The sequence below is a fragment of the Pannonibacter phragmitetus DSM 14782 genome (assembly GCF_000382365.1).
In the GTDB taxonomy this organism is placed as follows: Bacteria; Pseudomonadota; Alphaproteobacteria; order Rhizobiales; family Stappiaceae; genus Pannonibacter; species Pannonibacter phragmitetus.
The window spans coordinates 56,798-113,817 of sequence record NZ_KB908221.1 but is presented as its reverse complement, the minus strand read 5'-3'; the positions used below and the strand labels follow the sequence as shown (position 1 = coordinate 113,817).

The 57,020-nt window shown below is 63.3% G+C and carries 50 protein-coding genes (2 of these 50 running past the window's edge); 26 read left to right on the top strand and 24 right to left on the bottom strand.

Annotation, left to right across the window (positions count from 1 at the left end; all coding sequences use genetic code 11):
• Both otsB and H163_RS0112455 read left to right on the top strand, forming a co-directional pair.
• On the top strand, positions 1-604 hold the 3' portion of the coding sequence (gene otsB / locus H163_RS0112460; RefSeq protein WP_026355784.1) for a trehalose-phosphatase. Its footprint begins 134 nt before the window's first position; only the last 604 of its 738 coding nucleotides appear in the window; its start codon lies off the left edge, out of view; it ends in the stop codon at positions 602-604.
• A gap of 264 nt (positions 605-868) precedes the next feature.
• Positions 869-2,224: an alpha,alpha-trehalose-phosphate synthase (UDP-forming) gene (locus tag H163_RS0112455; RefSeq protein ID WP_019964919.1), complete on the top strand. Its 1,356-nt coding sequence runs from the start codon at positions 869-871 to the stop codon at positions 2,222-2,224.
• Positions 2,225-2,275: 51 nt separating this feature from the next.
• Here H163_RS0112455 and hppD read toward each other — a convergent pair whose 3' ends face one another.
• A complete protein-coding gene (hppD, locus tag H163_RS0112450; RefSeq protein WP_019964918.1) occupies positions 2,276-3,388 on the bottom strand; it encodes a 4-hydroxyphenylpyruvate dioxygenase in 1,113 nt (370 codons plus the stop codon).
• A 124-nt stretch (positions 3,389-3,512) separates the two neighbouring features.
• On the opposite strand from hppD, the gene H163_RS0112445 reads away from it, so the two are divergent.
• The 4 genes from H163_RS0112445 to H163_RS0112430 all read left to right on the top strand — a co-directional run bounded on the left by H163_RS0112445 (position 3,513) and on the right by H163_RS0112430 (position 7,835).
• On the top strand, positions 3,513-3,992 hold the full coding sequence (locus H163_RS0112445) for an Lrp/AsnC family transcriptional regulator (RefSeq protein ID WP_019964917.1): 480 nt from the start codon (positions 3,513-3,515) through the stop codon (positions 3,990-3,992).
• Positions 3,993-4,057: 65 nt separating this feature from the next.
• Positions 4,058-4,795, top strand: a complete 738-nt coding sequence (locus tag H163_RS0112440) for a tellurite resistance TerB family protein (RefSeq protein ID WP_019964916.1) — start codon at positions 4,058-4,060, stop codon at positions 4,793-4,795.
• 79 nt (positions 4,796-4,874) lie between these two features.
• Positions 4,875-6,503 carry a GMC family oxidoreductase gene (locus tag H163_RS0112435; protein ID WP_019964915.1) on the top strand — a complete coding sequence of 543 codons (1,629 nt, stop codon included), beginning with the start codon at positions 4,875-4,877 and terminating at the stop codon, positions 6,501-6,503.
• Positions 6,504-6,830: 327 nt separating this feature from the next.
• Positions 6,831-7,835, top strand: a complete 1,005-nt coding sequence (locus H163_RS0112430; protein WP_019964914.1) for a DctP family TRAP transporter solute-binding subunit — start codon at positions 6,831-6,833, stop codon at positions 7,833-7,835.
• A gap of 64 nt (positions 7,836-7,899) precedes the next feature.
• Here the strand turns inward: H163_RS0112430 and H163_RS0112425 are convergent, their stop codons facing one another.
• A complete protein-coding gene (locus H163_RS0112425; protein ID WP_019964913.1) occupies positions 7,900-9,006 on the bottom strand; it encodes a citrate synthase in 1,107 nt (368 codons plus the stop codon).
• 82 nt (positions 9,007-9,088) lie between these two features.
• Between H163_RS0112425 and H163_RS0112420 the strand changes: the two genes are divergently transcribed.
• Positions 9,089-10,297, top strand: a complete 1,209-nt coding sequence (locus H163_RS0112420) for a citrate/2-methylcitrate synthase (protein ID WP_019964912.1) — start codon at positions 9,089-9,091, stop codon at positions 10,295-10,297.
• Between the two features lie 52 nt (positions 10,298-10,349).
• Here the strand turns inward: H163_RS0112420 and H163_RS0112415 are convergent, their stop codons facing one another.
• The 6 genes from H163_RS0112415 to H163_RS0112390 all read right to left on the bottom strand — a co-directional run bounded on the left by H163_RS0112415 (position 10,350) and on the right by H163_RS0112390 (position 18,922).
• The gene (locus H163_RS0112415) at positions 10,350-10,631 is read right to left on the bottom strand and encodes an SCP2 sterol-binding domain-containing protein (RefSeq protein WP_019964911.1); all 282 of its coding nucleotides are present in this window, start codon (positions 10,629-10,631) and stop codon (positions 10,350-10,352) included.
• 159 nt (positions 10,632-10,790) lie between these two features.
• On the bottom strand, positions 10,791-13,004 hold the full coding sequence (locus tag H163_RS0112410) for a heavy metal translocating P-type ATPase (protein WP_019964910.1): 2,214 nt from the start codon (positions 13,002-13,004) through the stop codon (positions 10,791-10,793).
• A 5-nt stretch (positions 13,005-13,009) separates the two neighbouring features.
• The gene (locus H163_RS24910) at positions 13,010-13,249 is read right to left on the bottom strand and encodes a heavy-metal-associated domain-containing protein (RefSeq protein ID WP_026355779.1); all 240 of its coding nucleotides are present in this window, start codon (positions 13,247-13,249) and stop codon (positions 13,010-13,012) included.
• Between the two features lie 353 nt (positions 13,250-13,602).
• A complete protein-coding gene (locus H163_RS0112400) occupies positions 13,603-15,186 on the bottom strand; it encodes an ABC transporter substrate-binding protein (protein ID WP_040678776.1) in 1,584 nt (527 codons plus the stop codon).
• 211 nt (positions 15,187-15,397) lie between these two features.
• The gene (locus tag H163_RS0112395) at positions 15,398-17,116 is read right to left on the bottom strand and encodes an adenylate/guanylate cyclase domain-containing protein (RefSeq protein WP_040678774.1); all 1,719 of its coding nucleotides are present in this window, start codon (positions 17,114-17,116) and stop codon (positions 15,398-15,400) included.
• A 108-nt stretch (positions 17,117-17,224) separates the two neighbouring features.
• Positions 17,225-18,922, bottom strand: coding sequence for an adenylate/guanylate cyclase domain-containing protein (locus tag H163_RS0112390; protein ID WP_026355777.1), 1,698 nt, complete (start codon positions 18,920-18,922; stop codon positions 17,225-17,227).
• A gap of 198 nt (positions 18,923-19,120) precedes the next feature.
• Between H163_RS0112390 and H163_RS0112385 the strand changes: the two genes are divergently transcribed.
• Positions 19,121-19,480, top strand: coding sequence for an ArsC family reductase (locus H163_RS0112385; RefSeq protein ID WP_019964905.1), 360 nt, complete (start codon positions 19,121-19,123; stop codon positions 19,478-19,480).
• 49 nt (positions 19,481-19,529) lie between these two features.
• On the opposite strand, the gene H163_RS0112380 is transcribed toward H163_RS0112385, so the two are convergent.
• From H163_RS0112380 to H163_RS0112360, 5 genes are all read right to left on the bottom strand, one after another.
• Positions 19,530-19,946, bottom strand: coding sequence for a YcbK family protein (locus H163_RS0112380; RefSeq protein ID WP_019964904.1), 417 nt, complete (start codon positions 19,944-19,946; stop codon positions 19,530-19,532).
• A gap of 186 nt (positions 19,947-20,132) precedes the next feature.
• On the bottom strand, positions 20,133-20,882 hold the full coding sequence (locus H163_RS24975) for an FKBP-type peptidyl-prolyl cis-trans isomerase (protein WP_019964903.1): 750 nt from the start codon (positions 20,880-20,882) through the stop codon (positions 20,133-20,135).
• A 97-nt stretch (positions 20,883-20,979) separates the two neighbouring features.
• Complete coding sequence (locus tag H163_RS0112370) at positions 20,980-21,324, bottom strand: PilZ domain-containing protein (protein WP_019964902.1); 345 nt, start codon at positions 21,322-21,324, stop codon at positions 20,980-20,982.
• A gap of 73 nt (positions 21,325-21,397) precedes the next feature.
• On the bottom strand, positions 21,398-22,363 hold the full coding sequence (locus tag H163_RS0112365) for a 2-hydroxyacid dehydrogenase (RefSeq protein ID WP_019964901.1): 966 nt from the start codon (positions 22,361-22,363) through the stop codon (positions 21,398-21,400).
• A 61-nt stretch (positions 22,364-22,424) separates the two neighbouring features.
• Entirely contained in the window at positions 22,425-23,234 is an 810-nt protein-coding gene (locus H163_RS0112360) for a creatininase family protein (RefSeq protein ID WP_019964900.1), read from the bottom strand.
• Between the two features lie 185 nt (positions 23,235-23,419).
• On the opposite strand from H163_RS0112360, the gene H163_RS23700 reads away from it, so the two are divergent.
• Entirely contained in the window at positions 23,420-24,472 is a 1,053-nt protein-coding gene (locus H163_RS23700) for a putative metalloprotease CJM1_0395 family protein (RefSeq protein WP_208975388.1), read from the top strand.
• A 104-nt stretch (positions 24,473-24,576) separates the two neighbouring features.
• Positions 24,577-25,725 carry an MFS transporter gene (locus H163_RS0112350; protein ID WP_019964898.1) on the top strand — a complete coding sequence of 383 codons (1,149 nt, stop codon included), beginning with the start codon at positions 24,577-24,579 and terminating at the stop codon, positions 25,723-25,725.
• 83 nt (positions 25,726-25,808) lie between these two features.
• On the opposite strand, the gene H163_RS0112345 is transcribed toward H163_RS0112350, so the two are convergent.
• From H163_RS0112345 to H163_RS0112335, 3 genes are all read right to left on the bottom strand, one after another.
• Positions 25,809-27,152 (bottom strand): 8-oxoguanine deaminase, encoded by a 1,344-nt coding sequence (locus H163_RS0112345; protein ID WP_019964897.1) that lies wholly within the window; start codon positions 27,150-27,152, stop codon positions 25,809-25,811.
• A gap of 114 nt (positions 27,153-27,266) precedes the next feature.
• Entirely contained in the window at positions 27,267-28,289 is a 1,023-nt protein-coding gene (locus H163_RS0112340; protein ID WP_019964896.1) for a nucleotidyltransferase family protein, read from the bottom strand.
• Between the two features lie 97 nt (positions 28,290-28,386).
• A complete protein-coding gene (locus H163_RS0112335; protein WP_019964895.1) occupies positions 28,387-28,776 on the bottom strand; it encodes a RidA family protein in 390 nt (129 codons plus the stop codon).
• Positions 28,777-29,113: 337 nt separating this feature from the next.
• On the opposite strand from H163_RS0112335, the gene H163_RS0112325 reads away from it, so the two are divergent.
• The 11 genes from H163_RS0112325 to H163_RS0112275 all read left to right on the top strand — a co-directional run bounded on the left by H163_RS0112325 (position 29,114) and on the right by H163_RS0112275 (position 39,837).
• Complete coding sequence (locus H163_RS0112325) at positions 29,114-30,118, top strand: ABC transporter substrate-binding protein (protein WP_019964894.1); 1,005 nt, start codon at positions 29,114-29,116, stop codon at positions 30,116-30,118.
• A 123-nt stretch (positions 30,119-30,241) separates the two neighbouring features.
• The gene (locus tag H163_RS0112320) at positions 30,242-31,078 is read left to right on the top strand and encodes an ABC transporter ATP-binding protein (RefSeq protein WP_051105378.1); all 837 of its coding nucleotides are present in this window, start codon (positions 30,242-30,244) and stop codon (positions 31,076-31,078) included.
• Positions 31,075-31,929, top strand: coding sequence for an ABC transporter permease (locus H163_RS0112315; protein ID WP_019964892.1), 855 nt, complete (start codon positions 31,075-31,077; stop codon positions 31,927-31,929). The genes H163_RS0112320 and H163_RS0112315 overlap by 4 nt, the downstream gene beginning before the upstream one ends.
• A 1-nt stretch (position 31,930) precedes the next feature.
• Positions 31,931-33,283, top strand: a complete 1,353-nt coding sequence (locus tag H163_RS0112310; RefSeq protein WP_019964891.1) for a cytosine deaminase — start codon at positions 31,931-31,933, stop codon at positions 33,281-33,283.
• Positions 33,280-34,686 carry an FAD-binding oxidoreductase gene (locus tag H163_RS0112305; RefSeq protein WP_019964890.1) on the top strand — a complete coding sequence of 469 codons (1,407 nt, stop codon included), beginning with the start codon at positions 33,280-33,282 and terminating at the stop codon, positions 34,684-34,686. The genes H163_RS0112310 and H163_RS0112305 overlap by 4 nt, the downstream gene beginning before the upstream one ends.
• Positions 34,687-34,770: 84 nt before the next feature.
• The gene (locus tag H163_RS0112300; RefSeq protein WP_019964889.1) at positions 34,771-35,358 is read left to right on the top strand and encodes an NAD(P)H-dependent oxidoreductase; all 588 of its coding nucleotides are present in this window, start codon (positions 34,771-34,773) and stop codon (positions 35,356-35,358) included.
• Positions 35,359-35,470: 112 nt separating this feature from the next.
• Positions 35,471-35,995 carry a MarR family winged helix-turn-helix transcriptional regulator gene (locus H163_RS0112295; RefSeq protein WP_019964888.1) on the top strand — a complete coding sequence of 175 codons (525 nt, stop codon included), beginning with the start codon at positions 35,471-35,473 and terminating at the stop codon, positions 35,993-35,995.
• Between the two features lie 181 nt (positions 35,996-36,176).
• Complete coding sequence (locus H163_RS0112290; RefSeq protein WP_019964887.1) at positions 36,177-37,085, top strand: DMT family transporter; 909 nt, start codon at positions 36,177-36,179, stop codon at positions 37,083-37,085.
• Positions 37,086-37,186: 101 nt separating this feature from the next.
• Positions 37,187-37,705 (top strand): OmpA family protein, encoded by a 519-nt coding sequence (locus H163_RS0112285; RefSeq protein WP_019964886.1) that lies wholly within the window; start codon positions 37,187-37,189, stop codon positions 37,703-37,705.
• Positions 37,706-37,853: 148 nt separating this feature from the next.
• The gene (locus tag H163_RS0112280) at positions 37,854-38,942 is read left to right on the top strand and encodes a LacI family DNA-binding transcriptional regulator (RefSeq protein WP_019964885.1); all 1,089 of its coding nucleotides are present in this window, start codon (positions 37,854-37,856) and stop codon (positions 38,940-38,942) included.
• Between the two features lie 136 nt (positions 38,943-39,078).
• On the top strand, positions 39,079-39,837 hold the full coding sequence (locus H163_RS0112275) for a gamma-glutamyl-gamma-aminobutyrate hydrolase family protein (RefSeq protein ID WP_019964884.1): 759 nt from the start codon (positions 39,079-39,081) through the stop codon (positions 39,835-39,837).
• Positions 39,838-39,854: 17 nt separating this feature from the next.
• On the opposite strand, the gene H163_RS0112270 is transcribed toward H163_RS0112275, so the two are convergent.
• Positions 39,855-41,708 carry a HoxN/HupN/NixA family nickel/cobalt transporter gene (locus H163_RS0112270; protein ID WP_019964883.1) on the bottom strand — a complete coding sequence of 618 codons (1,854 nt, stop codon included), beginning with the start codon at positions 41,706-41,708 and terminating at the stop codon, positions 39,855-39,857.
• A gap of 285 nt (positions 41,709-41,993) precedes the next feature.
• On the opposite strand from H163_RS0112270, the gene H163_RS0112265 reads away from it, so the two are divergent.
• Complete coding sequence (locus H163_RS0112265) at positions 41,994-43,076, top strand: Glu/Leu/Phe/Val dehydrogenase dimerization domain-containing protein (protein WP_026355775.1); 1,083 nt, start codon at positions 41,994-41,996, stop codon at positions 43,074-43,076.
• 278 nt (positions 43,077-43,354) lie between these two features.
• On the opposite strand, the gene H163_RS0112260 is transcribed toward H163_RS0112265, so the two are convergent.
• The 5 genes from H163_RS0112260 to H163_RS0112240 are packed head-to-tail and all read right to left on the bottom strand — an operon-like array spanning position 43,355 to position 48,644.
• Positions 43,355-44,263 carry a LysR family transcriptional regulator gene (locus H163_RS0112260; RefSeq protein WP_019964881.1) on the bottom strand — a complete coding sequence of 303 codons (909 nt, stop codon included), beginning with the start codon at positions 44,261-44,263 and terminating at the stop codon, positions 43,355-43,357.
• A gap of 27 nt (positions 44,264-44,290) precedes the next feature.
• Positions 44,291-45,880, bottom strand: coding sequence for a gamma-glutamyltransferase family protein (locus tag H163_RS0112255; protein WP_026355774.1), 1,590 nt, complete (start codon positions 45,878-45,880; stop codon positions 44,291-44,293).
• 20 nt (positions 45,881-45,900) lie between these two features.
• Positions 45,901-46,419, bottom strand: coding sequence for a DUF2937 family protein (locus H163_RS22740; protein WP_019964879.1), 519 nt, complete (start codon positions 46,417-46,419; stop codon positions 45,901-45,903).
• A gap of 14 nt (positions 46,420-46,433) precedes the next feature.
• Complete coding sequence (locus H163_RS0112245) at positions 46,434-47,420, bottom strand: WD40 repeat domain-containing protein (RefSeq protein WP_019964878.1); 987 nt, start codon at positions 47,418-47,420, stop codon at positions 46,434-46,436.
• A gap of 33 nt (positions 47,421-47,453) precedes the next feature.
• Positions 47,454-48,644, bottom strand: coding sequence for a CobW family GTP-binding protein (locus H163_RS0112240; RefSeq protein WP_019964877.1), 1,191 nt, complete (start codon positions 48,642-48,644; stop codon positions 47,454-47,456).
• Positions 48,645-48,886: 242 nt separating this feature from the next.
• On the opposite strand from H163_RS0112240, the gene H163_RS0112235 reads away from it, so the two are divergent.
• The gene (locus H163_RS0112235; RefSeq protein WP_019964876.1) at positions 48,887-50,068 is read left to right on the top strand and encodes a pyridoxal phosphate-dependent aminotransferase; all 1,182 of its coding nucleotides are present in this window, start codon (positions 48,887-48,889) and stop codon (positions 50,066-50,068) included.
• Between the two features lie 24 nt (positions 50,069-50,092).
• Here the strand turns inward: H163_RS0112235 and H163_RS0112230 are convergent, their stop codons facing one another.
• Positions 50,093-50,758: a response regulator gene (locus tag H163_RS0112230; protein WP_019964875.1), complete on the bottom strand. Its 666-nt coding sequence runs from the start codon at positions 50,756-50,758 to the stop codon at positions 50,093-50,095.
• A 31-nt stretch (positions 50,759-50,789) separates the two neighbouring features.
• Positions 50,790-52,157 (bottom strand): cache domain-containing protein, encoded by a 1,368-nt coding sequence (locus tag H163_RS0112225; protein WP_019964874.1) that lies wholly within the window; start codon positions 52,155-52,157, stop codon positions 50,790-50,792.
• A gap of 199 nt (positions 52,158-52,356) precedes the next feature.
• Between H163_RS0112225 and H163_RS0112220 the strand changes: the two genes are divergently transcribed.
• From H163_RS0112220 to H163_RS0112210, 3 genes are all read left to right on the top strand, one after another.
• Complete coding sequence (locus tag H163_RS0112220; protein WP_019964873.1) at positions 52,357-53,457, top strand: TRAP transporter substrate-binding protein; 1,101 nt, start codon at positions 52,357-52,359, stop codon at positions 53,455-53,457.
• Positions 53,458-53,542: 85 nt separating this feature from the next.
• Positions 53,543-54,550, top strand: coding sequence for a TRAP transporter small permease subunit (locus H163_RS0112215; RefSeq protein WP_019964872.1), 1,008 nt, complete (start codon positions 53,543-53,545; stop codon positions 54,548-54,550).
• Between the two features lie 19 nt (positions 54,551-54,569).
• Positions 54,570-57,020: the 5' portion of a TRAP transporter large permease gene (locus H163_RS0112210; protein WP_019964871.1), read on the top strand. The gene runs 216 nt beyond the window's last position; the window shows 2,451 of its 2,667 coding nt (coding positions 1-2,451); its start codon is at positions 54,570-54,572; its stop codon lies off the right edge, out of view.

The following is a 57,020-nucleotide window of genomic DNA, read 5'->3' as shown; positions in this document are numbered from 1 at the left end:
TGATTGTCTGGATGGTGCTGTCGCCATCATCACCGGCAGACCTATCTCCGAGATCGACGGCTTTCTTCATCCCCTCACACTCCCCGCCGCAGGGCTCCACGGCCTTGAATGGCGCAAGACCGCAGCTTGCGCCTCTGTCCGCGCCGAAGCCTCACCGGACCTGCAGCATCTGCGGCAATCTGTGGAAGCGAGCGGGCTTCTGGCTGGCGGCATCATGCTGGAAGACAAGGGGGCGGCCATCGCGCTGCACTACAGGTCCGTTCCCCATCTGGAAGGCGCGCTGGAAGCGCATCTTGCGCGTGTTCTGACCGGGCTGCCGGATCTGCATATCCTGCGCGGCAAGATGGTGATGGAGGTGAAGCCTGCGACCCATGATAAGGGCCTGGCGCTGCGCCGCTTCATGGAGCTGCCGCCTTTCAGCGGGCGGGTTCCGGTTTTTGCCGGCGATGATGTGACGGATGAAGACGCCATGGCGGCCGCGCTCGCTCTTGGCGGCAGCGCGCTCAAGGTAGGCGAGGGGCCAACCTGCGCAACCGCACGCCTGCCGGATGTTGCTGCCGTTACGGACTGGCTCGCGCAGCAGGCGCACCATCTGACGGCATAAACCGGCAGGCGGGGCTTCCTGGAAGCTTCGAACACCTATTGCGGGAACTCTTTGCGGTGCTGGCTGTTCAGTCAATGGCGCTTGGCGCTGCATGAACATTTTCAAGGCGTGATGCGCCAGCATCCCGGAGCCTTGGTTTCACTGTGTCTTGAGAGGGCATTTCATCTGCTGCCTGCCTGCTGTCAGGCTTCCGGCACATCAATCAGAGCAAAGGAGGCATAGGCCATGGGACGGCTTGTTGTGGTATCAAATCGGGTGGGCCCGATGAAGGACACAGGCAAGGCTGGAGGGCTCGCCGTGGCTCTGGTCGATGCACTGACAAGCTCCGGCGGACTTTGGTTCGGCTGGAGCGGCAAGGTCTCTGAAGAGGGCACTTTCGGCCCCTTCCAGCAGCAGAAGACGAAGTCGGTCCAGCTGGTGCAGATCGACATGACCCAGGCTGATCATGACAGCTTCTATGCCGGCTATGCCAACCGGACGCTCTGGCCAATCCTGCATTACCGGCTTGATCTGGCCGTCTTCGACCGGCAGTTCGAAAGCGGCTACCGTCATGTGAACGAGCGCTTTGCCACCCGGTTGCAGCCTTTGCTGCAGCCCGATGATCACATCTGGGTGCATGATTATCACTTCATGCCGTTGGCCGCGACACTGCGTGAAATGGGCGTCACGGCACCCATCGGCTTCTTCCTCCACATCCCCTTTCCGTCCCCCGAGATTCTGGCGGCTTTGCCCAATGCCGGAGCGCTGGTCCGGTCCATGCTGGCCTATGACGTGATCGGCTTCCAGACCTCGCGGGACGCCGCCAATTTCCGCCGCTTCGTGGTGGATGAACTGGGCGGCTCGGAAGGGGAAGGCGGCCTGGTGCGCCTTCAGGGCCGGCAGGTTCTGGCCCGTGCCTATCCCATCGGCATTGACGCAGAAGCTTTCTCGAAGTTCCCGATGACACCGGAAGCGGTGCGCAATTCGGCTCGCATTGCCAAGCGGCTCGCCGGACGCCAGCAGGTCGTGGGGGTGGACCGGATCGACTATACCAAGGGTCTGCCGGAACGCTTCCGGGCCTTTGCGCGGTTGCTGGAGGATTATCCGGAGAACCGGGGGCAGGTGTCGCTGATGCAAATCGCCCCGCCGTCACGGGCGGAACTCGACGCCTATATCGACATCCGGCGGGAGCTGGAGGGGCTGACGGGGCATGTGAACAGCCGGTTCTCCGAGCTGGACTGGACGCCCATCCATTTCATCGCCAAGGCTTTCCCGCGCAAGGTTCTGGCGGGCATCTACCGCTCCAGCCGCGCCTGTCTGGTGACGCCGCTGCGCGATGGCATGAACCTTGTCGCCAAGGAATACATTGCTGCGCAGCGGGCCGAAGACCCGGGCGTTCTCGTGCTGTCGCGCTTTGCCGGGGCGGCAGAGGGCATGCCGGAGGCGGTGATCGTCAATCCGCATTCGGATGAGGAAGTCGCCCGTGGCCTGCAGCGCGCTCTCACCATGCCGCTTGAAGAGCGGCGTGACCGCTGGCAGGTGATGTTCGACCGCCTGTGCCGGGAAGACGCGCACAGCTGGTCGTCGTCTTTTGTTGCCGATCTTGAGGGGACGCGCCGTGAGGCCAGCAAGGCCGCCTGACCAAATGGCCCCGCTGCAGTCCTGCCGCAGGGCCAGTTTTCTTTGTGCCGGCTATTCGGCGGCATCCACCTTGATGACACCCCGGCGGATCTGGTCTTCCTCAATGGATTCGAACAGGGCGCGGAAGTTGCCCTCGCCGAAACCTTCATCACCCTTGCGCTGGATGAATTCGAAGAAAATCGGCCCGATGACGGTCTTGGAGAAGATCTGCAGCAGGATCTTGGTCATGCCGCCGTTCACCACCCCTTCGCCGTCGATGAGGATGCCGTGCTTCTTCATCCGTTCCAGCGGCTCGTCATGGCCGTTCACGCGGGCTTTGGACATTTCGTAATAGGTGTCCGGCGGGCCGGGCATGAATTTCAGGCCGTTGTCCGCCAGAAGATCGGTGGCGCTGTAGATGTCATCCGTGCCCACCGCGATGTGCTGGATGCCTTCACCCTTGTATTTGCGCAGATATTCCTCGATCTGGCTGGTGTCGTCCTTGGACTCGTTCAGCGGAATGCGGATCTTGCCGCAGGGCGAGGTAATGGCGCGGCTGACAAGACCGGTTATGCGGCCGTCGATGTCGAAATAGTGGATCTGCCGGAAGCCGAAGAGGTTGCGGTAGAAGTCCCACCACTTGTCCATGTTGCCCCGGTAGACGTTATGGGTCAGGTGGTCGAGGTAATAGAAGCCGACGCCTTCCGGCTTCGGATCCACCGGCCCCAGCCATTCGAACTCCGCCGAATAAGCCGAGCCCTTGGCGCCATACTGATCGATGAAATAGAGCAACGAGCCGCCGATGCCGATGATGGCCGGCATGTCCAGCGTCTTGCCGTCCCCTTCATAGGGCGTTGCGCCCATCTTCACGGCATGGTCAAACGCCTTTTGCGCATCCACCACACGCCAGGCCATGGCCGGGGCGCAGGGGCCGTGTGCCTCGACAAAGCGCATGCCATAGGAGCCGGGCTCGGCGTTGAGGATGTAGTTCACGTCGCCCTGACGGTAGACGGTGATGTTTTTCGTCCTGTGCTTCGCAACGGGGCTGTAGCCCATGCGGCGGAACAGGGCGTCCAGCTTCTCAGGCTCCGGATGGGCAAATTCCACGAACTCGAAGCCGTCGGTGCCTGCCGGGTTGTCAGCCGTGATGGTGGCGGGCGGTGCGCCGTGCGGAAAAGGTCCCATGCTGTCCTCCTCTTGATGGTGAGACAAGCTTGCGCTCTGGCGCGCGCAATGTGTGTGCAAAGGACGTAAAATCCCGTAAGGTGGTGCAAGTTTTGTGCGTTCTTTCCCTGGTAGGTGCATCATCGTGCAGGTTGACAGCTTTGATCTGCGGCTTCTGTCCGCGCTTCAGGAAAATGCCGCCCTCACCAACCAGCAGCTGGGGGAGCGGATCGGGCTCTCTGCCAGCCAGATTTCCCGCCGCCGGCAGGCGCTGGAAGCAGAGGGCATCATCCGCCGCTACCGGGCAGATCTGGCAACCGAGCGGCTGGGCTTTTCGGTGACGGCTTTTGTCGGCGTCACCCTTGGTGCCCACAGCCGGGAGAATGCCCGCCGGTTCCGCGCCATGGTGCAGGCCATGCCCGAGGTGCAGGAGGCGCATACCCTGACGGGCGACGTGGATTACATGCTGAAGATCGTGGTGCCGGACCTGAAGGCGCTGAGCCGGGTGATCAATGACGACCTGCTGCCGCATGAGGCGGTGCAGAACGTGCGCTCCTCCATCGCCATGGAAACCCTGAAGGACGACAATCTGCTGCCGCTTGAAAATGCTCCTGCTGTCAGGTGACTTGCAGCCACGCCGGGGAGCCACCATCTGAGGCTGACGCAAGGTTTGCCAAGGAGCTTCCAGACATGTTCGATGCGAAATCCCTTCTCGATCAGGTGATGGGTGCGGCTTCCCGCTCCGGGCTTGCACAAGGCGCCAAGACGGGCGGCTCGGGTGACCTGATGTCCCGTGGCAAGGATTTCCTGTCGTCCAACGCTGGCGGGCTTGCCGCTGGCGGGCTCGCCGGACTGCTGCTCGGCAGCAAGTCCGCGCGCAAGATCGGCGGAAAGGCGGTCACCTATGGCGGCCTCGCGCTGGTCGCAGGCCTCGCCTATAAGGCTTACCGCGATTATCAGACCGGCCAGCAGAATGGCGGCCAGTCCCCCGGCCCGCAGCAGCGCGCCCCGCTGGAACTGGAAGCCCCGCGCGGCACTGCCTTTGACCCGGAGCGCGCGCCCGGCGGCAGCCAGATCGTGGCCCGGACCCTGCTCAGCGCCATGATCGCCGCTGCCAAGGCGGACGGCCATATCGACGCGGAAGAACAGCGCCGCATCTTCGGCAAGATGGATGAGGCCGGGCTTGATTCCGAATCCAAGGCCTTCCTGATGGACGAGCTGCGCGCGCCGCTCGATCTCGACAGGATCGTCAGGAGCGCCACGTCGCCGGAAACCGCCGCCGAGATCTACGCCGCCTCGCGGCTTGCCATCGATCCCGATCACGCTGCGGAAAAAGCCTATCTCCAGATGCTCGCCGCCCGGCTGAACCTCGATCCGGCGCTGGTGGACGAGATCGAGATGGCCGTGCGCGAACAGGAAATGGCGTAATCCCATGCCCGCCCTTTGACGGTCTTGACCGGACCGCGCCTGCGTGTCTCCACTTGTACCAAAGAACACGGGTGGAAACATGCAGGATCTGGGCGAGTGGGACTATGTGATCGTCGGCGCAGGCTCGGCGGGCTGCGTGCTGGCGAACCGGCTGTCGCAGGATCCGGACATCCGGGTGCTGCTGCTGGAAGCGGGCGGGCGGGACAGCTATCACTGGATCCATATTCCCGTCGGCTATCTCTATTGCATGGGCAATCCGCGCACGGACTGGTGTTTCCGCACGGCGGCGGAACCGGGGCTGAACGGGCGCGCACTCAATTATCCGCGCGGCAGGGTGCTGGGCGGCTGCTCGTCGATCAACGGCATGATCTACATGCGCGGTCAGGCCCGCGATTATGACGGCTGGCGCCAGCTTGGCCTCACCGGCTGGGGCTGGGAGGATGTGCTGCCGCATTTCCGTGCCTCAGAGGACCACTACCAGTGGAACGATGTGCTGCACGGGCAGGGCGGCGGGCTCAGGGTGGAGCAGCAGCGCCTGTCCTGGGACGTGCTGGACAGTTTCCGTGAAGCCTGCGCCGAAACGGGCATCCCCAAGGTGGATGACTTCAACCGGGGCGACAATTTCGGCTCCTCCTATTTTCAGGTGAACCAGAAGCACGGAATTCGCTGGAACACGGCCAAGGGCTTCCTGCGCCCGGCGCTGAAGCGGCCCAATCTGCGGGTGGTGACGCAGGCAGAGGTGACCAGCGTTCTTCTGGATGGCCGCCGCGCCTCCGGCGTAGCCCTGACGGTTAAAGGCCAGCCGGCCACGGCAACGGCCAAAGGCGAGGTGATCCTCGCCGCAGGGGCCGTGAAATCGCCGCACATCCTTGAGCTTTCTGGGATCGGCAATCCGCAGGTGCTGGACCGCATCGGTGTCACTGTCCGGCATTCCCTGCCCGAGGTGGGCGAGAACCTTCAGGATCATTTGCAGCTGCGCACCATTTTCAAGGTGCATGGGGCAAAGACGCTGAACCAGATGGCGGGCAACATCTTCGGCAAGGCGCGCATCGCGCTGGAATATGCGTTGAACCGATCCGGCCCCATGTCCATGGCGCCCAGCCAGCTGGGCGTCTTTGCCAAGTCTGATCCCTCCTTCGAGACGGCCAACATCGAATATCACGTGCAGCCGCTGTCGCTCGACAAGTTCGGCGAGCCGCTGCATCCCTTCCCGGCGATTACGGCCAGCGTCTGCAATCTGCGGCCCGGGAGCCGTGGTCATGTGCATGCGCTGACGGGCCATGCGAAGGACCAGCCGGAGATCCGTCCCAACTATCTTTCTGCTGCGGCTGACCGGCAGGTGGCGGCGGACAGCATCCGTCTGACCCGGCGGATCATGGAGGCCCCGGCCATGGCCCGCTACCGGCCGGAGGAATATCTGCCGGGCCCCTCGCTGCAGAGCGATGAGGAACTGGCGCGGGCAGCGGGCGATATCGGCACCACCATCTTCCATCCCACCAGCACCTGCCGCATGGGTGCGGATGAGGCCAGCGTCGTGGACGGGCGGCTGCGGTTGCGGGGCATTGAAGGCCTGCGTGTCGTGGATGCTTCCGTCATGCCGCTGATCACCTCCGGCAACACCAACGCTCCCACCGTGATGATTGCAGACAAGGGGGCGGCGATGATCCGCGAAGACCGGCGGCAGGGCGCAGCGATTAAGGCTGCTTGATACCGGATCTTTCGGCGCAGAGGTGTAAATAATTCAAAATAATGAAATAAAACAATGTTTTAATGGGTTTTGAGTGGGTTGTGTCTATCTGGTGGCGGGGTCGAAATCTTGGTCGCGCTTTGATTTTGGTGTTAATTTACAATTCTGCATAATTTTTTAAATATATATTTTCCAAGTTAAATTACGCAGCGTAATTTAAAGAGATTTTGTATTCTTGTTAAGCCTCGTCAGGTTTCCTGATCTCGGATGAATGGGAGTTTATCTGGTTCGTTCCCGTGCGCAATTCTTGCGAAGAGGGATGACTTTAAAATTGGGAGTAAACTTCCGATGAAGACGTCACTTCTTGCTTTTGTTTCAGCGCTTTCCATCGCAGCTGCCGGCTCAGCTGTTGCTCAGGACTGTCAGGATGGCGAGATCGTCATCCGTTTCAGCCACGTTGTGGCAGCGAGCGGGCATCCCAAGGGCGATGCCGCCGCGATGCTGGCGAAACGGGTCAATGAGGAGATGAACGGCAAGGCTTGCATGCAGGTTTTTGCGGACTCGCAGCTTTACGATGACGATCAGGTCATGGAGGCCATGCTTCTGGGGGATGTTCATCTGGCTGCGCCGTCTCTGGCGAAGTTCGAATCCTACACCTTGAAATACCGCATCTTCGATCTGCCATTTCTCTTCTCGGATCTGGATGCAGTCGACCGGTTTGCTGCCAGCGATCAGGGCAAGGGCTTGCTGAATGCCATGACCGATGTTGGCTTTGCCGGGCTTGGATATTGGAGCTCGGGCCTCAAGCAGTTCTCGGCTGACAAGCCGCTGGTAAACCCTGCGGACGCTGCTGGATTGAAATTCCGGATTCAGAGTTCCGATGTGGCTGATGCCATGATTCAGGCGATGGGTGGCAGCGCCCAGAAACTGGCTTTCAAGGACGTGTATGGTGCCCTCAAGGCTGGCGTGGTGGATGGTCAAGAGAATACTTGGTCCAACATCTACACCCAGAAATTCCATGAGGTGCAGGACGGTATTACCGAGACCAACCATCAGTTGCTCGCCTATTTGCTGGTCACCTCACAGGAATGGTTGAACGGCCTGGAGCCGGATGTCCGCGAGCAATTTCTGACAATCACGGCCGAAGTGACGGCCGCTTCCAACAGTCTTGTTGCCGGTGAAGAGGCGAAAAACCGCCAGCGGATTCTTGATTCCGGCGCGGTGATCCGTGAACTCACCCCCGAACAGCGTCAGGCTTGGGTGGAAGCCATGAAGCCTGTGTGGGGACAGTTTGAAGCAGATATCGGGCTGGACCTGATCAGCGCCGCATTGGCAGCCAACGCGACAAACTGAACATCCTGCAGAAGGGGCCTGCGCGCTGCGGCAATGCCGTGCGCAGGCTCTTGTCATCATTCGCTTACGCTGCAACAGGTCCCACATAGCGTGAGGCGGGGCGGATGAGGCGGCCGCTGGCGCGCTGCTCTGCCACATGGCCGCACCAGCCGATGGCCCGGCCTACGGCGAACAGGGACGTGAACAGGCTTCGGTCCAGACCCGCAGCCTCCAGCATCACGGCTGTGTAATACTCAACATTTGTCTGCAAGGGCCTGTCCGGCTTGTGGCGGGCGAGTGCGGCAAGCGCTGCCCGCTCCACCCCTTGCGCCAGGATCAGCCGTCCGGCGTTGGAGGGCAGCTCTGCAAGCCCTGCCTTCAGCACATCGGCGCGCGGGTCGCGGGTGCGGTAGATCCGGTGGCCGAAGCCCATCAGCCGCTTGCCGTCCTTCAGTGCCCGTTCGATCCAGCGTTCCGCCCGGTCCGAGGTGCCGATGGCATCAAGCATGTCCAGCACCGGTCCCGGCGCGCCGCCATGCAGCGGGCCCTTGAGGGCTCCCATGGCGCCGATGACGGCAGAGGCCATGTCCGCGCCCGTCGAGGCAATGACTCGGGCGGTGAATGTGGAGGCGTTGAAACCGTGATCGAGAATGGTCACGAGATAGCGGTCGACCGCTGCCGCCGCCCGTGCATCCGGCGCCTTGCGCGTCAGCATGCGCAGCATGTCTTCCGAGCTGCGCAGGCCGAGATCGGGCATCACCGGGGCAAGGCCCTGGCTGATCCGCCAGCCTGCGGCCAGAAACACCGGCAGGCTGCCGCACAACACCACGGGATCTTCGTCCGCCCCTTCACTGGCCAGCGCCGAAAGCCCCAGCCGCATCAGCTCATAGGTGCCCAGCTTCGGTGAAGCGGCCTGCAGCACGGGCAGGGCGCGGGCCGCCGTGGCACGGGCCTCGGCAAAGCGGGCAGTCAGCTCCGCGCCGCGCGGCACGCGCAGGATATCGGCCCAGAAGAAGCTGGCCGCTTCTTCATAGGTGAGCTTTCCGGCGAGGTCTTCGATGGGGCTGCCGCGCAGCACCAGCCGTCCGCCTTCGCCATCCACCTCGCTGAGGATGGTGGCGGCAGCGGTGACGCCATCAAGGCCCTCGGCCTGTGCGCCGGTGAAAACCGGGTTGGGGTAAGCGAGCGTCATGGAAAAACTCCCTCTCATACTGTCAGGTTTCATGAAAGGAGGAATGCTTGATGCGGTCAATATTGATAGATACAATCAATATATGAACCAGCCGCTTTATCTCTCCGCCCGCGAGGCCGTCGCCGAACTCGGCATCCAGCCTGCCACCCTCTATGCCTATGTCAGCCGGGGGCTGATCCGTTCCGTGCCGGGGCCCGGCAAGCAGAAACGCTATGATGCGAGCGACATCCGCAAGCTGCTGGTGCAGCGGGACAGGCCCGAGCCGCAGGGCGGGGCACGGCCGCTGTCCGGGGATCCGGTGCTGGAAACACGGCTCACCCACATTGGCGAGGACGGGCCCTGGTACCGGGGGCACAGGGCGACCGATCTTGCCAAGAGCCTGACGCTGGAAGCCACTGCCGCTCTGCTCTGGGACTGCGAGGAGGACCCTTTCGCCGGGACGGTCAGCATGCAGCTGCCGCTCTTTCCAGACGGCATGGGTGCAGTGGAACGGCTGATGACAGCGCTGGCCGCCTGGCCCGTGTCCGATCCTTCCGCCTATACCCGCTCGCCGCAATTGCTGCTGCGCAAGGGGGCGGCTTTCGTGCGGGTGGCGGCGGCGGCGCTGCTGGGCCGGGCGGAGGTGTCGAGCCTGCCGGTGCATGAGCAACTGGCGGAGTGCTGGCTGGTGCCCGGCCGTTCCGGTGCCGGGGGAATTTCAGCCGCAGACGGAGCGGACCTGATCCGGGCCGCGCTTGTGCTCTCCGCCGATCATGAACTCAACACCAGCGCCTTCACCGTGCGCTGCGCTGCCTCCACCCGTGCGCCCCTGCATGCGGCGCTGATTGCAGGGGCTGGCGCCTTCACTGGTCCCCGGCATGGGGCGGCGTCCGACCGGGTGGGGCTGTGGTTCGATCAGATCCATTCAGCAGCGGATGCAGAAGCAGTGCTGCACGAGCGGCTGATGCTGGGAGAGCCGCTGCATGGGTTCGGCCATTCGGTCTACCGCAGCAAGGATCCGCGCGGAGACATGCTGCTGGACATGCTGAAAGCGAAAAAGGGCGGCTGCCCCGCAGCAGAACTTGCTGCAACGGTCTCAACGCTGGCGCGGGATCTGTTTGGCCTTGAGCCGAACATCGACTTTGCCTTCGCCGTTCTGCGGCGCGCCCTCGGTCTGCCGCCGCAGGCAGGCAAGACCATCTTCTGCGCCGGGCGCATGGTGGGCTGGGTTGCCCATGCGCTCGAGCAATATGCCACTCCCGAGCAGATCCGCCCCCGCGCCATCTACACCGGCGAACGCCCGCGCAAGTGAGGGCGGCCCCGTCCATGGACGGAGCCGCATCATCCCGTTTCAGGGGCCGGCGTCAGACGATGCTGCCGAGCTTCATGGCCACGGCCATGTTGCCCTCGACTTTGATCTTGCCGGTCATGAAGGCCATCGTCGGGTTCAGCTCACCAGCCAGAAGGTCGGCGAGGTTATCCGACGAGATCTTGATGGTGCAGTCGGCGTCCTTGTCCTCGTTGGTGACGGTTGAGCCGTCGAGGAAGATGACGCCATCGCTGCCGCAATCAAACTTCACGGTGTCGTCGATGCCGCCGCCAGCCACTTTTGCACGTACGGCTTCGGTCAGTTCCTGCAGGCTCATTCGTTCCATCTCCCCTGGCGCAGGGCGAATCTTCGCCCTGCCGTTAAAGTGATGAGGCTTCAATTTCCTCTGCGCTGACCCAAGCATACCGTTTACGTAATCGTCAAGTGGGCAATCGGCCAGCTGAAACGACTATGCCACGGCAATGTTGCAAAAGGCTCAAGGCTTCCAGCGCTTCAGCAGGCCCGCGTTGGTGACAACGGAAACCGAACTGAGCGCCATCGCAGCCCCGGCAAAGGCGGGGGATAGCATGCCAAAGGCCGCCAGCGGAATGCCAATGACATTGTAAGCGAAGGCCCAGAACAGGTTCTGCCGGATCTTCGTAAGCGTTGCCTTGGAAACACGCACGGCGGCCGCCACCATCAGCGGGTCCGAGCGCATCAGCGTGATGCCGGCAGCCTCCATGGCCACATCCACGCCGGAGCCCATGGCAATGCCGATGTCGGCGGCTGCAAGAGCTGGCGCATCATTAAGACCGTCGCCCACCATGCCGACGGCGCCGCCAGCTTCCGCACGCAGGGCCTCGATGGCCTTGGCCTTGCCATCCGGGCGCACGCCGGCACGCACCTCATCAAGGCCGGCTTCAGCGGCCACCTTGCGGGCAACGGTCTCGCTGTCGCCGGTGATCATCACGGTGCGGATGCCCATCTCCCGCAGTTCCTGGATCGCTTGTGCCGACGTGTCACGCAGCGTGTCGGAAAAGGCGATGACGCCGACGGCGCGGCCATCCAGCGCAGCAAGGACGGCTGTCTTGCCTTCGCCTTCCAGAGACTTGCGGATGGAGTCTGCGGTGATGCTTTCCACCTTCAACCGGTCCATCAGGGCCCGGTTGCCGATCACCAGCGAATGCCCGCCCAGCATGGCGGCAATGCCTTCGCCCGGCACGGCCTCAAACTCGTCCGGCGTGGACAGCGGCAGGCCCTTGGCTCTGGCTGCTTCCACCATGGCCCGGGCCAGCGGATGCTCGCTGGCCAGCTGGGCGGAGGCTGCGGCGGCCAGAAGGCCGTCATTGTCCCGGTCAAAGGCGATGACATCGGTGACCGCAGGGGCGCCGCGTGTCAGCGTGCCGGTCTTGTCGAAGGCCACGAGCTTCAGCCGGTGCGCCACTTCCAGCGCTTCGATGTCGCGGATGAGAATGCCCGCCCGCGCCGCAGCGCCAGTTCCAGCCACAAGGGCCGTGGGTGTGGCAAGGCCCAGGGCGCAGGGACAGGCGATGACGAGCACGGCCACACTTGCGCCAATGGCCGCATCAAGGCTGCTGCCCCAGATCATCCATCCGGCAAAGGTGAGAAGGGCGAAGACGATGATCACCGGCACGAAAATCGCCGATACCTTGTCGACGAGCTTCTGCACCGGCGCCTTGCGCCCTTGCGCTGTCTCGACCAGCTTGATGATGCGGGCAAGGACGGTTTCTTCCCCCAGCGCCAGCACTTCAACGGTCAGAGCACCGGAGCCGTTGATGGTGCCTGCGGTGATGTGATCGCCGGCAGAACGGGTCACCGGCAGGCTCTCGCCGGTGATCAGCGTTTCGTCCAGCTCGCTCTTGCCCTTCTCGATCTGGCCGTCCACCGGCACTCTTTCGCCGGGGCGCACCAGCACCCGGTCGCCCAGGCGGATCTCCGTAATGGGAACGGTGGTGACCGTATCGCCGTCAATCTTGTTGGCGGTTTCCGGCCGCAGTGCCATCAGCGCCCGCACGGCGGCAGAGGTGGCGCGGCGGGCGCGGTTTTCCAGCAGCTTGCCGAGCAGGACCAGCGTCAGGATCACCATGGACGCTTCGAAATAAAGATGCTCCACGCCAGAGGGATCCGGCACGAATATGCGGTAGAGGCTGTAGCCATAGGCGGCAGACGTGCCGAGGGCGACCAGCACATCCATGTTGGCACCGCCCGAAAGCACGGCCTTGAAGGCGCCCCGGTAGAAGCGGGCGCCCAGCAGGATCTGCACCGGGGTTGCCAGCAGCAGCTGCACCAGTCCGGGGATCATCCAGTGGATGCCGAAAGGCATCAGCGCCATCGAGATGACCAGCGGCAGGGAAAAGGCAGCGCCCATCACGAACAGCAGGAAGGCCTTGCGGTCTTCCGCCCGTGCGGCGGCTTCGGCCTTTTCGCGTTCTGCCCGGGCCTTGGCGGCTTCATCCTCATGCAGGCGGGCCGAAAAACCGGCCTTTTCCACGGCGGCAATCAGGTCCGGCACGGGAATGTCCCGCACCAGCGCCAGCCGGGCATTTTCCAGGGCAAGGTTCACATTGGCTTCCGCCACCCCGTCGACAGCCGAGAGGGAGCGCTGCAGCCGTGCGGCACAGCTGCCGCAGGTCATGCCGGAGATGTCGAGGGTCAGTTCGCGGGCGCTCGAAGAGCTTGCAGGTCGCATGCCGGTTACTCCTCCCGCAGCCGGGCAGGGAAACCGGCATTTTCCAGCACGGCAACCAGTTCCGGCACGGGCACATTCTTTGTGACCGTTACGGCCGCGCTTTTTGCGGCGAGATCGACGCTCGCCGCCGAGACGCCATCGACGCCGGTCAAGAGCCGCTGCACGCTCGCGGCGCAGCCGCCGCAGGTCATGCCGGAAACGTCGAGCATCAGCTGGCGGGGGCTGGAAAGGTCTGCGGATGTCATGGCTGCCTGGTCCTTATGCCTGCACCGGGTCATCGCTCTTGCAGGGCCGGTGTCTTGAATTGCGGGATCTTGCCCAAAATAGGGCTTCCAGCTGCTGGAAGGTCAAGGGTTGTTGCGATGCAGCATTTTTCGGCATGTTCCGGCCAGTTTTGCTCAAAATTTCCTCAATATCTCTCTTCTTTTTATTGTGCGATGCAGTATCATGACTTAGCGGAATTTCAGTTGACCCGCTGTATTTGAGGGTCAGGCGTTAGTGCAAGTCATTGAACGGGCATAAAGTATCGAGGGGGAGGCCAGGTGCTTCCCCCTCTTTTTTATGCCCGTCTCCGGCAGGACAAAGTGCCGCAGGCCGGTCATTGCTGCCGGATGAAGCGGAACAGGAACTGGTCATCGGCCCGCTGCTCCACATGGAACCGGTTTGAAATGCCCCAGGCCAGCTTCTGCTGATGCAGCGGGATATAGGCAACATCCCCGTTGAGCAGGGTGTAGATCTGCGCGGTGAGGTCTGCGCGCCGGTCCTTGTCTTCCTCGCCGGCAAGCTGGCGGATCAGGGCATCTGCCTGTTCGTTGCAGTAGCCGCCAATGTTGAAGGTGCCTTCTCCCGTGGCCGTATTCCGGCACATGGCAACCGCCTGCAGCAGGCTGAGGCTGTCGAAGTCGGCCGGAGTCCAGCCGAACAGATAGAAGGAAGTGTCATAGCCGCCGGTGGGCAGGATGCGCCCGAAGTATTTCGCCTTGGGCTGGATGTCCGCCCGGGTCCTGATGCCAACCTTCGAGAGCATGGCAGCAACGGCCTCGCAGATGCTGGCGTCGTTGACGTAGCGGTCATTCGGGCAGTCGAGTGTCAGGGCGAAGCCGTCCGGATAGCCCGCCTCTGCCAGCAGGCGCCGGGAGGCCTCAGGGTCGTAGGGCAGGCGCGTAAACTCCCCTGCGCGGGAGAACAGCACCGGGCTGACGAGGAGTGCGGCAGGTTCGGCCATGCCGCGCATGATCTTGCTGGTGATGGCGCCTGTGTCGATCGCCTGATAGACGGCCTTGCGCACCCGCACATCCTTGAACGGGTTGCTGCCCTTCACATCGGAGTAAAGCAACTCGTCACGGCTTTGATCGAGGCCCAGAAACAGCGTGCGCAGTTCCGGCCCGCTGAGCACCTGGGCGGATGGGCTCTGGTCCACCCGCGCGATATCCTGCACCGGCACCGGATAGATCATGTCCAGCTCGCCGGAGAGAAGAGCGGCAACGCGGGTGGGGCCGGATGTGACGGCGGAAAACTCCACCCGCTCCGGCAGGCCGTCCGTGGCATCCCGCCAGTCCGGGTTCTTGCCGTAGACGGTTTTGAGGCCTGGCTCGTGGCTGATGATCCGGTAGGGGCCGGTGCCGTTGGCCTTCAATGCGGCTGCGCCCGGCGCAGCGCTCGACGCCGAGGTGACAGGAACGGCGCCGTTTGCCTCCGTCCATTCCTTGTCCATGATGTACCAGGTTTCCCACTCGGCGGGCAGCGCCGGGGCAGGGGACGTCAGGTGGAAGTCGACGGTATGGCTGTCAACGGCCACCACTTCCGTGCCTGCGGGCAGCCGCGTGCCCACGTCAGACCCTGGCGACCGGACGCGCGTGGCGGAGAACACCACGTCATCTGCCGTCAGCGTGCCGCCGTCGTGAAAGCGCACATCCTTGCGCAGGTGAAAGCGCCAGTGCACCGGGCTCAGCATCTCCCAGCGTTCGGCGAGTGCGGGCTCCAGCTCCAGCTTCGCGTTCCGCCGCACCAGCCCTTCATAGACATTGCCGAGAGCGGAGAGGGAGAAGGTCTCGTTGAGCGAATAGGGATCAAGGCTGTTCAGCCCGCCCTGATAGGCATAGCGGAATGTGACCGGTTCCGCATGGAGAGCCGTTGCCGCGGCGGCTAAAAAGCCGCCTGCCAAAAAGTATTTCGAGATCATGGGTGCCCCGCCCGAGTCCTGTTTTGCCTGCCTGCCCCAAACCTCCGGGCCGCAGATGGCCGGGCGGATGAGCTGGGGCTGGCGGCAGTTTGCCACTCAGCCCATCATCGCAATGGAGGGACAAGCCGTCCATAGCTAGAAATTTGTATTTTCTCGCTTTTCCTGTCCTTAAACCTGCATGCTGCGCCACCTTCTCATGGCGGGACTTGAGTCAGGCAGCATGCCCGTCCGGATGGGCGCCCTGTCCGGGGCTGAGTGCCTCGCGCAGTAAGGACGCGTTGCTGATGCAGGCCACGGACACGGCCTGACTGCGGCCCTTCACGCTCACCGTCCTGACTGCCTCACATGTTGGAAGACGGATGCCCGCCGCCTCCAGTGTGTCCAGTGAAATGGCCGCCAGCACGTTCGCATCCTTGGCGACCCCTTCAAGGCGGCTGGCGACGTTCACCACGTCTCCCAGCGCGGTCAGCGAGCCGCCGCCTGCGGTGCTTTCCTCCAGTCCGATCTGCCCCAGGATGGCAGGGCCTGCGTGCAGGCCGATGGCAAGCTCCAGGGGGCTGCTCAGCTGGGGAGCAAGGCTCTGGTTCAGAACGTTCAGTTCCTTGCACAGGGCGGGAATAGAACGCAGGGCGGATGCTGCTCCTTTGCCAAGGCCCTCATTGAGGCCGAAAAGGGCCATCACGCCGTCCCCCATGACCTTGTCCACCTGTCCTCCATGGCTGCGGATGACACGGGTGACGCTGTCCACATAACGGTTGAGGATGAAGACCACATCGAACGGCAGCCGGCCCTCACTCAGGGCCGTGAAGCCGCGCAGATCGACGAACATCACGGCGATCTGCTGCTCCGTGCCCCAGCGCAGGTTCTCCGGTGCCGCCTCTCCGTTCTGTGTGCCGGTGCCGCGCAGCAGGGGGCGGACTGTCAGATCGGCGTGCGGCCTGATCTGGCAGGCAAGCCGCACATTCGGGGGTGCATGCACGCGCTTGAGCACCTGCAGTTCGGCCTGTTCCGGCGCTGGCAGCGTGCCGGCTCCTTCGATGATCAGCGTGCGGCAGGTGGAACAGCGTGCCCGGCCGCCGCAAACCGACAGGACCGGTTCCCCAGTCAGGCGGCTGATTTCGAGCAGCGTGGCGCCGGGCTTCACTCTGTGTGCCTTCCCGCCTGCGTAGCTGATCGTCAGGCTGCGGGCGATGCGGCTCGATGTCTGGCTCCAGAACAGCAACGCCGCGACCAGGGCGAGAGCGGTGAAGAACACCGCTTCGCCAGCAGCAACATAGGTTGCCAGTGCGTCCAGCTGCTCCCTTCGCAGCCAGGTTGCTGTCTTGCCATCAGCCGCCAGGCTGCGCGCGGCCGTGATCCAGCCGCTGGTGGCCAGGAGGGGAACCGCCACGGCCAGCCCGTAAAGCAGCATCTGCCAGCGCGGATACCAGGCTTTCAGCTTCAGCCAGTGGTGAATGCCGATGCAGCCATGCAGCCAGACCGCCAGCATCAGGAGCGTCTGCGCAATGGCCCCACCGGGCCACATGAGCAGCAGGATGTTCTGGTAGTTGCTGCCGGCATCAAAGATCTCTGCCGCACCGCGCGCTACGGCGATGTGCTGGATCAGCTGGATCGGGATCAGGAGGCCGAGGAGAATCTGCGCGGCTTCCCAGACCGGCATCTTCCATGTCCGGCGCCCGGCAATCCGCCAGAGCGCCGCAGATACATGAACCAGCAGCGCTCCATAAAGCACCACAGTGCCGGGAAGCGACTGCCAGATCAATGTGCGCCAGCGCTGACCGGCTTCCATCGCCTCCAGCGACACGAGCCCCAGAGCATGATTTAGAAAATGCAGGGATGCGAATGTGAACAGGATCAGGCCCGAGACGAGCCTGATGCGCTGCAGGGCAGGTGGGCTGCCTTGCAGAAGTCTGAACTCTCGGATCGTCATATCCCTGTCCGGGTCCTCCATCACGCTTCTGGGCTTTTATGCCGCCGGGTTTGTGATGGGCAAGTCAAGAACCCGTCAAGCATCTGCCAGAATACCGCAGCGCATGTCTCATGCCGCCTTGTTGCCGGAGAGAGCTCTTTGCAGCAGTGCCAGGTTCTCCACGCAGGCCACCTCCAGCGGTTCCTTCCGTCCGCGGATCGGCACCTGGTGGAAGGGGCGCAGCGGTTCGAGCCACAGGCCCGAGGCGTCCAGAATGTCGCGCGAGAGGGCGCAGGTGGCGTTGTGCTCCTTGGCAACGCCTTCCAGCCGGCTGGCAACATTGACCACATCGCCAAGGGCCGTCAGGCCCGAGGCAACGCCGTTGCGCCCGTCAAGGCCGATGCGGCCAAGGATGGCCGGGCCGCCATGCAGGCCGACGGCAATCCGCAAGGGACCGTTCAGCTGGGCGGCAAGATCCCGGTTCACGTGCTTGAGTTCGGCCGCAAGGTTGACGATTGCCTGCAAAGCATCCCGGGAGCCCTTCTCGAACGTGCTTTCAATGCCGAACAGGGCCATGATGCCGTCGCCCATCACCTTGTCGATCATCCCGTTATGGTTCCGGATCACGCGCACCACGCTGTCGACATAGCGGTTGAGGATGAAGACCACGTCGAAGGGAAGCCTGCCTTCGCTCAAGGATGTAAAGCCGCGCAGATCGACGAACATGACGACCACCGGCTGTTCCGTGCCCCAGCGGTAGCGGTCCTGCAGGCCTTCGCGGGGAATGGCTGTGCCGCCATGGAGCAGGGGGCGGACGACCAGATCCGTCTCGGGGCGGATCTGGCAGGCGAGGCGGACATTCTTGCCTGCGTGTATGCGCTTGAGCACATGCGCCTCCGTTTCCCCGGGCGCATGCAGACCCGCGTCGCCGGAGACAATGAGCGTGCGGCAGGTGGAGCAGCGGGCGCGCCCGCCGCAGACGGACATGACGGGTACGCCGCGCATGCGGCTGATCTCGAGCAGGGTTGGGCCGGGTCTGGCACGGACGGTCTTTTCGCCCAGATAGTGCACGGTGAAAGCCTTGCGCCCCGCCGGCGCCAGCTGGCGGACCAGCGAGATGACCAGGACCAGCAGCAGAAGCGAAAAGAAGGCTGCACGGCTGATATCGGTATAGACCTGCAGCTGTGCGGTCTGTTCCGCCGTGACCTTGAGCTGGTACTGCCCTTCCAGAACCAGCCGTCTTGCGCCATTGATCCAGCCCGTCAGCGACAGAACCGGAACAGCCGCGGCCAGCGTCAACAGTATGCCGCTCCAGCGTGGATACCAGGGCTTCAGCCGCAGCCAGAAATGAATGCCGACGCAGCCATGCAGCCAGACGAGCAGAAGCAGCAGGCTCTGCGTAACGCCGGAGGCGGGCCAAAGCGTGGACAGCTCATGCTGATAGTCCATCTGCGCATTGTAGATCCCGGCCGCGCCCCGGGTCATGTAGATGTGCCGGATCAGCATATAGGGAATGGACAGGCCCAGCAGGATCTGTACCGCTTCCCAGACGGGCATCCGGAAGGTGCGCCGGGCTGCGATGCGCCACAGGGCAAGCCCCACATGCACGGCCAATGCGCCGTAAAGTGCCACTGTTCCAGGCCATGACCACCAGATGATGAGGCGCAGATCCTGCCCCCATTGTGTCCAGTCCAGCGATATGTTGCCGAGCGCATGGTTGAGGAAATGAGTGCTGGCAAAGACAAAGAGGATCAGCCCGGAGTAAAGCCGCAGCTGCTGCTGAAGCGGTCCGTTGCCGGGCGGCGTGCGCATTTGCGGTGGGGCCATGGAACGGTCTCTTGAAACAGGAAATTGAGTAAATACACGTAAGCTGACGCAGTTTGAGCCTGCGCGGGAAACATGCAAGCGGAATGATGCAAACTGCGGAATGCAGCAGCTGTTGAAGCAGGCTGCCCGCATGGGCGCCACAGCCTGATAAATCTGCTATGAGGCCGTCAATGTCCATCAACGTGAAGTGAGGCTCGTATGATCGTCTATGGAATCAAGAACTGCGACACGGTGAAGAAGGCCCGCGCCTTTCTGGATGGGGCCGGTGTGGCCTACACCTTTCATGACTACAAGAAGGACGGTGCGGACGCAGAAAAGCTGGCGCAGTTCGTCGAGGCCTTCGGCTGGGAACAGGTTCTGAACCGGCGCGGCACCACCTGGCGCAAGCTGCCGTATGAGGTGCAGGATGCGGTCAAGGACAATGCCAGCGCCATCGCTTTGATGCTGGAGCACCCTTCAGCCATCAAGCGTCCGATTGCCGAAGCCAAGGGCCGCACCTTGCTCGGCTATGATCCGGTAGCCTGGGAAATGGCGCTGGAAATGGGCGAACTGGGCTGACACAGACGAGGGCCGGGGCACTCAGGTCCCGGTCTGCTTACCGGCCTGCCTACCACGTCCTGCGGGGGCCGTTGTCGATGTGGTAGAAGCCGCTGGAATAGCGCTTGTAGCCGCCGACTTCCGGTTGGGCGCGCAGGAAGGCAAGCACTTCCTGCGGGTTGCCGTTGACGCGGAAATCCACAGCGCGGCAATTGAGATGGTAGGAGTTGCCGGCGCCGCCCTTCCACCAGTTCTCCAGCCACCAGCGCTTGGTGGACATCACCGTCACCCGCCCGAAACGGTCGGACAGGCGGTTGAGAACGCGCTTGAGGTCACGCGGCACGCACCATTTGGTGTCGTTGTAGGTAATCTTGTCCGAAGATGGGGTCATCCAGCCAAGCCCGGTGATGCCTGACACCGTGCCGCACCCACTCAAGGACAGAGCAGCGGCGAGAAGGATGGCATGCGTGGAAAGTCGGCGGGTCATGAATTCGGCCTTGCTGGGTCAGTGTCCCCTTGCCCTCAAGACTCGGCCCTGAAAGTTAAAATTGTCATGAAAAACAGGGTTAACAGTTCATGTAGATGATGCCGGGCGCATCCGGCTTGCCTGTACTGCCCATGAAAAAGGCCCGGAGCCTGAGGCTCCCGGGCCTTGTGTGTGACATCTGTCCGTTCAGGGCAGCTTCGGCTCTTCCACTTCGCCGCCCGTGGCGATCCAGCTCATGATGCCGTCCTGCACATTGGCAACCTTAGTCAGGCCTGCCTGTTCGGAAAGATACTTGGCCAGCATGCCGCTGCGGTTGCCGGAGCGGCAGAGCAGGATGACTTCATCGTCCGGCGAATCGATGATCTTCTCCAGTTCCGGCCCGAAATCCGGATTCACCTGACCGGCAGCGTCAAAGAAGGTGACAAGGTGCGAGCCGGGGATGACGCCGGTTTCGCGCCACTCGTCGGCGGTGCGGATGTCGATCACCGGCACGCCAGCCGCGAGGCGGGCCTTCAGGGCGCCATTGTCCAGGTCGGTGAAGCTCTTTGCTTTCACGTCCAGCAGCTCGATCTCGAAACGCAGCGTGGCATTGGGCGGAATGACGCCACCGGCGCCGCGCGGGCCATAGGCCAGTTCCGGCGGAATGACCAGCTCGCGCTTGCCGCCGACTTTCATGCCGACAACGCCCTGCTCCCAGCCCGGGATCACGCGGCGCTCGCCCAGCGTGAAGCTGAAGGGCGTGCCGCGGTCGACGCTGCTGTCGAACTTGGTGCCGTCCATCAGCCAGCCGGTGTAATGCACGAAGACCGTGTTGCCCACATCGGCCTCGGCTCCGGTGCCGATCTGAATATCCTTGATCTGCATTTCCTCAGCCTGAGTCTGTGCCGTCAGGGCAAGCATCAGCGAAAAGACTGCGGCCACAAGTGGCTTCAACATGACTGCCTCACGACGAACGCCGGGTCACGATGAACCGGCTCTTGGCCTGAACTGTTCAGACCCGGCCGCTCAAGTCAAGGGCAGGCCGCCTGCCGCCTCAGTCCTTCAAGGCGTAGTAACGCCGTGCAAGCGCTCTCTGGCGGTTCATCGAAAACAGGGCTGCCTTGGCCGGCGGCACATCATACTCGATGCCCGCATTGGACCCGGAGCGCCAGCGCAAGGTGGCCAGCGCAACCGTGTTCTCAAGTTCATCGAAGAGGATGATCTCCTCCGGCAATGCAATATCCACCGGCAGCTTAAGTCTTGCGCCGCCGGGGGACATGTCACTGATCACGCAGTCACAGAGAAAGTTATTGTCACAATCGACAATGCGGCCTGCGCGCAGCCGGGTTTTCTGGCGTTTATGACGGCGCATGTCGGTGAACTCTTGGGCTTCGGGCACTGTGTCGCCTCCATCTTCTGGTTGATGGATTTTTCATAGAGTTACCCTGCGTTAGAGTTGCCGATCAAGCGCTTCACATCCGGGGGAATGGCGTTTCTGCAACTGGGGTTACCGGTTTGCCAACGCTGAACCAGCTTTTGAGATTATCGACCACGAGTTGCCCCATGGCGTCGCGTGTGGCGACGGAGGCAGAGCCCACATGCGGCAGCAGGACGGCATTCGGCAGATCCTGGAGGGCCTGCGGCACATGGGGCTCATGCTCGAACACGTCGAGGCCGGCCGCCATGATGGTGCCCTTCTTCAGCGCCTCGATCAGGGCCGTCTCGTTGACCACCGAGCCGCGGCCGATGTTGATGAGGACGCCGTCCGGTCCCAGCACTTCCAGAACGCGCTCGCCCACCATGTGCTGGGTTTCCGGGCCGCCGGGGGCGACGATCATCAGCGTGTCCACGGCTTCGGCCAGCGAGACCAGGCTGGGATGATAGGTGTAGTCCACGCCCGCCTGCTGATTGCGGCCGTAGTAATGCACACTCATGCCGAAGGCCTCGGCACGGGTGGCAATGGCCTTGCCGATGCGGCCAAGACCGAAGATGCCAAGGGTGCGGCCGCGCAGGGTGCCGGGCGTCAGGCGGTAGGCGCCCTTCTTTTCCCAGTTGCCGTCCCGCAGCCAGCGCTCGGCGGCAGACAGTTCGCGGATGGTCATGATCATCAGGCCGATGGCCGTGTCGGCGACTTCCTCGCTCAGCACGTCCGGGGTGTTGGTGACGATGATGCCGCGTGTGCCGCAGTGGCGCGCGTCCACCTTGTCATAGCCGACGCCGAAGTTGGAGACGATCTCCAGATTCGGGAAGCGGTCGATGAAGGGCTGGTCCACGTTGAAGAAGCTGACCGCAATGCCCCTGATGATGGCTTCACGCTCCTTCAGGAAGGCTTCCGCGTCTTCGGCTTCATAAAGCTTGTGCAGGGTGAAATGCGGCTCGAGGCCGTCGATGATCATGTCCCGGAGCGGGGAGGGGATGAGGATGTCGGGCTTGCTCATGACGTTTCCTTGGAAGCTTGCTGTTGTCTTGCTGTTTTTTTTGGGGGGGGGCGTCAGGCGCTCATGCGCCGGGAGACCAGAGGCGGGAGAGATCGAAGGCATGGATGTCCTTCAGCAGCTCGACAAAGCCTGCTGCGGCATGGTCCAGTGAGGCCTTGCCCTTTTCTGCCGTGGCGCGGGCGGCGTTGCCGGCGGCGCCTGCCGGATTGAGATCCTGTGCCTTCCAGCCGAACTGCTGCTGGCCGTGGCCGCGCAGATATTTGAACTCCTTGATGAAGTCCTGCTGGGTGGAGGTGAAGTCGATGGCCTTGTCCATGCGCACCAGATCTGGCTGCAGGTGCAGCATGATCGAGGTTTCGATGTCGCCGCCATGGATGCCATAGGTGAATTCATCCGCCGGGAAGATGCCCTCTGGCTGGCCGAAGCGCGACCAGGCGGTGGCGGTGACCAGCATCTCGTGGCTGATGCGCAGTTCACGTGCCACGATGTCGATGATGGGCACATTGCCACCGTGGGAATTGATCAGCACCAGCTTGCGGATACCGGCGCGGGCAACGCTTTCGCCAATGTCGATCCAGGCGCGGGTCAGCGTCTCCCATGAAATGGTCAGCGTTCCGGGCGAGGAAATATGCTCGTTCGACTTGCCGATCTGCTGCACGGGCAGGAAGGTGACCGGCAGGTCCTCGGGCAGAAGGTCCAGCGTGCGGGCGATCTGGCCCTCGGCGATTGCCGTGTCGGTCCACACGGGCAGATGGGGGCCATGCTGCTCAATGGCCGCCACCGGAAGAACAGCAATCCAGTTGCGCGTATCGGAGCCGGAAAATTCGGCCGTGGTCATCTCATGCCAGAAACGGCGCGGCAGGGCGGGCATGTTGTGAAACCTTCTGAAGGAACGATCAGGACAGGATGGGCAGACTAACCGGGCTGACGCCTGCCGTCATGCCTCTTGTTGCATCAGGATAGGCTTGCCGCTGCCTTGCTTCACGCAAATCTGATCAAATGACTTAACGCCCGTTAAGAAACCGGCAATCGGTGTGCGTTACCTTTTGCGGTATGGTGAGTGTGCTTGCAGGACTTTCCGCCGGCATTGGCTCCCGTGCCGATCCGGTGTCTGCTGCCATACGGGATGCTGCCCCGCAAGGTGAACGCGAGGGGCGGGACGATTCTGCTCGCCGCAGTGCCGCCAGCGCACAGGCCACGGCCGCACTCTCGGGTGCAGCCCCGACGCTCCGCGCGGATGCGGTTCAGTTTCTTCAGGGATTGAACGAGGACGGCAGCAGCCTGCGCGATGTCCGCCGCAGCCGCAGCGCTGAGGGTGAAGAGCCGCAGTCCCAATCAGCAACAGGCACTCGCAGTGGATCTGCCGGCGAAGAGGATACAGCTGCCGCCGGAGCGCAGCCGCGTGACGGGAGCGCCGGAGGTTCGGCTGCATCTTCCGCCGCTGGTCCGGCTGCTGCGGAGGAGGAAGGTTCCGGCAGCGGTGGCGCTGCCGCTGCGTCCGAGCTGACCGAGGAACAGGAGAAGCAGGTCAAGGAACTTCAGGTCCGTGACCGGGAAGTCCGGGCGCATGAGCAGGCCCACGCCCGGGTGGGCGGCGCCTATGCCGGTGCGCCCAGCTACACCTTCCAGCAAGGGCCGGACAAGAAGCGTTATGCCATTGGCGGCGAGGTGCAGATCGACACGTCGAAGGAGCGCACGCCGGAAGCAACCGCCCGCAAGATGCAGATCGTCATCCGTGCCGCCCTGGCACCTGCAGAGCCTTCTTCGCAGGACATGCGCGTTGCCCAGCAAGCCCGCGCCAGCCTGCAGGAGGCCCAGGCCGAGATGCGGGCACAGGCAGCGGAAGAACTGCGCGGCGGCGATGAGGCGGAAGGCACGGGCGGATCTGAGGCTGCCTCAGGCTCCGGCCCGCCGCAGGCCGGTGAAGCCGGATCATCGCAGGGCGGCACTGTGCGGGCAGACGCGCAAGGCCCCGCGGATCAGGAGCGCCGCGAAGAAGACGGCCGCCGGGCTGACCGGGCTTCCGCCCTTGCCGCTTACGAGCAGGCACGCTCTCTCTTCGGCGGCTTTGGCGGCCGTTCCAGCTCCCAGCCGGGGCTTGTGACCTGAGCCGCGTCACCATATCTTCACTTGCAAGGTTCCTTGCGGTTGCCTAGTTAGCAGGCACCTCCATGCTGCCCCTTTGCCGGCGGCTCCTTTCAGGAAAAGTTCCGATGTCTGCTGTCCGCCGTGCGCGCCATGCTGTTGGCGTGGTTTTCTTTGTTCTTGGCACCATGATCGGTGTCTGGGCCTCGCGCATCCCGGATATCAAGATCATTCTGGGTGTCGATGAAAGCGGCTTCGGCATGGTGCTGCTGATGATGGCCACGGGGGCCTTCATCTCCCTGCCGGTGACGGGCCGGATGGTCGATGTCTGGGGCGCGGCACGCATGGCCAGGGTGGCAGTTGCCGTGACACTGGCGCTGTTTGCCTGCCTTTCCTTCGGCACGTCCGTTGTCCTCATCGCACCGGTGGTCTTCCTCTTCGGCTTTGCCATGGGCTGTCTCGACGTGTCGATGAATGCCTGGGGCGCGGAAGTGGAACAGGCGCTGGGCCGCCCGGTCATGTCGTCCTATCACGGGCTCTACAGCCTTGGTGCGGGTGCGGGCGCGGGTGTGGGCGCCATTGCCCTGATGCTGGAGTTGACGGTGCCGCAGCACTTCCTGGGCTGGAGCGTGCTGCTGCTGGCCGTCATTCTCTGGGTTTTCCGCACTCCGTGGGTGTCGGTGCGGGCGCAGAAGGGCAGCGAAAAGGCGCCGCTCTTCGCCATTCCACGCGGAGCACTGTTCTTTGCCGGTGTCATGGCGCTGACAGCGGCACTTGCGGAAGGTGCCATCACCGACTGGGCTGCCCTTTACCAGATCCAGGAACTTGGCATTGACAGTTCCACGGCAGCGGTCGGCTTTGCCATCTTCTCCGTGGCGATGGTGGCGATGCGCCTGTCCGGCGATCAGCTGATTGCCCGCTTCGGCCCGGTGCCGGTGGCGCGGATCAGCGGCATTGCCGCCGTCAGTGGCGCAGCGCTTCTCGTTGCGGGCGGACCTGTCTGGGTGATCTGGGCAGGCTGCCTGATCATGGGTCTCGGCAATGCGGTGATCTTCCCGCTCGCCATGTCACGCGCAGCTGCAGAGCCCGGCACCTCCAAGGGCGCGGCGCTGGCCTCCGTCGCCACGCTTGGCTACGGCGCCTTTCTCTTCGGCCCGCCGGTGCTGGGCTTCATCGGCCACGCCCTGTCGCTGCGCACATCCTTCCTTGTGGTGGCACTGCTGGCCCTGCTGATTCCGCTTCTGGCTGGAACGCTGAAGGTCAACCGCGAGGCCTAAAGGACTGCGCACGGCGGTGCCATTCCCGGGGCGACGCCGAGGCAAGGGGCGGAGCCCGTTACAAGCGCGGCTGCGCCTATGCCTTACAAGCTTTCCAGGAACCGCTTTGCCGCCTCGCCGTGCTCGTGGCGCAGGCGGGCGGTGTCGACGCCGTGCGGCTGGCCGTCCGTCACCTGCCATGTGCCGCCCACCATCACCCGGTCGGCGGCATGGGCGCCGCAGAGGATGAGAGCGGCCAGCGGATCGCCCGCGCCGGAAAAGCGCAGCTCATCCAGCGTGTAGAAGGCAAGATCTGCCATCAGCCCCACCTTGATGGCGCCGATGTCATCGCGGCCAAGGCAGCGGGCAGAGCCTTCCGTTGCCCAGCGGAACACGTCGTGATGGGTGACCGAGGCCGCATCATAGGTGAGGCGGTTGATCATCAGCGCGTGACGCAGGCCTTCCATCAGGTTGGAATTGTCGTTGGAGGCCGAGCCATCGACGCCAAGGCCAACGGGCGAACCGGCCGCTTCCAGCTCCTTCGTGCGGCACTGGCCGGAGGCAAGCACCATGTTGGAGGTGGGGCAGTGGCAGACACCGGCGCGGGCATGGCCGAGGCGCTTCACCTCGTCATCGGTGAAATGGATGCCATGGGCCAGCCACACCCGGTCCGTCAGCCAGCCGCAGTCTTCCAGATAATCGACCGGCCGGCAGCTGAATTTCGCGGTGCAATAGCTGTTCTCGTCGTGGGTCTCGCCCAGATGGGTGTGCAGGCGGCAGTCGAAACGCTCGGCCAGCGCCGCGCTTTCGCGCATTAGCTCACGGGTTACCGAGAAGGGTGAACAGGGCGAAAGCGCCACCTGCAGCATCGAGCCTTTCGAGCGGTCGTGGAACTTCGACAGCACCCGTTCGCAGTCGGCGAGGATCTCGTCCTGATCCTGCACCACGCTGTCGGGCGGCAGGCCGCCGTCCTTCTGGCTAAGGTTCATGGAGCCGCGGGTGAGCGTCATTCGGATGCCGAGGCGTGCGGCCTCTTCGGCCTGAATGTCCATCGCTGCCTCAAGGCCAGCGGGATAGACATAATGATGGTCGGAGGCCGTGGTGCAGCCGGACATCAGGAGCTCTGTCAGCGCCAGCCGGGTGCCAAGGCGGAAGGTTTCCGGCGTCACATTGCGCGCCCAGATGGGGTAGAGCGCCTGCAGCCAGGGAAACAGCTCCTTGTTGATCGCCTGCGGATGGGCGCGGGTCAGCGTCTGGTAGAAGTGGTGATGGGTGTTGATGAGGCCGGGAATGACCACGTGCCGTGAGGCATCAAAGGTGGCCTGAACCGGCAGCATGGGCTCGCGCCCCCGGCCCACCAGTTCCACGATAGTGCCGTCTTCCACGACGATGCCCCGTTCCGCCCCTTCGGCGAGAATGGCAATCGGGTCCTTGATCCACAAACGCATGTCCGGTCTGGTCCTTCTGAAGCTGGACCTGCGGGCTTGGATAGCAGGCACTTGCCTGCCCGAGTTCCGCACAGGATTTCACCGGGGACGCACCCTGCCTGCAGGCCTCTAGTGCTACAGGCAGTCATGAATGCGCGCGCGGGTTTCTGGCACAGCTTCAAGGCTTCTGTCGAGGCGTTCGCGCCATTTGGGGCCATTGCCCCGTGCGTCTTCCCAGGCCTCTGCCAGATCATCGGGCCTGTCTTCCGCCAGCGCCTCGATCAGAAACGCGGCCTGCAGCCGGTCCTTGCGTGCTTTCAGGCTTCCCGGCCCCTCGCGGCGGCGGTCGGCGACGATCAGCTTGTGAATGGCAAAGCGCTCCGGCCGGGGGAGTTGCACCAGGACGCCGGAGCGGTAAAGCACAGCGGCGGGGATGGGGGCTGCAATCAGATAGTTCAGGAAATGCAGCGACTGTGCGCTGACGCCAAGCGCCTCCAGCGGGCGCAGATCCTCCTCCGGGCGGAAGGAGGGGGTGAGAAACTCCACCAGCGTGTCGTTGCGGGTCTGCCGCCAGCGCCAGACCCGGCCCGGATCAAGGCTCGGCACCGGATCAAAGGCAAAGCCGGAAAGCACATCCTGCATGGAGGTGGAGACCTGCTCATCCTGTGACAGGGAGAGGGAAAGCCGCTCGAAGCTGGCGATGTCCATATCCTGCGTCATGGCCGTCTGGTCGAAACGGTAGCGGACGCCCAGCTCCCCTTCGTAAAGCCGGAAAGCATGGGTGCCGATAACCGTGCCGCCCAGCCGGAATACTCCGGCACCGGCCATGGCCGCCAGCAGGCTGCCCGTTGCGCCATCCGTGCCGAGAAAACCTTCAGCCCGAAGCAGGCGGATCAGCCGCGACCGCTCTTTCCGGCGGGCTTCCGTTTCTTCCTTGAGCGCTTTGTGGCGGGCAATGCGGGCCTGAAGTGCCTCGCTGTCCTCGCCGATGTAGTATTTACGCACATCCGTGCCGACCCGGTAGGTGTCGTACCAATAGGCCTTGCCATTGCGGGTGACACGCGTCGGCGTGCCCCTCAATCCCGCCACTGCCTCATCGAGCAGGGACCGCAGGAGATCGTGATAGGCTGCGTGACTGACCGGAGAATGCCTTTGCATGGGCTCATGTTCAACGAACGGAAGTTTTGTTGAGCATAGCATTTTCCGCCATGTTCAACAAAAATAATTTTTGTTGAACATGGTGCCCTCGTGCAGCTCAGTCCGCCTTTGCAGCGATCACTTCCACTTCCACCACAAACTCCTCCCGGGTGAAGCCGCCGACGATCATCAGGGTCGAGGCGGGGGGAGGCGTGGCGGTGAATTCGTCGCGGGTCTTCATGTAGCCTTGCATGTGCTCGCGCCCTGTCACGAAGGCGTTGATCCGCACGATGTCGGCAAGGCTCATGCCGGCGGCTGCGAGGATCTCGCGGATGTTTTGGAAGCAAAGCCGCGTCTGCGCCTCGACGCCGGGCGGGATCACGTCATCCGGACCGATGCCGAGCTGGCCGGAGGTGAAGACCAGCCTGTGGCCGGCGGGCACCTCGATGCCGTGGCTGTAGCGGGCAAAGGGCGGGCGGATGGTGGTTGGCGTAACCGGATTTGTCATGAGGTTTTTGGTAATCCTGCTGGAAAGGCGGAGCACTGGTGCAGGCCAGAGTGCCGCCGGGATTGCGGCTGCGCAAGACTTGCGCATGCTGATCCGAGTGGCAAATGCCTGAAGATTGTGCAAGCTTGCGCTGGTCTGGAGCCGATCCGGGGGGAGCGGAAGTGCCCATGCGGCAGGCAGATGACGGGAAACCGCCATTGGATCTGGAAGTTGCAGCCGGGTAGCTGCTGGCATGGGGCTTGCACAATCAGTTCAGCGTGATTGCCTGAACCGCTCCAAGGGCCTGAGGAGGCACAGCGGCAGAGCTTTAAAAAGCAATACGGAGGCGGAAGACAACATGCGCTTTTTGACTTCTCTTGGCGGGGCTGCGGCCCTTGGCCTTGTGCTGTCCAGTCAGGCTTTTGCTCTGGATGAAATCAAGTTCGCGACCAACTGGCTGGCCCAGGCGGAACATGGCGGCTTCTATCAGGCGGTCGCGGACGGCACCTACGAGAAATATGGCCTCAAGGTCGAGATCGTGCAGGGCGGCCCGCAGGCGGCCAGCCGGGCACTGATGCTGGCCGGAAAGGTCGAGTTCTACATGGCCGGCAACATGCTGCAGCCGCTCAATGCGCTGGCAGAGGATATTCCGGTCGTTGAAGTGGCCGCCATCTTCCAGAAGGATCCGCAGGTCCTGATCGCTCATCCCGATGCGGGGCTGGAGAAATTCGAGGACCTGGCCAAGCTCCCCACGATCTTCATGGGCACGGATGGCTTTGCCTCCTACTTCCAGTGGATGAAGTCGGCCTATCCGGGCTTCAAGGATGAGCAGTACAAGCCCTATGCCTTCAACCCCGGTCCGTTCCTGGCCGACAAGCAGTCGGCGCAGCAGGGCTATATCACGTCCGAACCTTTTGCCATCGAGACCGAGGGTGGCTTCAAGCCGAAGCTGTTCCTGCTGGCGGATTATGGCTTCGAGACCTATTCCACCCTCATCGAGGGCCGCAAGGATTACGTCGAGGCCAACAAGGACCTGACCCAGCGCTTCATTGATGCCACCATCGAGGGCTGGTACAACTATCTCTACGGCGACAATGCAGCCGCCAATGAGCTGATCAAGAAAGACAACCCGGAGATGACCGACGACCAGATCGCCTTCTCCATCGAAACCATGAAGTCCTTCGGCCTCGTGGAATCGGGCGAGGCGCTGGAAAAGGGCATCGGCTGCATGACGGACGCCAAGCAGCAGGCCTTCTATGAAAGCATGGTCAAGGCCGGTGTGGTGAAAGACGGGATCGACATCAAGTCGATCTACACCACGGAATTCGTCTGCAAGGGCGTGGGCATGAACCTGAAGAAGTGACAAGCTGTTCCGGCGGGCGGCATTCGCGTGCCGCCTGCTGCCAGCCGCCGCTCGTGTGATGCAGTCAATGCGTCCGTGAGCCGGTGTCCTGTTGTCCGTCTGTCAGGGAGCCTGTGTCAGGGCATGTCCGAATTGTCTCATTCTGCGGCTTTGGCCGCAGCCGCGCCCCATGCTGCCTCTTCCCGTCCGCTTGTCCGCCTCAACCGCATTTCCAAGGTCTTTTCCAGCGGCACGGTTGCGCTGAAGGACATGACGCTGGATGTGGGGCAGGGCGAGTTCATCAGCCTTCTGGGCCCCTCCGGCTGCGGCAAGTCCACGGCGCTGCGCATCATTGCCGGTCTTGGCGACACGTCTTCCGGCACGCTGGAATGGCCGACCTCGGATCATGACGCGCTCGGCAAGGCCCATCCGGAAATCAGCTTTGTCTTCCAGGAGCCGACGCTGATGCCCTGGGCAACGGTCTTTGCCAATGTCTGGCTGCCGCTACGGCTCAAGGGCATTTCGAAGGAGGCGGCACGCGAAAGGGTGAGCGAAGCGCTGGAAATGGTCGGGCTCGGCCAGTTCCACGAGGCTTACCCGCGTGAACTCTCCGGCGGCATGAAGATGCGCGTCTCCATCGCCCGCGCGCTGGTGACTCGGCCCAAGCTGCTGCTGATGGACGAGCCTTTCGCGGCGCTCGATGAAATCACCCGCTTCAAGCTCAACAACGACCTGCTGCGCCTGTGGGAGCGTTTCGGCTGGACGGTCATCTTCGTCACACACTCCGTCTATGAGAGTGTCTATCTGTCGAACCGCATCGTCGTCATGGCGGCCCGGCCGGGCCGGGTGGTGAGTGATCTGGCGGTGGATGCGCCCTATCCGAGGGACGAGGAGTTCCGCACGTCGTCCATCTACAACGACTACTGCCGCCAGACCTCCGCAGCGCTGCATGCGGCCATGGATGTGAGGGATCACCTATGACAGCGGCTGAGAAAAGCGAAACGGCTGTCGATGTGGCGCCTCTGCCGGTGTCCGGCAGGCCGGATCTGAAGGGGCGTCTGCTGCGCATCGCCATTCCGGTGCTGATGCTGGGGTTGCTGGTGCTGGCCTGGGCCTGGTATGTCAGCGCCTACAACGTGCCGCATTACATCCTGCCCAGCCCCGCCCGGGTGGCGCAGTCGCTCTACACTGACTGGGGCACCCTGTCCGGCGCGCTCTGGGTCACGGTGAAGATCACCCTCACCGCCCTGCTGCTGGCGCTACTGGGCGGTGTGGGGCTGGCCGTGCTGATGACGCAGTCACGCTGGATCGAGCTGGCGATCTACCCTTACGCGGTGATCCTGCAGGTGACGCCGATCGTCGCCATTGCGCCCCTCATTCTCATCTATGCGCCGACCACGCAGTCGGCGCTGCTCATCTGCGCCTTTATCGTTGCCTTTTTTCCAGTGCTGTCCAACACGACGCAAGGGCTGAAGTCGACGGATCATAACCTTCTGAACCTGTTCGAGCTTTATGGCGCCAGCCGCTGGCAGACGCTGCTTTATCTGAAGCTGCCCGCCGCGCTGCCCTATTTTCTGGCTGGCCTCCGCATCGCAGGCGGACTGGCGCTGATTGCTGCCGTGGTGGCCGAGTTTGCCGCAGGCTCCGCCGGGGCGCAGTCCGGCCTTGCCTACCGCCTGCTGGAAAGCCAGTTCCGGCTCAACATTCCGCGGCTTTTTGCAGCCCTGATCCTCCTGTCCCTGACGGGTGTGGTGATCTTCGCGGCGACCAGCCTTGTTTCGCATCTGTTGCTGCGGCGCTGGCACGAAAGCGCGATCCGCAGGGAGAATTGACATGACCTGGCTGCTGAAGGCCCCGGTGCGCGGCACCGCCCGTTTCCAGCGCGCAAGAGTGCCCGCTTCCCTCCTGCCGGACCATGTGGCAGGCGGCGATCCGGCCGCATTGGTGCAGGTCGATATCGAGGTGCGCGATGGCCGCATCGGGATGATCCGGCCTTCCGGCGGCCTTCCGGCGGCGCCCTGCGGCGACTGCCATGATCTCGATGACGGCATGGTTCTGCCGGGCCTCATCGACATGCACACCCACCTCGACAAGGGCCACATCACCCCGCGCCGTCCCAACCCGGATGGCACCTTCATGGGGGCGCTGATGGCGGTGGGAGAGGACCGCATGGCCAACTGGACGGCGGCGGATGTGCGGGCACGCATGGAGTTTTCGCTGCGCTGTGCCTATGCGCAGGGCACGGTGCTGATCCGCACCCATCTGGACAGCCTTCCGCCGCAGGAGACGATCTCCTGGCCCGTGTTCCAGGAAGTGCGCGAGGACTGGGCAGGCCGGATCGATCTTCAGGCCGCCAGCCTCTTCGGCATTGACCGGCTGGATGCGGATGATGGCTATCTGACCGCAATCGCAAACCGTGTGTCCCGTGCTGGCGGCGTGCTCGGGGCAGTCACCTACATGATCCCGCGCCTCGGCGAGCATCTGGACGCCATGTTCCGTGCCGCTGCCGAACGGGACCTGCCGCTCGATTTTCATGCGGATGAAACCGGCGACACGGGCGCCCGCACCCTGCGCCACATTGCCGAAGCGGCCCTCCGCAACGGCTTCAAGGGGCAGGTGGTTGTGGGGCATTGCTGCTCCCTCGCGCTGCAGGAGCCGGACGAGATTGACCGCACGCTGGATCTGGTGGCAGAGGCCGGGCTCGGCATCGTGTCCCTGCCCATGTGCAATATGTATCTGCAGGACCGGCAGGCCGGGCGCACGCCGCGCTGGCGCGGTGTCACGCTGCTGCATGAGATGAAGGCGCGCGGCATTGCCGTGGCGGTTGCCTCCGACAACACCCGCGATCCCTTCTATGCCTATGGCGACATGAACCTGATCGAGGTCTACACCCAGGCAACGCGCATCCTGCAGCTGGATCATCCTTTCGGCGACTGGATCAACACGGTGACCCGGACGCCTGCGCAACTGCTGGGCCGGTCTGATCTGGGCTGGCTGAGGGAAGGCGCGCCTGCCGACATGGTGCTGCTGCGCGCCCGCAACTGGGGTGAGCTTCTGTCCCGCCCGCATGGGCTGAAGGCGGTACTGCGCCACGGGCGGACCATCGACATGACCTTGCCGGATTACCGCGAACTCGACCCATTGATGACCAATGCCGTGACACTTGAACGGGGAGCTGCTGAATGAGTGCGCTCGAGAAGCTGAAGTCGGACCTTGCCGGGATTGCCATGGAGGACAATCCGCAGATCGTGAAACAGAAGAGCCGGGATTTCTTCTGGTACTCGCCGGTGCTGAAGCAGCAGCTGGATCACGTGACCGGCGATCTGGTGGTGACGCCGAAGTCCGAGGCGGAGGTGATCGAGGTTCTGAAGGCCTGTTACGCCCATGAGGTGCCGGTGACGGTGCGCGGAGCAGGGACCGGCAACTACGGTCAGGCCATGCCGCTGTCCGGTGGCGTCATTCTCAATCTGGCCGAAATGAACAAGGTGAAGTCCATCCGCCCCGGCGTTGTGGTGGTGGAGCCGGGCGCCATCATTTCGAAGATCGATGACGAGACCCGCGCCCATTCCGGACAGGAGCTGCGGCTGCACCCCTCCACCTACCGCACGGCCACGATCGGCGGCTTCATTGCCGGTGGCTCCGGCGGCGTCGGCTCCATCAACTGGGGCGGGCTGCGCGACCTTGGCAATGTGCTGCGCCTGCGCGTCATCACCATGGAAGCCGAGCCGCAGGTGCTGGAAATGACCGGCCATGACCTGCACAAGGTCATGCATGCCTATGGCACCAACGGCGTCATCACCGAGGTGGAGATGCCGCTGACGGCCGCCTATGACTGGGTGGATGTGGTCGTCGGCTTCGATGCCTTCATGGACGGCGTGCGCTTTGCCGATGCGCTGGGCAATCAGGATGGATTGCTGGTGAAGGAAATCGCCCCCATCGCCGCGCCCGTGCCGCATGACTATTTCCTGCGGCATCAGAAATATATCCGGCGCGACCAGTCGGTGGTGGTGGTCATGGTGGCCTCCTTCGCCATGGACGCCTTTGCCGCCTTCACCGCAGCAGACCGGCGCGCCTCGATCCTCTACCGCTCGGATCTGGCCGATGAGGCAACGCGCAAGGCCCTGCCGCCGGCCTATGAACTTGCCTGGAACCACACGACGCTGCGCGGGCTGCGGGTTGACCCGTCGATCACCTATCTGCAGGTGCTTTATCCTTTCCCCGATCACGTGGAGAAGGTGCGCCGCATGTGCGACCTCTTCGGTGACGAGGTGCCGGGGCATCTGGAATTCGTGCGGTTTGACGGCAGGATCACCTGCTTCGGCCTGCCCATCGTCCGCTACACCTCCGAAGAGCGGCTGAACGAAATCATCCGCCTGCATGAGGAAGGCGGCTGCCCGATCTTCAACCCGCACCGCTACACGCTGGAAGAAGGGGGCATGAAGCAGACCGACGAGGTGCAGCTGGCCTTCAAGCGGCAGGCGGACCCCAAGGGCCTGCTCAATCCGGGCAAGATGATCGCCTGGGAAGACCCGTCCTATGATTTCCGCAGTGGCAAGGTGTTCCTCTTTCCGGGGCTTGCGCGCGCCTGAGATGCGGGTTGCGGCCTCTTTCCATTTGACCAGTCATTTGATCCGGCCAGCCGCTGCGCTGGCCGGGATGCCGGAGGCATCAAGGTGAAGGCACTCGTCGTTTATTCGCATCCCGTCCCGGAAAGCTTCAACGCCTCCATGCGTGATCACGTTGTCTCGGTGCTTCAGCAGGCCGGGCATGAGGTGCGGCTGATCGATCTCTATGCCGAAGGCTTTCAGCCGGCGATGAGCGCGGACGAGCGGCGCGGCTATCACGATGTGGACAGCAACGTGCTGCCCGTGAAGGCGCATGTGGAAGCAATCCTCTGGTGCGACATGATGGTGTTTGTCTATCCGACCTGGTGGTTCGGGCTTCCGGCCATGCTGAAGGGCTGGTTTGACCGGGTCTGGGTGCCGCATGTCACCTTCGAGATGCCCTCCGAACACACGGGCATGCGGCCGAAAATGCAGCACATCCGCAAGATCGCCATCGTCACCACCTGCGGGGCAAGCTGGTTTGTTTCCAAGCTGATGGGCGAACCGGGGCGCAAGACCATCATGCGGGGACTGCGCGCTCTTTGCGCGCCGCGCTGCAAGACGCTTTACCTTGCCCATTACAGGATGGACAGTTCCACGCAGGAAAGCCGGGGCCGCTACGTGAAAAAAGTTGCAAGAAGGCTCGCAAAGTTCTGAGCCGGGGCACAGAGTGTCATTTGACGGTTAAACAACGCGGCTAGGGTGCCGGCGAAACGGCATCCTCGTCCGGGGTGCCGTGCTGGCCATTTCCACTGCGGAGCGAGCGATCATGGCATTCAGTTACAAGAAGAGCGTCACCTTCCGCCTGCTGCAGGCGGCCAAGGCCCAGCGGGCACGCGCCGGGACCCATCTGATGCGTGCGGGCCTGCATCCGGGGCAGGAACTGGTGCTGAAAGTGCTGGCCGACAGTGACGGCCGCACCATGAGCCAGCTGGCGCTGGCGCTGGGCGTGCAGCCGCCCACCGTGACCAAGATGGTCACCCGCCTGTCCGCGCAGGGGCTCGTCCGCCGCCAGATCTCCGACACAGACGGCCGTCTTGCCCGCGTGTTCCTCACCGATGAGGGGCGTGACCGGATCGAAGCCGTCGACAAGGCCTGGAAGCGGCTCGAAAAGGAAGCCATCGCCGGTCTTGACGACAAGGACCGCAAGCGCCTGAAGAAGCTGCTGCGCCAGATCGAGAAGAACCTCTCCCTGTCTCTCGATGACGATGAAGGCGACGAGGAGCTGCTGGAGCCGGATGAGGACGATGCGCCGAAGGCAGCCGTGATCGCTCTGGCAAAGGCGGAAAGCTGAGACCCTTCCCAGTTTGAGCTGCCGTTCACAGAAGAACTGCGGCTCCCTGCAAGGCAGCCATACCAAAAGGGCAGGGCGAACCGTACCGTTCGGTCTGTTTGTGGGCTTCCGTTCGCCGGGTACTCACTCTAAGGTGTAGTGCGGCGCCGGTTCGGGCGCGGGCGTTTCTGGAAGAATACCCATGACCAGCACTCCGGATGGATCCGGTTCAGAGCAGCGGGAGGAATCCCGCTCCCAGCTCATCGGCATCGGCATGCTTCTGCTTGCCTGTTTCCTTTTTGCCGGCCTTGATGCCACGGCGAAATATCTGGTCCGTGATCTCCCGGCGTTTCAGGTCGTCTGGGTGCGTTTCGTCACGCATATGGTGCTGGCCTTCTTCCTGTTCCGCATCTGGGCGCATCCGGAATATTTCCGCACCGACCGGCCTGTGCTGATGATTTTGCGCGGCTTCTGCCTGCTCGGAAACACCTCGTTCAACTTCCTCGCCATGCGGCATCTGCAGCTGGCGGAAACCATGTCGATCATGTTTGCCGGCACCATTCTGGTGACGGCGCTGGCCGTGCCGATGCTGGGCGAAAAGGTTGGCCCCCGGCGCTGGGCGGCGGTCTTTGTCGGCTTCATCGGCGTTCTGGTCATCGTGCAGCCCGGCTCGGGCCCGCTCAACTGGGCGGTGATCTATTCGCTGCTGTCGATGGTCTGCTACGCGCTCTACACGCTGCTGACGCGCATGCTTTCGACCACCGATTCGACCCTCAGCATGCTGATCATTCCCGCCGCTGTGGCGTCTCTGGCGATGGCGCCGGGCGGCATCTCCGTGTGGCAGGCGCCGCCCAGCCTGTTCCACTGGGGGCTGCTGCTGTCCACCGGTGTTCTGGGCGGACTGGGTCACTGGATCCTGATCAGCGCCTACCGCCGTGCGCCTGCCTCGGTGCTGGCGCCTTTCACCTATGTGCAGATCATCTGGATGATCAGCCTCGGCTACCTTGTCTTTGCCGACCTGCCGGGCAGCTCCACCCTGATCGGCGCGTCCATCGTCGTCAGCTCCGGGCTCTACATTCTCTACCGCGAGCAGATCGTCAAAAAACGGTAGGCTTCCGCCTGCCGGATCTCCCCAGTCTTTTCCATTGACGCCTCGCGGCAGGGATGCTCTGAAATTCCTGCAAGGGGTTGGCGAAGACCGGGGGCTTTCGCATGCGGGTATGGGGCATTTTCCTTGGGCTTTTTGCCCTTTCTCTGGCGGGTTGCGCGGGGCTTGGCCTGACGGGTGGCGAGGCGCCTGAAACACCGGCGCAGGCCGCCGGGTTTGAGCCGGGCAGCGAGGAAGAGTTCATGCTGAATGCGGGGCGCCGCATTCATTTTGCCGAGGGCTTGGCGGCAATTTCCCCCGAGGCCGAAGCGATCCTGATCCGGCAGGCCGTCTGGCTCAATACCTATCCGCAATGGCTTGCCAAGGTTCAGGGCCATGCCGATGACCCCGGTGGAGAGGCAGCCAACAAGCGCCTTTCCGAACAGCGGGCAAAGGCTGTCCTGGACAAGCTGGTGTCACTGGGCGTCGAACCGCAGCGGCTGTGGTTCAAGGGCTATGGCATCGAGCGGCCGGAAACGGACTGTGATCCGCAGGACTGTGCCCGGTTGAGCCGTCAGGTCACGGTCAACCTGCGCAACGAGTTTGACGACAGTGCGCCGCAGTTCAAACGGTTTGGCCGCTAAGTGCGCCGCATGGCTTGCACTTGCCGCTGATGCCCCCCATGCTGGATAGAACTTGCGATTCAGGGCCTTGCCGGTCTATCAGCCTTTTGCTGGCTGGTTCTCCGCAAGTGGGCCGGAACTGCTTTGGCGCATGTGAGGGACGGCGCGTATGGGTGTAGACACGCCCCGTGACGAAATGGGTGGCGACGGTGACGACACGCCGCGCGGCAAACGGCTGACACTCAGCGACATTGCCGACAGGCTTGGTGTGTCCACGGCCACGGTGTCGCTTGCCCTGCGCGATTCGCCGCTGGTGGCCTCGGCCACGCGCGACAAGATCAAGGAAATGGCCCGCCAGGTCGGGTATATCTACAACCGTTCCGCAGCTTCCCTGCGCACCGCCAAGACGCAGATCGTCGGCGTTGCGGTGCATGACATCATCAATCCCTATTTCGCCGAAATCTTCCGCTCGCTGGAAGACGTGCTGGAAGCACAGGGGCAGATGGTCTTCATCTGCAATCACCGGGATAATGTGGAGCGCCAGCGCGCCTTTGTGGACGCGCTGATGCAGCACCGCGCCGATGGGCTGATCCTGTGTTCCTCCGTCGGCACCACGGCGGACGAGATCAACCGGCTGACCGATCAGGGCATCCCCGTCACGCTCATGTGCCGTGATGTGGAAGGCGCCAGGGCACCGGCCGTGCGCGGCGATGATGAGCTGGGCGGGGAAATGATCACCCGGCATCTGATCGCGCAGGGGCACCGCCATATCGCCATGGCGGGCGGGCGGCGCGGCAGCTCCACCGGGCGCGACCGCAATGCGGGCTGGCGCAAGGCGCTGGCGGAAGCGGGCATCGACCCGGACACGCAGATCGATATTCCCGAACTGATGACCCAGGCCGATGGCCGTGAGGCTGCCCCGCGCATTCTCTCCACCGGCGCGCGGCCAACTGCCGTCATGTGCTTCAATGATCTGGTGGCGCTCGGCATGATGCCCGCCCTGCGGCGTGCCGGTGTGGAGCCGGGGCCGGATATCGCCGTCACCGGCTATGATGATGTGGATGGTGCAGCCTCGCGCACGCCCTCGCTCACCACCATCGCCAGCCATCCGGATGAAATCGGCCGCCGGGCCGCCGATCTCATCCTGCGCCAGATCGGCGGCGAGCGCGTGCCCAACACGCTGCATCTGATCCCGCCGGACCTGAAGATCCGCGACAGTTCTCCGCCTCCCGGCGTCCGCCTCGGCAGCAAGCTCTAGGGGCTGTGCCTCCCACAAGTTCCGGTGGAGGCTGAGCTTTGCCTTATGCCCGTCTGCACCCTCTTGGCGCGGGCTTGCACTTCGTGCAAAGCTTGGCGCCCAACCTGTTCTGTGGCCAAAGGGTCCAACGCCTCGAATGTCCAAGCCGATTGTTCTTGTCACCGCCGATGTGAAGCCCGTTGACGGCTACCGCTGGCATGCCGCGCCCTCCACCTATCTGGAAGCCGTGCTGAATGGCGCTGGCGCCATTCCCCTGATCTTGCCCTCTCTCGGCAGCGCCCTCGACATTGACGCGGTGCTGGACCGGGTGGACGGGGTGCTGGCCACCGGTTCGCGTTCCAACGTCAATCCGGACCTTTATGGCGGCGAGGCGACGGAAGAAAACGGGCCTTATGACCCGGACCGTGACGCGACCTCCCTGCCGCTGCTGCGCCGGGCGCTGGAAAAGGGCCTGCCGGTCTTTGCCATCTGCCGGGGCATGCAGGAGCTGAATGTCGCCCTCGGCGGCACGCTGCTGACGGAGATTCAGGAAATCGACGGGCGCAACGACCACCGCGCGCCCGTGTCCGAAAAGCAGGAGGAGCGCTTCGCTCTCGCCCATACGGTTGACGCGCGCACGGGCGGACCGCTTGAGGCAGCCATTGGCGCGGCACAGTTCAAGGTCAACTCCCTGCACCGGCAGGGCCTCGGCGCTCTGGGGCAGGCGCTGGTGGTGGAAGCCACCGCCGAGGATGGAACCATTGAGGCGGTCTCGGTGGAGGGCGCACGCAACTTCGCCATCGGCACCCAGTGGCACCCGGAATACTGGGTCAGCTGCGACGCGCCTTCGCAGAAGCTGTTCGCCGCCTTTGGCGAAGCCGTGGAAGCCTACCGCCGCAAGCGCGGCGATAGCTGAGGCTTACATCAGCCTGATCAGGCCGGGACGGAGCCCCAGCCGATCATGGCAATCAGCAGGGTGAGGCCCAAAAGGAACACGGCTGCAGCGGCGGCAATCTCGATGCCCCGGTGCACCCGGTAGGCCCACACCCCATCGGATCCGGCAAGGCGTGCAGCCAGCCCTTTCGCCCCGACGGCCAGCGTGGCCAGCACGGACACGGTGATGCCCGTGCCCACGGCCATGGTCAGTGTCGAGGCAATGCCAGCCAGAATCATGCCCTGCGACAGGGCGAAGACCAGCACGATCAACGCGCCCGAACAGGGCCTGAGGCCAATGGCCAGAATGATCGACAGGGCCCGGCCCGGCGTCAGGCGCCCGGCGACCATGTCTGCGGTGGGCGCATGCACGTGGCCGCAGGTGGCGCAGGCGCCATCATCCCCCGGCAGATGCACATGGTCATGCCCGGCGGCAGCCCCCGTCAGCAGGGGGCGGAAAGCCTTGACCCAGAGCAGCCAGGCGCCCATCGCCGTTACCATCACATAGGAGGCGATCTCCAGCCAGCGGGCAGTCTGCTGCATGGCGATGGAGGTGAGGTTGAAGACCACGGCAACGCCGCAGACGATCAGAATCGCGGTCAGAGCCTGCGCAAAGGCCGAGGCGAAGGAGAGTAGGATGCCCTTCTTCAGCGTGTCTTCGCTGGCCAGCACATAGGACGAAATCACCGCCTTGCCATGGCCCGGGCCTGCCGCATGGAAAACGCCATAGGCGAAGGAGAGGAACGCCAGCAGCCAGCCCGCATCCGGGCTGTTGCGGAAGCTGCGCAGCGCGGAAATGAGCTTCTGGTAGAACTCGGTCTGGTAACGGGCAATTTCGGCAAAGAAGCTGCCGACCAGCGCATTGCTCTTCAGCGCCGCAGACGGAACGCCTTCCATGGGCGCTGGCGGCATCTGGGACGCAGCTTCCGTCTGACGGTTTGCGGCAGGTGCCTCTGCATTGCTGTCCGCACTTGCCGTCTGGCTCTGGTCCTGATTTTGGCCATTGAGCGGCGTCACCGGCGGGAACGGCGGCCTGGAGGCAACCGCAGCAGCTTCTGCCGGTCCGCAATTGACGATCATCTGATTGACGAGGCCCGCAGCAACGTCCGCCAGTTCCGGCGGCAGTTCGCGCTGGTCTGCGCCAATCTGTGCAAGAGCGGCTGCCGTGGACGCGTCCAGCGGGGGCGGTTCCTTGCGGGTAACTGTGCAGGAGGCCGGAGCATTGATCAGCCCCGTGGCTTCCGGGTCCCGGGCAAAGCGGAAATCGACATAGTAGGTCGGGTCATAGACATCGAGCGTGACCGTATTGGCAAGGTCCGTGGGCTCTTTCAACGGCAGCAGGAAGTGCAGTTCCAGCAGCTTCACCGTGGTCATCATCGGCTTGCCGGTGCGCTCGGCATCTTCCTTGATGGCGGCGATATCTTCCTGCTTCATCGCCCAATATTCGGCGAGGGGAACCTCAACCACTTCCAGCCAGTAGACTTCCGGCATGGTGAAATCCAGTTCCACCTTCGTGTTGTCCCCGAAGGTGAAGAAGCCGAATTCCTCCATGCTTTCCACATTGACCTTGGCCAGCTCCGCCAGTTCCTCCCGGCTGAAGATGCCGTCACGGTTGGTGTCGAAGCCCTGGATCGCGAAGGCCGTATAGGCATCATCAAAGCGGAAGATCTGATCCACCGCCGTGGCCAGGCCATCGTCATTCACCACCAGTTTGGTCCGCGCTTCCACGAACACATGCGGATGCGCGGATGCAGTTCCGCCAGCAAGCAGCCACATGGAGATCAGCATGACCGCATGGCACAGCAGCACAAAGGCCCGGTGCAGAAAGACGGTGGGGCTCACAGCGGGAGACATTCGTGGTGATTCCATTCTCATTCAGGCGCGATTCCGGCACGGCTCATTGCCCTGAGAAGGGGGCAGGAAGGTGACGTTCCGCAAGCGTCTTTTGCGCCGCAGAAGGGGAAATGGCGGTTTTCATCCTCTCTGAGTTCATTCTTGAGAGAAAATTCCCGATCAGATTTATTCGCCCGCAAGATCGGTCACAAATTTCCATGCAGATCAGACATTTTCTCCCTCGGAAGCTGTGCATCGAATGGCCTGATGCGCAGGCATTGCAATCTTGGCATGAGAGAGAAGACCATGAACGCCCCGTCCCGCAGCGCTCCCTTTTCCACGCAAGGGATGACCGCCTTCGACCATCCCGAGTTCGCCGGTCACGAGCAGGTGGTCTTTGCTCATGACCGGGAAACCGGCCTGCGCGCCATTCTCTGCGTTCACGACAGCCGCCTCGGTCCCGCCCTTGGCGGCTGCCGCATCTGGCCCTATGCCACCACGGAAGATGCCCTGCGTGATGCCCTGCGCCTGTCGCGCGGCATGACCTGCAAGAATGCCCTCGCCGGGCTTGATCTGGGCGGCGGCAAGGCGGTGATCATCGCCGATCCGCGCAAGGACAAGACGCCGGCCCTGATGCGCGCCTTCGGCCGCCATGTCGCCCGCATGAACGGCTCCTACATCACGGCAGAGGATGTCGGCGTTTCGGCGCAGGACATGGAGGACGTTGCCCGCGAGACGGCACATGTGCGCGGCACCCGTGCCACCGGGCTTGGCGATCCGTCTCCCTACACGGCGCTCGGCGTTTTCGCCGGCATCCGCGCCGCGCTCGCCCATGTCAACGGCACGGACAGCCTGAGCGGCTGCACCGTTTCGGTTCAGGGCCTCGGCCATGTGGGCTTCGATGTGGCGCGCCAGCTGAAGGCCGCCGGCGCCCGGCTGATCGTCTCCGACATTCACCAGCCGGCCGTGGACCGGGCCGTGGCGGAACTGGAGGCGGTGGCCGTTTCTCCGGCAGAGGCCCATGCGGTGGAGGCCGATGTCTATGCTCCTTGCGCCCTTGGCGCGGTGCTGAATGCGGTCAGCATTCCGCAGATCAAGGCCAAGATCGTCGCCGGTGCCGCCAACAACCAGCTCGCCACCCCGGCGGATGGTCAGGCGCTGAAGGACCGGGGCATTCTCTATGCGCCGGATTATGCGATCAACGCAGGCGGTGTCATTTCCATCGCGCTGGCAACGCCCGGCGGTGATGATGCTCTGGTGCGGGAAAAGACGCTCGCCATCGGCACCACTCTCACCCGCATCTTCCTGCGTGCGGAGGCCGAGGGCCTGACCCCGGAAACCGTCGCAGACCGTCTGGCAGAAGAGCGGCTGGCGGCTGCGGGAAAATGAGGGGGTGAACTCCCCGGCTGGTCACCCCCCCCCTTTCCCCCTTGGCGGGGCAGTGTTCTCATCGGACTGCCAGTCAGGCTCCAACTCCTCTCCCCCCTTGAGGGGGAGATGCCCCCGGCAGGGGGCAGAGGGGGGTAACTGACTGTCCTTTCATACGAAAGGTGATGCCGCGTTGAAGCGCTGCTACCCCCCTCTGTCTGCTGGCGCAGACATCTCCCCCTCAAGGGGGGAGAGGGGCGCTGCGGCTAAAGGAGAGTACCTTCCCAGCCATTCCCCCCTCAGCAGCTCTTGCCCGCCTTGCGCTTTTCAGAGAACCACTGGGTGAGGAAATCGACGAAGGAGCGCACCTTGCCGGAGAGATGGCGGCGGTGAGGATAGACCGCGTAGATCGCCGGGCCATCATGCTCGTAGTCTTCCAGCACGATCTGCAATCCGCCTGCCTTGATGTCGTTGTAGACGAACATCATCGGCGTGCGCAGAAAGCCCAGATGGCACATGGCGGCATCGCGGGCGGCAGAGGCGCTGTTGACCTCGATCCGGCCCTTCACCGGCACCGTCACCCGGTCACCCTTGTCCATGAAGATCCAGTTCGACTTGAACCGGTAATTCGTGTCCACGATGCAGGGCATGTTGGAGAGTTCTGAAGGGTGCTTCGGCGTGCCGTGGTCAGCCAGCACCTGCGGCGTTGCACAGACCACCGTGCGGAAGGGGGAAATCTTGCGGGCGATCAGGCTGGAATCCTCAAGATCCGTCACACGGATGGCGAGGTCGAAGCCTTCTTCCACCAGATCGACAAACCGGTCATCCAGCCGCAGGTCGATGGTGATGGCCGGTTCTGCCACCAGAAATTCCATGATCGCCTGATTGATGAAGCCGTCGCCCATGGAGCGCGGAGCTGACACACGCAGGCGTCCACGCGCCTCGTGGTGGGTGGACTGGACGGAGGCCTGCAGATCATCAATCCGCTGCAGGATATCGCTGGCTTCCTTGTAATAGGCCTCGCCCACCTCGGTCAGCGAGATCTGCCGCGTGGTGCGGTTCAGCAGCCGCACGCCCAGCTCGTCTTCCAGCTCGCCGATGTATTTGGACACCAGCGCCTTGGAGCGGCCCATCTCGCGGGCAGCGGCAGAAAAGCCGTTGCTGTCCACCACCTGAATGAAGCAGCGCATGCGCGTGATGGCATCCATATGTCGTCTCTCCTTCCGGTGCGCACCCTAGGCCGCAGCCGCCCCGCCGTCCGAGCGCGGATCATGCGCCCCCTCAAGGCCGCCGCGCAAGCCGCGCACGATCATGCCCGCATGGCCCATGGTATCGGAATAGGCCTCATTCATCACAACCACGTCATGTCCTGCCCGCTTCAGGGCTTCGGCCAGATCCGGGTCAAAGCGTGATTCGAGCCTGAGCGAGGTATTGGCATCGCCCCATGTGCGGCCAAGCAGCCAGCGCGGCGCATCGATGGCCTCGCCCACCGGCATGCCGTTCAGCACATGGCGCACGAAAATCGCCGCCTGCGTCTGCGGCTGGCCTTCGCCGCCCATGGTGCCATAGGTGACAAGCCGCCCATCGGAAAGGCGCGCCATCGCAGGGTTGAGCGTGTGGAACGGCAGCCGCCCGGGCTCCAGCGCGTTGAGCGCTTCCGGATGCAGCGAAAAACTCGCTCCGCGGTTCTGCCAGGTGATGCCGGTGCGCGGCAGCACGCAGCCGGACCCGAATTCCCAGTAGACGGACTGGATGAAGGAAACGGCACAGCCCCTGGCGTCGATCGCACCCATCCAGATGGTGTCACCCAGCGCGGATTTCACCGGCCAGTCCAGAGCACGGCTCGCGCTGATTTCAGCCGCTGTCCGGTCCAGCCAGGCGTCTTCCAGGAAAGGCGATACCGGCTCCGGCAGGCGGTCCGGGTCGGTCACCACCCGGTCACGCACAAGGAAAGCCCGCTTGGTCGCCTCCACCAGCCCATGCACCATGGCAGAGCTTTCCGGCCGGGCCGCAGGCAGGCGGTCCTGCAGACCGAGGATCAGCAGAGAGGCGAGACCTTGCGTGGGCGGAGGGGCATTGAAGAGGGTTCCGGCCTTGGTTGCCACCTTCAGCGGCTTGCGGATGCGCGCTTCATAGCGCTGCAGATCCGCTTTGGTGACAGGCGAGCCAATGCGCTCCAGATCGGCCGCGATTTCCGCGCCCACATCGCCCCGATAGAAGTCATCGAACCCGGCTGCGGCCAGCTGGTCCAGCGTGTCGGCCAGCCGCTCCTGCCGCATCAGGCTGCCTGCTTCCAGCGGTTTGCCATCCTTCAGGAAGACGCTGGCAAAGCCGGGCTGATCCTTGAGCTCCGCCAGCTTTTCTTCCGTCAGCTTTTTCTGGCTGGCGGAAACGGCACAGCCTTCCTTGGCGTGGCGGATGGCATTCATCAGAAGCTCGCGCCGGGGCATGCGCCCGCCAAGGCTTGCCGCTGCCTCGAAGGCCTTCTGCCAGCCGCCCACAGTGCCGGCAACCGTCAGCGCCGCCAGCGGCCCGCGCGTTGGCACGGTGCCATGCCCGGCGCGGTTATAGGCGGCAATCGTCGCACCCGATCCGGCCGGCCCGCAGGCGGAAATCACCTTCGGGTCCTGCCCCGGCTCAGCAATCAGCCAGAAGCCATCCCCGCCGATGGCGTTCATGTGCGGATAGACAACGGCGATGGTGGCTGCCGCTGCGATCATTGCCTCGATGGCCGAACCGCCTTCGCGCAGGATCTCGGCGCCCGCTTCCGCCGCCGCCATGTGAGGCGCAACGACCATGCCGCCGGACGAGGTAACGGTGTCCATGTTCTCTCCTGTCAGCTTGATCAGCGGGCGGCGGAACGGCGCGGCCCGAACACCTTCCAAAGGCCGCGCAGAAAGGCCCCTGAAATACGCAGGGCGCCAAGGCCCGCAAACAGCCCGAGAAGGCCCGTCAAAATACCCTCGGCCGTCACCGGCACCGCAGGCTCGAAGTCGTCATAGGTGCGTCTTGCCAGTTCCCGGTCGGCGCTGGTGAGGAACACCAGCAGGCGGCCAAATTCATCCGCCCCGGCATAGGCCTCGCGCTCGGCCCGCATGCTGGCCAGCCTGTCGCCGATCTCCTCAAGACTGCGCCCTTGCGCCGCCACCAGCTGGTCGCCGCTGGCCTTGAGCCTGGCAATCGCGCCTTCCACATCAAGGCCCGACCGCTGGGCATCCTCGGCCGCCTGCAGCATGACAGTCTGGAGAGCATCAATGGCGCCGCCGAGCCGCTGACGGTACTGCTGTGCAAACTCCGGCAGCTGCGAGGTGGCAATGCCGGCAAGCAAGCCGAACGCAAGTGCAACGGGTCTCGCCAGCATCATCACCTCTCTCCCGGTCATTCCAATGCGATGACGCCACCCTCGCCATCTTCCGTACCGAAAGCAAGCTGGACGCCCGCCCGGTCCCAGGCCATGGTGGAGACGGGCGACTTGGCGGCACGGCGCAGCAGCACTTCCGCATTGTCCTCGAAGCGGCACAGAAGGATCATGCCGTCCTGATAGCCGACCGCGACCACATCTTCTTTCGGGTGGCAGGCAACGGAGGTCACCAGCGCATCGCTGCGGGTGCCAAGCTGCAGGGGCGCCTGACCCATGGGGCCGGTCTTGCCGGAGAAGGGCCAGACAATTGCAGCATTGGCGCCGGAGGTGGCCAGATAGCGGCCCTTCGCGGACCAGCTCATCGACTTGATCTTGGACGGATAGCCGGTCATGCGCATGTCCTGCGCATCGGTGAGACGCCAGCCGTGCAGCGCCGCCTCCTGCATGGAGGTGACGAGATATTTGCCGTCCGGCGAGAAGCTGGCGGCCAGATGGGCGCCTTTCCATTCCAGCATCTGCGGCTGGCCCTGCGTGTTCACCCACCACAGGGTCGCCCCGTCATAGCGGGCAACGGCAAGGCGCAGGCCCTTGGGCGCAAAGGCAAGGCCACCCACCGCCCGCTCATGCGGGAATTCCTTTTCCGTGCCATCGGTCAGCCGCACCCAGGCGGTGCGGCCGCTGGCGAAGGCCGTTGCCCCCGAAGGGCCGCAGGCCACCAGATCGATCCACTTGCGCGGACGCTCGGAAAGCTGGCGCACCTCGCCCGAAGCACTGAGTTCCATCACCTTGCCGTCGTCACCACCGGTGACAAGCGCCGTGGCGTGGCCGGATGCCTCCACCCGCTCGTCGGCCGCCAGCAGACCGCCGGAGTGCAGGCGGATGGTCTTCTGCCCGCCTTCCACCAGCACCACCTCGCCGCTGCCAAGGGCAAAATAGGGAATATCCTTCAGGAACCCGGCCTTGACGGCAAAGCCGGAGAGTTCAGTCGCTGCAAGTGTCGGCACGGTCAGTCCTTCAATGGCTCTCGTGGCTGTCCGTCAGGCGGCGCAGGCGTCGAAGCTCTGCTTCAGCGCGTCGAAATCCAGCTCGCGGCCGATGAAGACGAGACGGCTCTCACGCGGCTCGCCGTCCTTCCAGTCGCGCTGGTGATCGCCCTCGACGATCATGTGCACGCCCTGAATGACATAGCGCTGCGGATCGTCCTTGAAGGCGAGAATACCCTTGAGACGCAAGATCTTCGCACCATCGCTCTGGGTGACCCGGTTGATCCAGGAGAAGAAGACAGGCGGATCCAGCTCGCCGGCGCGAAGCGAAATGCTGCGCACCGAATGCGGGTCATCGTGATCATGATGGTGGTGGTGATCATGATCGCAGTCCGGGCCGCAAACGTGATCATGCCCGTGGTCATGGTCATGGTCATGGTCATGCGCGTGATCGTGGTGATGATGGTGCCCATGATCATGGTGATGATCGTGGTGGTGATCATGACCGCAATCGGGGCCGCACTCGTGATCATGATGGTGGTCATGGTCATGGTCATGATGGTGATGATGACCGTGGCCCGTCTTGAGGAACTGCGGGTCCAGCGTCAGGATGCGGTCGAGATCGAAAGCGCCCCGGTCCAGCACCTTGCCAATGTCGATGCTGCAACGCTCGGTCTTGTGACGCACAGCATAGGGGTTGATCTTGTGAATGCGCGCCTCGACGGCGGCCAGCTCTTCAGGCGTCACCAGATCTGTCTTGTTGATCAGGACGACATCGGCAAAGGCAATCTGGTCTTCTGCCTCGGAGGTGTCGGCAAGGCGCTGCAGCACGTGGCGTGCATCAACCACGGTGACGACCGCATCCAGCCGCGAGGCGGCACGCACGTCGTCATCCATGAAGAAGGTCTGGGCCACGGGAGCCGGATCGGCCACGCCGGTCGTCTCGACGATGATGGCATCGAAGCTGCCACGGCGCTTCATCAGGTTCTGCACGGTGCGGATCAGGTCACCGCGCACGGTGCAGCAGATGCAGCCGTTGTTCATCTCGAAGATTTCTTCGTCCGACTCGACCAGCAGGTCGTTGTCGATGCCGATCTCGCCGAACTCATTGACGATCACCGCATATTTCTGGCCGTGATTCTCCGACAGAATGCGGTTGAGAAGCGTCGTCTTGCCTGCGCCAAGATACCCGGTGAGAACGGTAACGGGGATCTGCTTGGACGCGGTGCTGGCATCGGTGCTCATGGCGTGAAGTCCTGTTTCCTGAAGCGGATCGCGGCTGCCAGCGGCAACTGGCGCAGCAGCGGCGAACCATAAGAGGTGATGCGTTTGGCGGCAATATAGGTAGTCCAAAAGCAAAGATCACCTCTTCAATGTAACTGCCGAACACAAAGAGGCCCTTCCGCCCTTGCGCAGCGGCTGCCGCGTCGTGATTCTGCGCAGCAACAGGCGGGGAGGAACGGCACCGCTGAAGCAAGGGAGAGGACATGCTCAGGACCATCGACGCCTTTGACCGGATCGGAGAGGAAAACGCCTTCGCGGTGCTTGCCCGCGCCAATGCGCTGGCGCAGCAGGGGCGCAGCATCATCAATCTGGGCATCGGCCAGCCGGACTTCAGGACGCCGGAGCATATCGTGGAGGCTGCGATCAAGGCGCTGCGCGACGGCGAGCACGGTTACACCGGTGCCACCGGCATCCTGCCCCTGCGCGAGGCGGTGAGTGCGGACATTCACCGGCGGGTGGGTGTTTCCGTCAATCCGGACAATGTGGTCATCGTGCCGGGCGGCAAGGTCACCATGTTCATGGCCATCCTCATGTTCGGTGCGCCGGGCGTGGACATTCTCTATCCCGATCCGGGCTTTCCCATCTACCGCTCGATGATCGAGTTCACCGGCGCCCGGCCCGTACCTGTGCCCATCCGCGAGGAGAATGGCTTCGGCTTCTCGGCAGAGGAAACCCTCTCGCTGCTGACGCCGCAGACGCGGCTCGTCATCCTCAACTCGCCCGCCAACCCGACCGGCGGCATCACCGGACGTGCCGAGATCGAAAAGCTGGTGCAGGGCCTGACGGAGCGGCCCGATATCGCCATTCTCTCGGACGAGATCTACGGCCAGATGACCTATGACGGGCAGGAGCACGTGTCGCTGCTGGAGTTCGAGGCGATCCGCGACCGGGTGATCCTGCTCGACGGCTGGTCCAAGACCTATGCCATGACCGGCTGGCGGATGGGCTATGCGGTGTGGCCCGATACCCTGATCACCAAGGCGCGCAAGCTCGCCGTCAATTGCTGGTCCTGCGTCAATTCTCCGGCCCAGTTCGGCGGCCTTGCGGCCCTGACAGGCCCTCAGGATGCGGTAGCATCCATGGTTGCGGAGTTCGACGCCCGCCGCAAGCTGGTGGTCGAGGGGCTGAATGCGCTGCCCGGCATTTCCGCCCGCACGCCGCTGGGCGCCTTCTATGCCTTCCCCAACATCAAGGCGACCGGCTGGAAGGCCAAGCCGCTTGCCTCAGCGCTGCTGGAAAAGGCGGGCGTTGCCACCATCGGCGGCCCGGATTTCGGCATTCTGGGCGAAGGCTACATCCGCCTCTCCTACGCCAATTCCCGCGAAAACATCAGCCTTGCGCTGGAGCGGATCCGGGAGTTTCTGGAGAGCGAAAAGCCGGAGTGAATGGGCAGCTGATGCTGGGTGGCATCAGACCAGCCTTAACTCCTGCGCGATGCGGTAAAGGTGGGCAGCGTTGCCGCTGCCGACCTTGTCGCGGATGTTGAGCCGGTGCGATTCCACCGTGCGCACGCTGATGCCAAGATGCGCGGCGATTTCCTTGTTGGCTTGCCCCCGGGCGACCCCTTGCAGCACTTCGCGCTCGCGTTCCGTCAGGCCATAGGGGTTGGCCGGCGATGGCGATGGCTTGTTTTCCATCAGTGCCGGCCCGATGCGGGAGGAGAAGTAATAGCCGCCGTCCGCCACGGCGAGAATGGCGTTGATCATTTCCTTCGCGGAGATGTCCTTGAGCAGATAGCCCCTGGCTCCGGACTGCATGACGCCGCGCACATATTCCGGGTTGTCATAGATCGACAGCACGAGAACGCTGATCATCGGATGTTTGCGGCGGATCGCCTCCGTCGCCTCCAGCCCGTTGAGACCGGGCATGGAAATATCCATCAGGATGATGTCGGGCTTGAGCATTTCGGCCAGTTGCACCGCCATCCGCCCGTCCGTGGCCTCGCCCACAATCTCGAAGGGGGCGACGCCCTCCAGCCGGGCCCGGATGCCGGCGCGCACCAGCTCATGATCATCGGCCAGCAGCACGCGCACCTTGCGCGGCAGATCGTCCTTGCGGGCTTGCGGGCTGGTCATGCAGCGTCTCTCCTGCTCGGGCCACAGCGGCTCATGCGGCTGTCCGGTTTTCTTCGTCCGGCAGCATGGGCATGGTTACCCGGATCATGGTGCCCTGGGCACCCACCCGTGACATTACCATGGTGCCGCCATGTGTCTCTATGCGTTCGCGCATGTTGCGGATGCCCAGGCCACCAAGCTGGGGCAAGGGCAGGGGGATGCCGACGCCATCGTCCTCGATTGTCAGCGTCAGCGACCGTTCCCCCGTCACCAGGCGGATGCTGACCTGTGCTGCGGCCGAGTGCCGGGCCACATTGGTCAGCGCTTCCTGCACCACGCGGTACAGCGCCGTCTTCGCCGAATCGGGCAGGCGGTTGCGGCACCGGTCGGCCGAGATGCCGACAGTGATGCCGGACTGCGCCTCGAAATCCTTGGCAAGGCTGGTGAGGGCTGCCGACAGGCCCATGTCGTCCAGAATGCTTGGACGCAGATCCTTGGAGATGCGCCGCACCTCGCCAATTGCCTCGTCCAGAATGCGCAGGCAGCGCTCGGCCTGGGTCTGCATTTCGCCGCTGCCGGGGCTGCGGGAATGCAGCATCTCGATGCCATAGCGCACGGAGACGAGCAGCTGGGAGATGCTGTCATGCAGCTCGCTCGACACGCGCTTGCGCTCCTGCTCCTGCACATCGACGATCCGGTGGGTCAGTTCCTTCAGCTTGCCGTCCGCGAATTTCTGCTCCGAGAAGCTGACCGTGGCCACAGCGGTCAGGCTCAGGAGGATGGCGACCATGGTGATCAGGAAGATCACGAGCACCGTCTGCTGCACGTTGGCGGTGAAATCGGCCCGGACGATAGCCACTTCCCGGGCGATGTCATCGATGTAGAGGCCGGTGCCGACCATCCAGCCCCACTTGTCCAGCATCACGGCATAGCCAAGCTTTTCGGCATTCATGCCTGCACTCGGCTTGTCCCAGACATAGCGGTGAAAGCCGCCGCCGGCCTCGGCTGCGGCCATGAGATTGCGGATGACGTAATTGCCTTCCGGGTCCTGCAGATCCCACCATTTGCCGCCGACAAGATTGGCCAGTTTGGGATGTACGATGTTGGTGCCGTCGCGCAGATAGACGAAGAAATAGCCGTCTTCGCCGAAGGTGATGTCATTGAGGATGCGTTTTGCTTCCGTTTGTGCAGCCTCGCGCCCGCCGTGTTCCTCTTCGTAGAGCTTCTGGATTGAGGTCAGTGCCAGCGAGACGGCGTTCTGAACCTCCTGCCGCTTGCTGGACAGAATCCGCTCCTCCACGGCGCGGGTCTGGGCCTCAATCAGGCGTGAGGCCTGAAAGAAGGTGATGCCGCCAATCAGCCCCGAGACAGCTACAAGGGGCAGGATGGTGATGAGGAGCAGTTTTGTTTTGAACGTCACCAGTGGCCCCCTGCATTCCGGAAGTGACCCGCTTGCGGCAATAAAATTGCCGGAAAGCAGCGTCTTTTCAGTAGTACTACGGAAAAGATGCGCAGAAACACGACTAGCGCCTCATTCAAAGGATCACCTAGACACAGACAGGTGTCAGTGCAAGGCTCCAAAGTGGCTGAGCACTCGCCATATCTGGGAGGATATCGTTATGGATCGTCGTTCGTTTATCAAGAAGGCTGGCATTGGCGCAGGCGGTATTGCTGCCGCCACCACGCTTGCCGCTCCGGCAATTGCGCAGTCCCGCACCGACATGGTGATCGTATCCACCTGGCCGCGCGACATGCCGGGCCTTGGTGTTTCCGCGCAGCGCCTGGCGGCCCGTATCGCCGAGCTGACTGAAGGCCGCATCAACGTGCAGTACTTCGCCGCCGGTGAGCGCGTCGGTGCATTCGATGCCTTCGACGAAGTGGCCTCGGGCAACGCACAGGCCTATATCGGTGCCGACTATTACTGGAAGGGCAAGCACCCGGCGTGGTCCTATTTCACGGCGGTTCCGTTCGGCCTGACCTATGCCGAAATCGACGCCTGGATCAAGGTTGGCGGCGGCCAGGAACTGTGGGACGAGCTGGCTGACCAGTTTGGCCTCAAGAACTTCAACGCCGGCAACACCGGCGTGCAGATGGGCGGCTGGTTCAACAAGGAAATTGAAACTGCCGACGATCTCAAGGGTCTGAAGATGCGCATTCCGGGCCTTGGCGGCGACGTCATGGCCAAGCTGGGTGCCTCGCCGGTGTCCCTGCCGGGCGGCCAGATCTACGAAAACCTCGTCTCCGGCGCCGTCGATGCGACCGAGTGGGTCGGCCCGTGGAACGACTATTTCATGAAGTTCTACGAAGCCGCCAAATACTACTACTATCCGGGCATGCATGAGCCGGGCTCCATGCTGGCGCTGGGCTGCAACAAGTCCTGGTTCTCCAAGCTGTCGAAGATCGACCAGATGATCGTCGAGGCAGCCTGCAACGAGGAAAATGCTTTCTCGATGGCAGAGGCGAACGGCTTCAACGGTGCCTATCTCGACAAGCTCATCAATGAGCATGGCGTCGTGCTGAAGCAGTTCTCCGACGAAGTCTATGACGCCTTCGGCGATGCATCGGCAGCAGTGTTCGAGGAGACCATCCAGCACGGCGACCTGACCAAGCGCGTTCACGAAAGCTTCGTGAAGGCCCGTTCGGAAGTGGGCCGCTGGATGCTTCTGGCTGACACCGGCTACACGGTGCAGCGCAACCGCGTGCTCGGCATCAAGGTCTGACCGCCACTGGCGTCCACCTGACCGGGGGGCGGGGCTAGCCCCGCCCCCTTCCTGGTTCAAACCTTTTTTGACGAGGCGTTTGACGATGACGGCCTTGAACCCGGTTCAAGGCGCCGCTGCTGAGACTGCGCGTGCGCTGGAATCCCGGACCGGTGGTGTTCTTGCCATCCGGCTGTTCGGTTGGATCAATCTGGCAGTCATGACTGCCTTCCTGATCAACAACTACCTCACCTACTGGCAGGGTTTTCCCGGGCCCGGAACCGGATCGGCCGGTGCGCAGATGCAGACCGGCCTTTATGCCGTTCTGGCGCTTCTGGCTGTGGCCTATGTGCTTTATCCCCGTTCCCCCGGACTGCGCGCCGACAGCGAGCGTATCAACAGGCTGAACGCTTTCCTGATCCGCTGGGCATTCTGGGCGGTGGTCATCGTCGGGATTGCCGACACAACGATCTCTTTCCTGCGGGTCGAAGGCGTTCTGGAGGCTGTGGTAGGCAATCAGCTGGCAAGTGATCTGGGGCGCGCGCAGTTCCGCGGCGGCTATGTCCACATGCCGCTCATCGCCTTGTCGGTTCTGCTTGCGGCCGTCACGCGGACTCTCGGGTTCTACTGGCTGGCCCTGCTGGTGGTGGTATCCCAGCTTCTGATCGTGCTGGGCCGCTTCGTCTTTTCCTATGAACAGGCGTTCCTGTCCGACCTCGTGCGCTTCTGGTATGCGGCGCTGTTCCTGTTCGCCTCCGCCTACACGCTCCTTGAAGAAGGGCATGTGCGTGTGGATGTGCTTTATGCCGGCTTCGGCGAGACGGCGAAGGGCTTTGCCAATGCCTTTGGTGCCATCGCCTTCGGCATGGTGTTCTGCTGGACCATTCTCTACTTCGGTCTGGGATCAAGGCAGTCGATCATCAACAGCCCCATGCTCTCCTATGAGACGACACAGGCAGGCTTCGGCCTTTATGTGAAGTATCTGATGGCGGGCTTCCTTGGTGTCTTCGCCGTGACGATGATGATCCAGTTCGTCAGCTATCTGTTTGCTGCCGTGGCGGACATGCGCGGCGAACCCGGCCGCCGCGAACTTTCCGGCTCCATCAAGCACTGACCCAGCAGGATTTGCACCTATGGAACTGTTTTTCCTTATTCTGCTGATCGTCCTGATGGCGGCGGCGCTTGGCTCGGGCTTTCCCGTCGCCTTTGCCCTGCCAGGATCGGCAATCATCTCCATCGGCCTGGCTGCGGGCGCAGGCTATCTGTTTGCCGGCAATACCGATGCCTATTTCGCCCATGGCGGCCCAAGCCAATGGCTGAGCGCGGGCGTTACCAACTTCCGCGGCATTTACTGGGAGGCCGAGCGGGACACGCTCATAGCCATCCCGCTGTTCATCTTCATGGGCATCATGCTGCAGCGGTCGAAGATCGCCGAGGACCTGCTGATCACCATGGCGCGGCTGTTCGGGCCGGTGCCGGGCGGTCTGGGCATTTCGGTCATCCTGGTGGGTGCGCTGCTCGCCGCCACCACCGGCATTGTCGGTGCCACAGTCGTGGCCATGGGGCTCATCTCGCTGCCTGCGATGATGCGCAACAACTACTCGGTGCCTCTGGCCACCGGTACGATCGCCGCCTCCGGCACGCTGGGCCAGATCATTCCGCCCTCCATCGTGCTGATCATTCTGGCGGACCAGCTGTCCTCCAGCGTCGATCAGGCCGGCAACCTGCGTCAGGCCCTCTTCCGCGATGCCAATGGCGCCGGCCAGATGCCGTCTGACCTTGCCATCGCCTCCACCAGCGCGGGCGAGCTGTTCCTCGGTGCCATCCTGCCCGGTCTGCTGCTCGTGGGCCTCTACGTGCTGTTCATGCTTGGCTTTGCGCTCATCAACCCCAAGGCTGCGCCTGCGGTGCGCAGCGAGGGCAAGATGGACCGGCAGTTCCTGTTCCAGGTGTTCATCACGCTGGTGCCGCCGCTCGCGCTGATCGTGCTGGTGCTCGGCTCGATCATGGCCGGCATCGCCACGGTCAACCAGGCCGGCGCTGTCGGTGCCATCGGTGCCATGATCATGGCTGGCTACCGGCTGCAGGACGGCAAGGGCAAGGGCGTCTATACGCCGGCGATTATTGCCATTCTGGCGCTTCTGGGCATTGCCGTCGCCGTCAGCTTCTATGACACCAATATCAAGCGGGTCTTCGCCAATGGCGATACGACCGGCATCGTCCTTGGTGCCATCGCCGTTTCGATGCTTGTCTTTGCCGTGATCTGGAGCGGCTGGCGCACGATGGTGACGGACAACACCCTGCGCGAGGTGATGATCGAGACGGCCAAGGGCTCGTGCCTCGTGTTCATCATCCTGATTGGCGCGGCCATGCTGACATCGGCTTTCCGCGCCTTTGGCGGTGAGGATCTTGTCAAGGACTTCCTGCAAGGCCTGCCCGGCGGCTTCTGGGCCCAGTTCTTCATGGTCATGCTGGTTGTCTTCATCCTCGGCTTCTTCCTCGACTTCATCGAAATTGCCGTGGTGGTGGTGCCGATTGTTGCGCCGATCCTGCTGGCAGATCCGTCCGCCAACGTGACGGCCGTCTGGCTGGGCGTGATGTTCGGCCTCAACCTGCAGACCTCCTTCCTCACCCCGCCCTTCGGCTTCGCGCTCTTCTATCTGCGCGGCGTGGCTCCGGCTGTGGTGAAGACAGTGCAGATCTACAAGGGGGTTCTGGCCTTCATCGGCATTCAGTTGCTGGCGCTGACAATCGTCGGTTTCTATCCGCAGATCGTCAACTATCTGCCGAACCGGTCCTCGCTGCTGTCCGAGACTGCACCGCCGCCGAAGAACCCGCGTCTGCAATATTGCATCGAGACCTACACCAGCCAGCAGTTCCGCCAGAATGGCGCTGCGATCACCGCCGCCATCAGTCAGCTCAAGGGAACGGATGTCAGCTATCTGCCGTCCGATCTGCAGCAGGAACTGAAATCCGGCTTGCAGAATGCCGGGAAGGCCCTTCCGCAGATGGCGGAGATCGATGCGGCTGTGGCTGCCGTCACGCAGGCCGCAGTTACCTACCGTCCGCTGCAGATTCAGGTGCGGGCCATCGAGCGGGATGCGCGCAAGATCGAGCGTGAAATCAAGGAACTGGAGGTGATCATTTCGCGCTCCGGTCCGACCGGCATCTATTCTGCGGAGCGGGGAGAAGACGCAAAGGCGGAAATGGCAGAGTTGCAGGCGGCGCATGATGCGCTGCTGGCGAAGATCCCGGCCAACTGGACGGCAGATCATGATGCCTTTGCGCTGGTGCAGGATGCTGAGAACAAGGCCCGTCTCGCCTACCGCCGCCTTGTGGACAATGCCTCCGAGCCTGTGATGAAGGTGACCGCCGCGCTTCAGGCCGCACCTGCCCTGCAGGAAATGGAGCAGAAGTTCACGGCCCTGCAGGACGCGGTCATCTCCAAGCCTTTGCCCGAGGCGCTGGAGCAGATCGACCTGCTGCGCAGCGAGGTTTCCGCACTGGAGGGCACGGCCGAGATCCGCAAGGGGATCAACGAGGCCCGCAAGATCATGCGCTCCAATGCGCCCGATCCGCAGGCA

What these genes read in the sequence shown, in the direction of transcription:
- H163_RS0112310 (WP_019964891.1), top strand. Translation starts at nt 31,931, where the DNA reads ATGACCTGGCTGCTGAAGGCCCCGGTGCGCGGCACCGCCCGTTTCCAG.
- H163_RS0112340 (WP_019964896.1), bottom strand. Translation starts at nt 28,289, where the DNA reads ATGCAAAGGCATTCTCCGGTCAGTCACGCAGCCTATCACGATCTCCTG.
- H163_RS0112415 (WP_019964911.1), bottom strand. Translation starts at nt 10,631, where the DNA reads ATGAGCCTGCAGGAACTGACCGAAGCCGTACGTGCAAAAGTGGCTGGC.
- H163_RS0112400 (WP_040678776.1), bottom strand. Translation starts at nt 15,186, where the DNA reads ATGATCTCGAAATACTTTTTGGCAGGCGGCTTTTTAGCCGCCGCGGCA.
- H163_RS0112350 (WP_019964898.1), top strand. Translation starts at nt 24,577, where the DNA reads ATGTCTGCTGTCCGCCGTGCGCGCCATGCTGTTGGCGTGGTTTTCTTT.
- H163_RS0112325 (WP_019964894.1), top strand. Translation starts at nt 29,114, where the DNA reads ATGCGCTTTTTGACTTCTCTTGGCGGGGCTGCGGCCCTTGGCCTTGTG.
- H163_RS0112235 (WP_019964876.1), top strand. Translation starts at nt 48,887, where the DNA reads ATGCTCAGGACCATCGACGCCTTTGACCGGATCGGAGAGGAAAACGCC.
- H163_RS0112265 (WP_026355775.1), top strand. Translation starts at nt 41,994, where the DNA reads ATGAACGCCCCGTCCCGCAGCGCTCCCTTTTCCACGCAAGGGATGACC.
- H163_RS0112275 (WP_019964884.1), top strand. Translation starts at nt 39,079, where the DNA reads ATGTCCAAGCCGATTGTTCTTGTCACCGCCGATGTGAAGCCCGTTGAC.
- H163_RS0112455 (WP_019964919.1), top strand. Translation starts at nt 869, where the DNA reads ATGAAGGACACAGGCAAGGCTGGAGGGCTCGCCGTGGCTCTGGTCGAT.
- H163_RS22740 (WP_019964879.1), bottom strand. Translation starts at nt 46,419, where the DNA reads ATGATGCTGGCGAGACCCGTTGCACTTGCGTTCGGCTTGCTTGCCGGC.
- H163_RS0112365 (WP_019964901.1), bottom strand. Translation starts at nt 22,363, where the DNA reads ATGAGCAAGCCCGACATCCTCATCCCCTCCCCGCTCCGGGACATGATC.
- H163_RS0112360 (WP_019964900.1), bottom strand. Translation starts at nt 23,234, where the DNA reads ATGCCCGCCCTGCCGCGCCGTTTCTGGCATGAGATGACCACGGCCGAA.
- hppD (WP_019964918.1), bottom strand. Translation starts at nt 3,388, where the DNA reads ATGGGACCTTTTCCGCACGGCGCACCGCCCGCCACCATCACGGCTGAC.
- H163_RS0112280 (WP_019964885.1), top strand. Translation starts at nt 37,854, where the DNA reads ATGGGTGTAGACACGCCCCGTGACGAAATGGGTGGCGACGGTGACGAC.
- H163_RS0112345 (WP_019964897.1), bottom strand. Translation starts at nt 27,152, where the DNA reads ATGCGTTTGTGGATCAAGGACCCGATTGCCATTCTCGCCGAAGGGGCG.
- H163_RS0112380 (WP_019964904.1), bottom strand. Translation starts at nt 19,946, where the DNA reads ATGACCCGCCGACTTTCCACGCATGCCATCCTTCTCGCCGCTGCTCTG.
- H163_RS0112335 (WP_019964895.1), bottom strand. Translation starts at nt 28,776, where the DNA reads ATGACAAATCCGGTTACGCCAACCACCATCCGCCCGCCCTTTGCCCGC.
- H163_RS0112420 (WP_019964912.1), top strand. Translation starts at nt 9,089, where the DNA reads ATGAACCAGCCGCTTTATCTCTCCGCCCGCGAGGCCGTCGCCGAACTC.
- H163_RS0112395 (WP_040678774.1), bottom strand. Translation starts at nt 17,116, where the DNA reads ATGACGATCCGAGAGTTCAGACTTCTGCAAGGCAGCCCACCTGCCCTG.
- H163_RS0112260 (WP_019964881.1), bottom strand. Translation starts at nt 44,263, where the DNA reads ATGGATGCCATCACGCGCATGCGCTGCTTCATTCAGGTGGTGGACAGC.
- H163_RS0112320 (WP_051105378.1), top strand. Translation starts at nt 30,242, where the DNA reads ATGTCCGAATTGTCTCATTCTGCGGCTTTGGCCGCAGCCGCGCCCCAT.
- H163_RS0112270 (WP_019964883.1), bottom strand. Translation starts at nt 41,708, where the DNA reads ATGTCTCCCGCTGTGAGCCCCACCGTCTTTCTGCACCGGGCCTTTGTG.
- H163_RS0112440 (WP_019964916.1), top strand. Translation starts at nt 4,058, where the DNA reads ATGTTCGATGCGAAATCCCTTCTCGATCAGGTGATGGGTGCGGCTTCC.
- H163_RS0112425 (WP_019964913.1), bottom strand. Translation starts at nt 9,006, where the DNA reads ATGACGCTCGCTTACCCCAACCCGGTTTTCACCGGCGCACAGGCCGAG.
- H163_RS0112305 (WP_019964890.1), top strand. Translation starts at nt 33,280, where the DNA reads ATGAGTGCGCTCGAGAAGCTGAAGTCGGACCTTGCCGGGATTGCCATG.
- H163_RS0112410 (WP_019964910.1), bottom strand. Translation starts at nt 13,004, where the DNA reads ATGCGACCTGCAAGCTCTTCGAGCGCCCGCGAACTGACCCTCGACATC.
- H163_RS0112230 (WP_019964875.1), bottom strand. Translation starts at nt 50,758, where the DNA reads ATGACCAGCCCGCAAGCCCGCAAGGACGATCTGCCGCGCAAGGTGCGC.
- H163_RS0112315 (WP_019964892.1), top strand. Translation starts at nt 31,075, where the DNA reads ATGACAGCGGCTGAGAAAAGCGAAACGGCTGTCGATGTGGCGCCTCTG.
- H163_RS0112430 (WP_019964914.1), top strand. Translation starts at nt 6,831, where the DNA reads ATGAAGACGTCACTTCTTGCTTTTGTTTCAGCGCTTTCCATCGCAGCT.
- H163_RS0112240 (WP_019964877.1), bottom strand. Translation starts at nt 48,644, where the DNA reads ATGAGCACCGATGCCAGCACCGCGTCCAAGCAGATCCCCGTTACCGTT.
- H163_RS24975 (WP_019964903.1), bottom strand. Translation starts at nt 20,882, where the DNA reads ATGTTGAAGCCACTTGTGGCCGCAGTCTTTTCGCTGATGCTTGCCCTG.
- H163_RS0112220 (WP_019964873.1), top strand. Translation starts at nt 52,357, where the DNA reads ATGGATCGTCGTTCGTTTATCAAGAAGGCTGGCATTGGCGCAGGCGGT.
- H163_RS0112285 (WP_019964886.1), top strand. Translation starts at nt 37,187, where the DNA reads ATGCGGGTATGGGGCATTTTCCTTGGGCTTTTTGCCCTTTCTCTGGCG.
- H163_RS0112385 (WP_019964905.1), top strand. Translation starts at nt 19,121, where the DNA reads ATGATCGTCTATGGAATCAAGAACTGCGACACGGTGAAGAAGGCCCGC.
- H163_RS0112290 (WP_019964887.1), top strand. Translation starts at nt 36,177, where the DNA reads ATGACCAGCACTCCGGATGGATCCGGTTCAGAGCAGCGGGAGGAATCC.
- H163_RS0112295 (WP_019964888.1), top strand. Translation starts at nt 35,471, where the DNA reads ATGGCATTCAGTTACAAGAAGAGCGTCACCTTCCGCCTGCTGCAGGCG.
- H163_RS0112215 (WP_019964872.1), top strand. Translation starts at nt 53,543, where the DNA reads ATGACGGCCTTGAACCCGGTTCAAGGCGCCGCTGCTGAGACTGCGCGT.
- H163_RS0112435 (WP_019964915.1), top strand. Translation starts at nt 4,875, where the DNA reads ATGCAGGATCTGGGCGAGTGGGACTATGTGATCGTCGGCGCAGGCTCG.
- H163_RS24910 (WP_026355779.1), bottom strand. Translation starts at nt 13,249, where the DNA reads ATGACATCCGCAGACCTTTCCAGCCCCCGCCAGCTGATGCTCGACGTT.
- H163_RS0112255 (WP_026355774.1), bottom strand. Translation starts at nt 45,880, where the DNA reads ATGGACACCGTTACCTCGTCCGGCGGCATGGTCGTTGCGCCTCACATG.
- H163_RS0112390 (WP_026355777.1), bottom strand. Translation starts at nt 18,922, where the DNA reads ATGGCCCCACCGCAAATGCGCACGCCGCCCGGCAACGGACCGCTTCAG.